This is a genomic window from Cyclobacterium jeungdonense (assembly GCF_010994275.1).
Classification (GTDB): Bacteria; Bacteroidota; Bacteroidia; order Cytophagales; family Cyclobacteriaceae; genus Cyclobacterium; species Cyclobacterium jeungdonense.
Genome location: NZ_WMCD01000018.1, coordinates 1 through 51446, shown reverse-complemented (window position 1 = coordinate 51446; position 51446 = coordinate 1). Strand labels below are relative to the sequence as shown.

The 51446-nt window shown below is 44.8% G+C and carries 52 protein-coding genes, 1 rRNA gene and 1 pseudogene; 24 read left to right on the top strand and 30 right to left on the bottom strand.

Going from position 1 to position 51446, the window contains the following annotated elements; all coding sequences use genetic code 11:
• The 6 genes from GKS34_RS22750 to rpmH all read right to left on the bottom strand — a co-directional run.
• Positions 1 to 82 (bottom strand): 16S ribosomal RNA (locus GKS34_RS22750); the annotation flags it as partial.
• A 429-nt stretch (positions 83 to 511) separates the two neighbouring features.
• Positions 512 to 1030 (bottom strand): DUF2480 family protein, encoded by a 519-nt coding sequence (locus GKS34_RS22745; RefSeq protein ID WP_163387373.1) that lies wholly within the window; start codon positions 1028 to 1030, stop codon positions 512 to 514.
• Entirely contained in the window at positions 1027 to 1716 is a 690-nt protein-coding gene (gene tsaB, locus GKS34_RS22740) for a tRNA (adenosine(37)-N6)-threonylcarbamoyltransferase complex dimerization subunit type 1 TsaB (RefSeq protein WP_163387371.1), read from the bottom strand. Before tsaB ends, GKS34_RS22745 begins: the two co-directional genes overlap by 4 nt.
• A gap of 242 nt (positions 1717 to 1958) precedes the next feature.
• Complete coding sequence (locus tag GKS34_RS22735; RefSeq protein ID WP_163387369.1) at positions 1959 to 3617, bottom strand: S41 family peptidase; 1659 nt, start codon at positions 3615 to 3617, stop codon at positions 1959 to 1961.
• Positions 3614 to 3991 (bottom strand): ribonuclease P protein component, encoded by a 378-nt coding sequence (gene rnpA, locus GKS34_RS22730; RefSeq protein WP_163387367.1) that lies wholly within the window; start codon positions 3989 to 3991, stop codon positions 3614 to 3616. The genes GKS34_RS22735 and rnpA overlap by 4 nt, the downstream gene beginning before the upstream one ends.
• 43 nt (positions 3992 to 4034) lie before the next feature.
• Complete coding sequence (gene rpmH, locus GKS34_RS22725; protein WP_162342645.1) at positions 4035 to 4193, bottom strand: 50S ribosomal protein L34; 159 nt, start codon at positions 4191 to 4193, stop codon at positions 4035 to 4037.
• 117 nt (positions 4194 to 4310) lie between these two features.
• Here rpmH and GKS34_RS22720 point away from each other — a divergent pair, with 117 nt between their 5' ends.
• Positions 4311 to 5954 carry a M61 family metallopeptidase gene (locus tag GKS34_RS22720; protein ID WP_163387366.1) on the top strand — a complete coding sequence of 548 codons (1644 nt, stop codon included), beginning with the start codon at positions 4311 to 4313 and terminating at the stop codon, positions 5952 to 5954.
• Positions 5955 to 6030: 76 nt separating this feature from the next.
• A complete protein-coding gene (locus GKS34_RS22715) occupies positions 6031 to 6474 on the top strand; it encodes a DoxX family protein (protein WP_163387364.1) in 444 nt (147 codons plus the stop codon).
• Between the two features lie 31 nt (positions 6475 to 6505).
• Here the strand turns inward: GKS34_RS22715 and GKS34_RS22710 are convergent, their stop codons facing one another.
• The 4 genes from GKS34_RS22710 to GKS34_RS22695 form a co-directional block, all read right to left on the bottom strand.
• Entirely contained in the window at positions 6506 to 7222 is a 717-nt protein-coding gene (locus GKS34_RS22710; RefSeq protein WP_163387362.1) for a LolA-like protein, read from the bottom strand.
• A gap of 24 nt (positions 7223 to 7246) precedes the next feature.
• Positions 7247 to 9295, bottom strand: a complete 2049-nt coding sequence (locus GKS34_RS22705) for an insulinase family protein (protein ID WP_163387360.1) — start codon at positions 9293 to 9295, stop codon at positions 7247 to 7249.
• A gap of 19 nt (positions 9296 to 9314) precedes the next feature.
• The gene (locus GKS34_RS22700; RefSeq protein WP_163387358.1) at positions 9315 to 10652 is read right to left on the bottom strand and encodes a M16 family metallopeptidase; all 1338 of its coding nucleotides are present in this window, start codon (positions 10650 to 10652) and stop codon (positions 9315 to 9317) included.
• Between the two features lie 123 nt (positions 10653 to 10775).
• Positions 10776 to 11222, bottom strand: a complete 447-nt coding sequence (locus GKS34_RS22695) for a DUF2383 domain-containing protein (protein WP_163387357.1) — start codon at positions 11220 to 11222, stop codon at positions 10776 to 10778.
• A 155-nt stretch (positions 11223 to 11377) separates the two neighbouring features.
• On the opposite strand from GKS34_RS22695, the gene GKS34_RS22690 reads away from it, so the two are divergent.
• The 4 genes from GKS34_RS22690 to GKS34_RS22675 all read left to right on the top strand — a co-directional run bounded on the left by GKS34_RS22690 (position 11378) and on the right by GKS34_RS22675 (position 16355).
• On the top strand, positions 11378 to 12616 hold the full coding sequence (locus tag GKS34_RS22690) for a CehA/McbA family metallohydrolase domain-containing protein (RefSeq protein WP_163387356.1): 1239 nt from the start codon (positions 11378 to 11380) through the stop codon (positions 12614 to 12616).
• 136 nt (positions 12617 to 12752) lie between these two features.
• Positions 12753 to 14936 carry a S9 family peptidase gene (locus tag GKS34_RS22685; protein WP_163387354.1) on the top strand — a complete coding sequence of 728 codons (2184 nt, stop codon included), beginning with the start codon at positions 12753 to 12755 and terminating at the stop codon, positions 14934 to 14936.
• A 74-nt stretch (positions 14937 to 15010) separates the two neighbouring features.
• Entirely contained in the window at positions 15011 to 15382 is a 372-nt protein-coding gene (locus GKS34_RS22680) for a hypothetical protein (protein ID WP_163387353.1), read from the top strand.
• 406 nt (positions 15383 to 15788) lie between these two features.
• A complete protein-coding gene (locus tag GKS34_RS22675; protein WP_163387351.1) occupies positions 15789 to 16355 on the top strand; it encodes a T9SS type A sorting domain-containing protein in 567 nt (188 codons plus the stop codon).
• 92 nt (positions 16356 to 16447) lie between these two features.
• Here the strand turns inward: GKS34_RS22675 and GKS34_RS22670 are convergent, their stop codons facing one another.
• Positions 16448 to 17287 (bottom strand): sugar phosphate isomerase/epimerase family protein, encoded by an 840-nt coding sequence (locus GKS34_RS22670; RefSeq protein ID WP_163387349.1) that lies wholly within the window; start codon positions 17285 to 17287, stop codon positions 16448 to 16450.
• Between the two features lie 95 nt (positions 17288 to 17382).
• Positions 17383 to 17700 carry a hypothetical protein gene (locus GKS34_RS22665; RefSeq protein ID WP_163387347.1) on the bottom strand — a complete coding sequence of 106 codons (318 nt, stop codon included), beginning with the start codon at positions 17698 to 17700 and terminating at the stop codon, positions 17383 to 17385.
• A gap of 264 nt (positions 17701 to 17964) precedes the next feature.
• Between GKS34_RS22665 and GKS34_RS22660 the strand changes: the two genes are divergently transcribed.
• From GKS34_RS22660 to GKS34_RS22650, 3 genes are all read left to right on the top strand, one after another.
• Positions 17965 to 20433 carry a bifunctional UDP-N-acetylmuramoyl-tripeptide:D-alanyl-D-alanine ligase/alanine racemase gene (locus GKS34_RS22660; RefSeq protein ID WP_240459429.1) on the top strand — a complete coding sequence of 823 codons (2469 nt, stop codon included), beginning with the start codon at positions 17965 to 17967 and terminating at the stop codon, positions 20431 to 20433.
• A 161-nt stretch (positions 20434 to 20594) separates the two neighbouring features.
• Positions 20595 to 21257 carry a hypothetical protein gene (locus GKS34_RS22655; protein WP_240459428.1) on the top strand — a complete coding sequence of 221 codons (663 nt, stop codon included), beginning with the start codon at positions 20595 to 20597 and terminating at the stop codon, positions 21255 to 21257.
• Positions 21258 to 21265: 8 nt separating this feature from the next.
• Positions 21266 to 22978: a capsule assembly Wzi family protein gene (locus GKS34_RS22650; protein ID WP_163387345.1), complete on the top strand. Its 1713-nt coding sequence runs from the start codon at positions 21266 to 21268 to the stop codon at positions 22976 to 22978.
• Here the strand turns inward: GKS34_RS22650 and GKS34_RS22645 are convergent.
• Positions 22968 to 23867, bottom strand: a complete 900-nt coding sequence (locus GKS34_RS22645; protein ID WP_163387342.1) for a M20/M25/M40 family metallo-hydrolase — start codon at positions 23865 to 23867, stop codon at positions 22968 to 22970. The genes GKS34_RS22650 and GKS34_RS22645 overlap by 11 nt on opposite strands.
• A 71-nt stretch (positions 23868 to 23938) precedes the next feature.
• Here GKS34_RS22645 and GKS34_RS22640 point away from each other — a divergent pair, with 71 nt between their 5' ends.
• A complete protein-coding gene (locus GKS34_RS22640; RefSeq protein WP_240459427.1) occupies positions 23939 to 24931 on the top strand; it encodes an NTPase in 993 nt (330 codons plus the stop codon).
• Between the two features lie 135 nt (positions 24932 to 25066).
• Here the strand turns inward: GKS34_RS22640 and GKS34_RS22635 are convergent, their stop codons facing one another.
• The 5 genes from GKS34_RS22635 to GKS34_RS22615 all read right to left on the bottom strand — a co-directional run bounded on the left by GKS34_RS22635 (position 25067) and on the right by GKS34_RS22615 (position 28732).
• Positions 25067 to 26335, bottom strand: a complete 1269-nt coding sequence (locus tag GKS34_RS22635) for an exo-alpha-sialidase (protein ID WP_163387338.1) — start codon at positions 26333 to 26335, stop codon at positions 25067 to 25069.
• Between the two features lie 444 nt (positions 26336 to 26779).
• Positions 26780 to 27037, bottom strand: coding sequence for a DUF6952 family protein (locus tag GKS34_RS22630; RefSeq protein WP_163387336.1), 258 nt, complete (start codon positions 27035 to 27037; stop codon positions 26780 to 26782).
• Positions 27018 to 27332 carry a thioredoxin family protein gene (locus GKS34_RS22625; protein ID WP_163387334.1) on the bottom strand — a complete coding sequence of 105 codons (315 nt, stop codon included), beginning with the start codon at positions 27330 to 27332 and terminating at the stop codon, positions 27018 to 27020. The genes GKS34_RS22630 and GKS34_RS22625 overlap by 20 nt, the downstream gene beginning before the upstream one ends.
• A gap of 92 nt (positions 27333 to 27424) precedes the next feature.
• Positions 27425 to 27994, bottom strand: coding sequence for an inosine/xanthosine triphosphatase (gene yjjX / locus GKS34_RS22620; protein ID WP_163387332.1), 570 nt, complete (start codon positions 27992 to 27994; stop codon positions 27425 to 27427).
• 30 nt (positions 27995 to 28024) lie between these two features.
• The gene (locus tag GKS34_RS22615) at positions 28025 to 28732 is read right to left on the bottom strand and encodes a YebC/PmpR family DNA-binding transcriptional regulator (protein WP_163387330.1); all 708 of its coding nucleotides are present in this window, start codon (positions 28730 to 28732) and stop codon (positions 28025 to 28027) included.
• Between the two features lie 167 nt (positions 28733 to 28899).
• On the opposite strand from GKS34_RS22615, the gene GKS34_RS22610 reads away from it, so the two are divergent.
• From GKS34_RS22610 to GKS34_RS22600, 3 genes are all read left to right on the top strand, one after another.
• Positions 28900 to 30222 carry an NAD(P)/FAD-dependent oxidoreductase gene (locus GKS34_RS22610; protein ID WP_163387328.1) on the top strand — a complete coding sequence of 441 codons (1323 nt, stop codon included), beginning with the start codon at positions 28900 to 28902 and terminating at the stop codon, positions 30220 to 30222.
• Between the two features lie 102 nt (positions 30223 to 30324).
• The gene (locus tag GKS34_RS22605) at positions 30325 to 30735 is read left to right on the top strand and encodes a DUF4890 domain-containing protein (RefSeq protein WP_163387326.1); all 411 of its coding nucleotides are present in this window, start codon (positions 30325 to 30327) and stop codon (positions 30733 to 30735) included.
• Positions 30736 to 30898: 163 nt separating this feature from the next.
• Positions 30899 to 31540: a TIGR04282 family arsenosugar biosynthesis glycosyltransferase gene (locus GKS34_RS22600; RefSeq protein ID WP_163387324.1), complete on the top strand. Its 642-nt coding sequence runs from the start codon at positions 30899 to 30901 to the stop codon at positions 31538 to 31540.
• Between the two features lie 94 nt (positions 31541 to 31634).
• Here GKS34_RS22600 and GKS34_RS22595 read toward each other — a convergent pair whose 3' ends face one another.
• The 5 genes from GKS34_RS22595 to ubiE form a co-directional block, all read right to left on the bottom strand.
• Positions 31635 to 32405: a ThuA domain-containing protein gene (locus tag GKS34_RS22595; protein WP_163387322.1), complete on the bottom strand. Its 771-nt coding sequence runs from the start codon at positions 32403 to 32405 to the stop codon at positions 31635 to 31637.
• 39 nt (positions 32406 to 32444) lie between these two features.
• Complete coding sequence (locus tag GKS34_RS22590) at positions 32445 to 33224, bottom strand: M15 family metallopeptidase (RefSeq protein ID WP_163387320.1); 780 nt, start codon at positions 33222 to 33224, stop codon at positions 32445 to 32447.
• Entirely contained in the window at positions 33221 to 33982 is a 762-nt protein-coding gene (locus GKS34_RS22585; RefSeq protein ID WP_163387318.1) for an SDR family NAD(P)-dependent oxidoreductase, read from the bottom strand. Before GKS34_RS22585 ends, GKS34_RS22590 begins: the two co-directional genes overlap by 4 nt.
• Before the next feature lie 61 nt (positions 33983 to 34043).
• Positions 34044 to 34820 carry a type IX secretion/gliding motility protein PorT/SprT gene (gene porT, locus GKS34_RS22580; protein ID WP_163387316.1) on the bottom strand — a complete coding sequence of 259 codons (777 nt, stop codon included), beginning with the start codon at positions 34818 to 34820 and terminating at the stop codon, positions 34044 to 34046.
• On the bottom strand, positions 34769 to 35491 hold the full coding sequence (gene ubiE / locus GKS34_RS22575) for a bifunctional demethylmenaquinone methyltransferase/2-methoxy-6-polyprenyl-1,4-benzoquinol methylase UbiE (RefSeq protein WP_163387314.1): 723 nt from the start codon (positions 35489 to 35491) through the stop codon (positions 34769 to 34771). Before ubiE ends, porT begins: the two co-directional genes overlap by 52 nt.
• A 115-nt stretch (positions 35492 to 35606) precedes the next feature.
• Between ubiE and yihA the strand changes: the two genes are divergently transcribed.
• Genes yihA through GKS34_RS22560 form a run of 3 tightly spaced genes read left to right on the top strand, consistent with a single transcriptional unit; the run spans position 35607 to position 37047 of the window.
• Positions 35607 to 36212: a ribosome biogenesis GTP-binding protein YihA/YsxC gene (yihA, locus tag GKS34_RS22570; protein ID WP_163387313.1), complete on the top strand. Its 606-nt coding sequence runs from the start codon at positions 35607 to 35609 to the stop codon at positions 36210 to 36212.
• 59 nt (positions 36213 to 36271) lie between these two features.
• On the top strand, positions 36272 to 36733 hold the full coding sequence (locus tag GKS34_RS22565) for a DUF5606 family protein (RefSeq protein WP_163387377.1): 462 nt from the start codon (positions 36272 to 36274) through the stop codon (positions 36731 to 36733).
• Entirely contained in the window at positions 36730 to 37047 is a 318-nt protein-coding gene (locus GKS34_RS22560; RefSeq protein WP_163387311.1) for a hypothetical protein, read from the top strand. The genes GKS34_RS22565 and GKS34_RS22560 overlap by 4 nt, the downstream gene beginning before the upstream one ends.
• On the opposite strand, the gene fbp is transcribed toward GKS34_RS22560, so the two are convergent.
• The gene (gene fbp, locus GKS34_RS22555) at positions 37044 to 38060 is read right to left on the bottom strand and encodes a class 1 fructose-bisphosphatase (protein WP_163387309.1); all 1017 of its coding nucleotides are present in this window, start codon (positions 38058 to 38060) and stop codon (positions 37044 to 37046) included. The two genes, GKS34_RS22560 and fbp, sit on opposite strands and share 4 nt — an antisense overlap.
• Positions 38061 to 38115: 55 nt before the next feature.
• Here fbp and GKS34_RS22550 point away from each other — a divergent pair, with 55 nt between their 5' ends.
• Positions 38116 to 39393 (top strand): aspartate kinase, encoded by a 1278-nt coding sequence (locus GKS34_RS22550; protein WP_163387308.1) that lies wholly within the window; start codon positions 38116 to 38118, stop codon positions 39391 to 39393.
• Between the two features lie 18 nt (positions 39394 to 39411).
• Here the strand turns inward: GKS34_RS22550 and GKS34_RS22545 are convergent, their stop codons facing one another.
• Together GKS34_RS22545 and GKS34_RS22540 are read right to left on the bottom strand one after the other, a co-directional pair.
• A complete protein-coding gene (locus GKS34_RS22545) occupies positions 39412 to 40287 on the bottom strand; it encodes a fructosamine kinase family protein (protein ID WP_163387306.1) in 876 nt (291 codons plus the stop codon).
• Entirely contained in the window at positions 40274 to 40840 is a 567-nt protein-coding gene (locus GKS34_RS22540; protein ID WP_317168003.1) for a low molecular weight protein-tyrosine-phosphatase, read from the bottom strand. The genes GKS34_RS22545 and GKS34_RS22540 overlap by 14 nt, the downstream gene beginning before the upstream one ends.
• 94 nt (positions 40841 to 40934) lie before the next feature.
• Between GKS34_RS22540 and GKS34_RS22535 the strand changes: the two genes are divergently transcribed.
• The 6 genes from GKS34_RS22535 (at position 40935) to GKS34_RS22510 (ending at position 46474) form a co-directional block, all read left to right on the top strand.
• Complete coding sequence (locus GKS34_RS22535; protein ID WP_163387304.1) at positions 40935 to 41348, top strand: Fur family transcriptional regulator; 414 nt, start codon at positions 40935 to 40937, stop codon at positions 41346 to 41348.
• Between the two features lie 50 nt (positions 41349 to 41398).
• Positions 41399 to 42028: a peroxiredoxin gene (locus GKS34_RS22530; protein WP_163387302.1), complete on the top strand. Its 630-nt coding sequence runs from the start codon at positions 41399 to 41401 to the stop codon at positions 42026 to 42028.
• A gap of 118 nt (positions 42029 to 42146) precedes the next feature.
• Complete coding sequence (locus GKS34_RS22525; protein ID WP_163387300.1) at positions 42147 to 42821, top strand: glycosyltransferase family 2 protein; 675 nt, start codon at positions 42147 to 42149, stop codon at positions 42819 to 42821.
• A gap of 75 nt (positions 42822 to 42896) precedes the next feature.
• The gene (locus GKS34_RS22520) at positions 42897 to 44834 is read left to right on the top strand and encodes a heavy metal translocating P-type ATPase (RefSeq protein ID WP_163387298.1); all 1938 of its coding nucleotides are present in this window, start codon (positions 42897 to 42899) and stop codon (positions 44832 to 44834) included.
• 12 nt (positions 44835 to 44846) lie between these two features.
• Complete coding sequence (locus GKS34_RS22515; protein WP_163387296.1) at positions 44847 to 45419, top strand: pyridoxamine 5'-phosphate oxidase family protein; 573 nt, start codon at positions 44847 to 44849, stop codon at positions 45417 to 45419.
• 98 nt (positions 45420 to 45517) lie between these two features.
• Entirely contained in the window at positions 45518 to 46474 is a 957-nt protein-coding gene (locus GKS34_RS22510; RefSeq protein ID WP_163387295.1) for a sugar phosphate isomerase/epimerase family protein, read from the top strand.
• Here the strand turns inward: GKS34_RS22510 and GKS34_RS22505 are convergent.
• Genes GKS34_RS22505 through GKS34_RS22495 form a run of 3 tightly spaced genes read right to left on the bottom strand, consistent with a single transcriptional unit; the run spans position 46471 to position 49162 of the window.
• Complete coding sequence (locus tag GKS34_RS22505; RefSeq protein ID WP_163387293.1) at positions 46471 to 47049, bottom strand: LutC/YkgG family protein; 579 nt, start codon at positions 47047 to 47049, stop codon at positions 46471 to 46473. The two genes, GKS34_RS22510 and GKS34_RS22505, sit on opposite strands and share 4 nt — an antisense overlap.
• On the bottom strand, positions 47039 to 48421 hold the full coding sequence (locus tag GKS34_RS22500; protein WP_163387291.1) for a lactate utilization protein B: 1383 nt from the start codon (positions 48419 to 48421) through the stop codon (positions 47039 to 47041). The genes GKS34_RS22505 and GKS34_RS22500 overlap by 11 nt, the downstream gene beginning before the upstream one ends.
• 12 nt (positions 48422 to 48433) lie before the next feature.
• On the bottom strand, positions 48434 to 49162 hold the full coding sequence (locus GKS34_RS22495; RefSeq protein ID WP_163387289.1) for a (Fe-S)-binding protein: 729 nt from the start codon (positions 49160 to 49162) through the stop codon (positions 48434 to 48436).
• A 516-nt stretch (positions 49163 to 49678) separates the two neighbouring features.
• Between GKS34_RS22495 and GKS34_RS23540 the strand changes: the two are divergent.
• Positions 49679 to 49864, top strand: a pseudogene (locus GKS34_RS23540) (IS1595 family transposase); the annotation flags it as partial.
• Positions 49865 to 49942: 78 nt separating this feature from the next.
• Here the strand turns inward: GKS34_RS23540 and GKS34_RS22485 are convergent.
• Entirely contained in the window at positions 49943 to 51094 is a 1152-nt protein-coding gene (locus GKS34_RS22485) for an NHL repeat-containing protein (protein WP_163387287.1), read from the bottom strand.
• Positions 51095 to 51446: the final 352 nt, after the last annotated feature.

The window sequence follows — 51446 nt, the reverse complement described above, 5'->3', positions numbered from 1 at the left end:
GAAGTCAACAATCCCGTTCGACTTGCATGTATTAGGCCTGCCGCTAGCGTTCATCCTGAGCCAGGATCAAACTCTCCATTGTAAAGTTTGTTTTGTGTAAACCCATTCAATTAAAAATGGGTATTCCACTGTATTATTCTAGTTCGAATTAAATCGAATTGTCAGGATCATTATTTCTATCTTACACTACTTCAAAGAACTTGTCAGGCAACTTACTTGCCCGCTTGTCGAAACATTCTCGATTCCTTGTTTAACAACTTCTGCGAAACAGGAATGCAAATGTCGGATTAAAATTCTGAATTTTCAACTATTTGGGATGAAAATTTTTAGAAAATTTGGCAATCATTTATGGAAAATTAAACTGGGAAACTTGCTTCACCTGAGCCTCTTTTTCTGACTATTTCCAAATGGGATTGCAAACATATACCTCTTTTCGGATATTGCCAAATCAGAACCACTTTTTATTCGCTATTATCTGCAAAATACTGACGGACAATCAGATTCATTTTCCTCAATCCCTGATGGCTTTTGGTCGCTTGTAAACCGGAACCGTGCTGCAAGGTTCTCCAAACATAAGACTCTTTACTACCGGTAGAACTAGCCTCACCAACTCACCATAGGCATAATTCGGCACGGGCAATTTGCTGCAACCCTTGACCACCACCGGCTTGTCCCTTAAAGCCTCTATGTCTAGCTTTTGCAATGCCTTGGCCATTAAATGAATTTCAAGTTCTTTCAAATCACCAATAACTACCTCCCTGGCCACTTCCTGCAGACGGACCACTACCAACATGTAAGCCCAGGTGGGTATAATGGCATCTACCGAACAATAAACACCCACCAATTTGTCCTGGTAAACCGAAGCCTCTAACTCTTTCACTTGTTGACGGAATTCCTTTTCTCTCACCACCATCCCCTGAAAAAGTAACGGCTCCAGGTCAAACAAAATCCGGTCTCCCTTTTCATAAAAGGATTCCAGATCTATGGTGACAATCGGACTATTGGCGACTCTGTTGGTAATTTCACTCATGATAACAACGGGTTTTTCTTTGACTTTAGAACCATAAACTCTTTTAAGTAGTTCGGTTCAAAATAGGCAATATCCTCAACCTCTCCTCTCTTAAACTTTTCATAAGCAATTTCACCTACCCCTGTAGCCGAATTGAGCCCATCCCTGAAAATTGCATGAGGAGAAAGAAGGTGTTTTTTGGCCTTCACATTCGCATTCCCTAGAAAATACACTTTTCCCTTTTTCAAAAATTCCTGAAAGGGATTTTGATCCAGGAATTCAGGGCGCGTAGCAACCAATGTCTTTCCCTCATGATCCAGTACGGTGGCATATACCTCCATTCTTCTTGCATCAATCATAGGGATGATATATGAACCAGGTCCAGCCTGTGAACTAACTGATCTTCCCAATGCATCCAAACTATCTACACCAATTAATGGCAGATCATGGGCAAAGGCCAACCCTTTAGCCGTGGCTACTCCAATACGTAGTCCTGTATATGATCCGGGTCCCTGGGCAACAGCTATTGCGTCGAGATTTTCCATTTTGTAGCCCGACTGGTCCATCAGACTCTTAATGCAGGGTACGAGTTTATTACCGTGGATATTCCCCTGATGTAGTTCCATCAATCCCCTAAGCCTTCCCTTATCATGAAGGGCAACCGAACATATATCAATGGAAGTATCAATAGAAAGAAGTAGACTCATCGCGTTTGAATTTTTTGCCCTGGCTATTCCCGGCTTAAAGCCCGTTTCTCATCATCCCTGAAAAAAATAAGGTCTAAATTATCAGCATCAATTTCTGGGTCTGAATAGCAGTGAAGAAACTACAGGGATACAAAAACCAAAAATTACTTAATTGGCTTCCTAAATCGTCCTTCGCTCAATTTTGTCCCTGGTAATTTTAAAGAAATAGTAGCCCTGATTATTTTACGTAAGAATTACCTGGATTAATTTGGAGATAATATGCTTGAATACTGCTCCGGATCCTTCACAATTTCCAAAGCTTTAACCAATTCAGGATCCTTGTCCAATGAAGCTTCAATTATCCCTCGTTGGAAATAGTACCTGGATACGATTTCATCTTTAAGGGCCTCTTTTATTTCTTCTTTAAAGGTAATCAGATCCTGCTCCTTACTATGACTCACGCTTTCCTTTAAGGAGGCCAGTTCATCCTGAATATCTTCATAATACTTTTCACGCTCCGCATAGGTCTCCAGGTCATCGATCGTTTTCTCTACCCGAGTCGTATAATCATACTCCTTGTCCTGAAGCCAGTTCACAAATTCATCATACATTTCCTCACTAACCTCAAATTCCCTTGCTCCAGGAATGGAATTCCGCCCAAGTGCGAATTCATTCGCAAATCTGAAAACCAAACTTCTTGTAACCAAACTGTAGGTAATCGGGGCAAAATTTCGTGAGTCAATTTCAATATCAGGCTCAATCCCAACACCATCATAGACTGTTCGCCCATTTTTGGTTTCAAAGGCCTTTCTCAACGAATCGGGAACAGACCTGCCATTACCATCCTCATCTTTCAAGCTGTAGTCTATTGCCTGAATGCACCGACCACTAGGGATGTAGTACTTAGCGGTGGTCAATTTCACTTGAGAATTATAAGACAAGGGTACTGTGCTTTGAACCAAACCCTTACCAAATGATTTTCTACCTACCAGTACTGCCCGGTCGTAGTCCTGCAATGCTCCAGCCACAATTTCAGCGGCAGAAGCACTCCTTTCATTGATAAGCACCACCAGCGGAATGTCTTTATCGATAGGAGACATTTCAGTAGTATAGGTGGCATTCACACTTTCCAACTTACCAATGGTCTTTACCACCTCTCTCCTTTTGGGTATAAAAATATTGACAACATCTACCGCCTCTTTCAATATTCCCCCGGGATTATCTCTGACATCCAGAATTATCTTATTAGCTCCGTCCTTTTTAAGGTTTTTCACAGCCTGGCCAACTTCCGTGGCTGCATTGGTCGTGAAATCGCTGAGTTTAATGTAACCTGTTTCCCCATCCACCATACCATGGTAGGGTACATTGCTGATGACAATTTTTTTCCGTGTCAGGTTAAATGTCAGGGTATCTCCCCCACGCTTTACCTCTACTTGCACCTCCGTGTTAGCCGGCCCTTTCAGCAAGGTGGAAATTTCTGCAGTGTTTTTATCTACTACCTGCACCGAATCTACCCGCAACAATTCATCAGCTACTTTTAATCCGGAAAGCTGTGCAGGGAACCCTTCGTAAGGCATTAGAATCATGTTGACCCCCACCCTGTTTCCAATAACTGCACCTACTCCACCGTATTCACCGGTGGTCATCATTCTGAAATCGTCCGATTCTTCCTCGGGTATGTATTCTGTATACGGGTCCAATTCGGCCAGCATGGCATTAATGCCAACCGTCACCAATTTATCCGGATCAATTTCATCCACATAATAGGAATCCAATTCCCTGATCAGGGAGGCAAAAATATCCAGATTTTTGGCAATGCTAAAAAGCTTGTCGTCCTTGGGATAGAAAGAAATTAAAGAAACGGTTACCCCAATTAGCAAAAGCGTTCTCAGCATCAATTTTTTTGATATCAATTTATTCATGTATTGGGAAATTTTGCTTTAGGAATTCTGTCTAGTATCTTCTTTACTTTCGGTTCAATCTGGTGATACCCCATTAATTCCTGAGATACGTAAACCAAAGCGATAAGTTTTTTTGTAGCCCCGCTCTCCTCCAATAGAAATTTATTTAAGCGATAGGCTTCTTTCACCCTTCGCTTGATATAATTTCGGTGAACCGCCTTTCGTAGTTTCCTTTTTGAAACGGACACCAATAATTGATTTTCATCTGCACCTTTCTGGTCCAGGCAAATGACCTTAAAGGGGTATAAAAAAAAAGAGGAACCTTTATCAAAAAGTTCCTTTATTGACTTTTTGGAATGTAACCTTTCTTTCTTTGAAAATTTACAATCCTTCATGTACAGCAAACTGGTCTATCTTTTAAAGATAGTAAAAAAAGCATTATTTCTTCAGCGTCTTCTCGGAAGAAACCGATAATTTATGCCTGCCTTTTGATCTTCTTGCTTTTAGCACCCTTCTGCCATTGGCAGTGGACATTCTTTCTCTGAAACCGTGCTTGTTTCTTCTTTTCCTGCGGGAAGGTTGAAATGTTCTTTTCATTATTGCTATCTTTTACTTTTTCTGTGGCGTAATTTTAAAGGACTGCAAAGATAGATAGGTTTTTTTTATTTACAAACCAGTGGCTTACTTTTGTTTAGGACCTAATCCATTCAATCCATGATTTATACCCTTTCAGCACCGATTCCTTCCTCACAAACCGTGGAAATCCAACTTGAAGTGCAGTGTAAAAAAGAAGAACTCGTTCATTTGCAATTTCCTTCCTGGCGACCCGGTCGCTATGAAATCGCCAACTATGCCCAATATTTAAAAACCCTGGGAATACAGGGTCCCAAGGGTTCCGTAGTTTGCCGCAAAAAGACCAAAGACTTATGGGAATTCACGGCTCCTGACTCCGGATTGTACCGAATTAATTATACCTATCATGCTGCCCAGCTCGATGCCGGTGGCAGTTGGGTATCCCCAGAAATGATTTATATCAATTTTATCAACCTGGCTTTTGCCCTAATTGGTCGTGAAGAGGAACCAATTACCATCCAATTGAAACTTCCCGAAACGTATCAGGTAGCCTGCGCCTTGCCCCAAGCGGAATGCCATTCGCTTGTAGCAAAAAACTTTCAGGAAATGGTAGACAGCCCGCTATTGGCATCCGAAACACTGCATCATCGTAGCTACCAGGTAGAAAATAGCCAATTTCATTTGTGGGTTTCTGGTAACGTTTCCTTCGACTGGGAAGGGGTCCTGGAAGTTTTCAGAAATTTTACGCAAAAACAAATCGATGACTTTGGTGATTTTCCTGCCAAAGCGTATCATTTTTTGATCCACTTACTCCCATTTCCGCATTACCATGGTGTGGAACACAAGTATTCAACGGTCATCACCCTTGGTCCGGACAGCCTGATGGCTAGCAAAGAAGCGATGGATCGGCTGATGGGAATCTGTTCGCATGAGTTGTACCACTTTTGGAACGTTTGCCGGATTCGGCCGAAAGCCATTCAACCATATGATTTTTCCAAAGAAGCCTATCTGAACGAGGGCCTGATAGCGGAAGGAGTCACCACCTTTATGGGGGACTTTTATTTGCTAAAGTCCGGGTACTATTCCCCCAGGGAATACCTGGACAAAATGGAAACGATTTTTGAAAGGGGATTTGAAAATCAGGGATGGGAAAACCAATCCATCATCGATTCCAGCTTTGATCTGTGGCTGGACGGATACAAAGCGGGTGTGCCAGATAAAAAAGTGAGTATCTACACCCACGGAGCATTGCTGAGCCTCACAGTTGATCTTATGTTATTGAAGCATGGCCGGCGAATGCACGAGGTCATGAAAATCATGTGGGCCAAGTTTGGAAAAACGGATAGGGGTTACACTGTCGAAGATTTTCGAAAGGCGATTATCTCCTTGTCCGGAAATCCTGGAAAAATGGATTCGTTTTTTGAATGTTTCGTTTTTGGCAAGGATGATCTCTACCCACTCCTAAAATCCCTGCTTCCTGATATCGGGCTTGAGATTCAAAAGGTAAAGAAAGACAACCGCCTGGAAAGTGAGTTTGGAATAAAAACCGACAATAAAGGAAAAATCATCCGGCTTCATCCCAAGTCAGCAGCCTATCAACAACTCATGATACAAGACGAAATACTTACTTATGGATTTACAGACAGTGGCGCTCATTTGAACCTCAAACGTTGGCAGCAGGAAAAAACAGTTTTTCTGCCGCTATCGGATCAATCCTATTTCATGAACTTCCGAATTCGAATTACGGGTTTACCGGATCTTTTTGAAAGATTCATTCGCCTATAACCTATCTCTTGCAGGAAAAAGGAAACCAACGGCTAAAAAACACGTATAAATAGCTGCAAACCAAGTTTATAAAGTTATGGACACGCTACATCAAATAGAACATTGGGCCGATAGGCACCATCCCAAATGGATCGATTTCATTCGCGTTAGCCTTGGAATCTTTATTCTTTACAAGGGCGTATTATTTATCTCGAATACGAATGCGTTGATGAACCTGATTGGGGATATGGATTTGAGGTTTTTTCAGATGGCTCTTGCTCACTACGTCGCCTTTGCGCATATAATGGGAGGGATTCTGATTGCCTTAGGCTTGTTAACCCGGTTGGCTGTAGTGGTACAGCTGCCAATTCTGATTGGAGCGGTCTTTTTTGTCAATATGGACTCAAGGTTCCTAACCGTTACTAATAATGTGGAGTTTGTGCTTTCCCTGCTGGTTTTAGTACTACTCCTTGTATTTCTGGTATTTGGATCTGGAAAATTTTCTATCGACGACTATATGAAAAAACATCCAAATGCTTAAAAAATTGGGGAACCACTGTTCCCCTTTTGGTCTATTCAAACAGAGAATCGTCTAATTTTTGGTTGATTTGAATATCGATCAAGCGAGTTTCCAATGGTACTGGCAATACGGCATTAGAAATAGAGACTTTCATAGGGAATTTAACGCCCTCCACTTCCTGGTAATCTCTGAATTCCACATCACCTGCAATTTCGGCAGTCATTTTTAATTTAAATCCACTTTCTACGCTGTAGTACTCCTTACTATCCAATCCCTCCGTACTGGTTACAAGTAGGGTATAGGCCGGCTCTCCATCAATCTCAGTGTTTTCACCCATTTTCAAGTTAAATCCCATTTCCTCGTAATACAGCTCGGGAAAGGCATAAATATTGGTTTTTAAAGTTTCCAATTGTTCAGGACTTAGGGCCTGAACCTGCCCCATGGCACTCATGTAACCTTCACTATTATTGACTACGGTTTTTTGGACTACGTTTCCCTCCATAATTACCTGTTGCATCATTCGCAGGTTTTCCATGTCCCGGACGGTGCTCATCTCCACGGCCATACCCTGCACTTCGGCCTCCATGACCAATACCAATGTTTTTATCTTCCTAATCTTTTCTGCACCGCCAATGGCCTTCACATAGGCATCTAATACCTCTTTTGGCGTCTTTTCAGTATAAGGTTCGTTATCCTCGGAAAACCTTGCTAAAGAAATTGTGGAAACAAGTAACCCCGCCGTGAAGAACAGAAAAATGAACTTTTTCATGCAAACTGTCTGTGTAAGTTATATTTAATTGAAATCCTGATCTGACAAAGGTACATTTAATTCCAGATTTTCAACCTTGGAATTCAAAGGAACCGGAATCATCGGGCTTTTCAGGACCATGGTTACCGGAATTTTTACTCCCTCAAACTCCTGATAATCAGAATACGTGGTTTCGCCGGAAATCTGATTTTCACTTTTTAACTTCAGGCCGCTATCCATACTGTAATAATTGATCACCTTACCTCCGGTAGGATTGGTAACCACTAATTTATAAGCTGCCTCTCCTTCAATCTCGGCAGCTCCATCTAGTTCCAATGTATAGCCCATGGACTCATAATACAATTCCGGAATCAACCACAGGGATGCCATTTTTACGTCTTCGTACTGCTCATCGGTAAGGGTTTGGGATTGCCCCATGGCACTGACGGTAGCTTCTCCATCCTTAAGGACGGTTTTGGAAGCCTCGTTGCCCATCATCATTACTTTTTGAATCATGCGTTGGTTTTCCATATCGTGAACGGCAAACATGGTTAGTTGCGTTCCCTGCACTTCAGCCGACATTTCCATTTTAGAAGAATGAATTCCTGCTGCCGCATCTTTACCGCCTATAGCTGCAAAATACTGATCCAATACATCCGAAGCCGTTGTATTCACATCCGACAAATTTATTTCCTGCACCTTGTCTCCTTCATTGGAGTACAATTCTACCTCTCCAAACCGAGCCAGGCCGTCTTTGATTTCGGATCCGTTTCCTACCACGGTGATGTATAGGTTTTCAGGCTTCATGTACTTTTCAGCTGCTGCATTGATGTCTTCCACAGTAAGTGCCTCCAGACGTTTCAGGTAATTGCTGTAATAGTCGTCCGAAAGACCGTAGCGGGCAGTATTGATTGCAAAAGTGGCAATGGTATTGGGATTCTCCAGCGACCTTCCAAACCTACCGCTTAAGTTAGCTTTTGCGGTTTCCAATTCCTCTTTTGTGATGCCATTTTCCGCAATATTCCGTATTTCATATAATATCTCATGAACAGAAGAGTCGGTTACCGCATTTCTTACCGAAGTATTAGCAGAAAACCTGGCAATTAATCTATCTGAACCAAAATTGGATCGGGCTCCATAGGTATAACCTTTGGTTTCTCTCAGATTTCCGTTCAGCCTGGAATTGAATCCCTCTCCCAAAATAAAATTCAATACCCGAGTTGCCATGAAATCCGGATTTTCCAGATCCATTTCTACCGGATAGGAAACGTTAATAACCGACTGAACAGCAGAGGAACGGTCGTGCAAAGCCACTTTATTTTCGGCCGGAAGTTCAGGTTTCGCATAGTCGAATTCGGGCACCTCCCCCTTCTCCCAGGATGCAAAATAGGATTCGGCCAATTTCCTTGCCTCGGTCTCTTCGATATCTCCTACCATGGCCAGGTAAGCAATATTTGGCTTGAAGAAGGTTTTGTAATATTCCCGAATGTCTTCCAGGGTTACATTTTCCACTGTTTTCTCAGTCATTGGTTCTCCATAAGGATGGTCCTTGCCATATACGAGCGCATTGGATATCAGATTTGCCAAATAGTCCGGGTTATCCTTTGAAGAAGCAATGGAAGTAAGTGTCTGCTTTTTAAGCTTGTCAAGTTCGTCCTCGGGAAATACCGGATTATTTAATACATCCGACATCAAATCCAGGATTTTATCCTGGTGTTTCTTTAAGGAAGAACCAGAAAGGGAAGTAGAACTTGCACTTAAGGAAGCACCTATAAAATCCACGGCTTCATCCAGTTCGTCTTTGGTACGGGATTCGGTTCCTGCCATCATCATATCTCCTACAAAACTGGTTAGTCCGGCTTTTTCTCCCTCTAAAAGCGGGTCACGGTCCAGGATTAAATAAAAAGAAACCCGGGGAAGTTTGTCGTTGGGGACGACAAACACCTTGAGCCCATTGTCTAAGGTAAAGGTGGCAGGCTTATCAAAGGCTATGGTTGGAGCCGGCCCGGGTTCGGGGAGAACCGACCTGTCCACTTGTGCGAAAACAGTGCCGGTAAAAAGCCAGGCAAAAAGCAATATTGATAGGTTTTTCATGGTTTTCAGCGTTTAAAGATTATTCCTGATTGGCTGCGGTTTGTTGGGATTTTGGAAGGTAGTAAAGCACGACCCTGCCGTCAAGGGTAAGGTATTCATTAGCAACGCGCTGTATGTCTGCCCGACTTACCTCCCGGTACTTTTCCAGCTCACGGTTGATATAACCTGTGTCTCCATAAAATAGCTTAGATTCTGCCAGGTTTTGCGCAATGCCCTCTACAGAGGCATTTTTGCTTACCAAATCACTTTCAATGATATTTTGCAACTTTTGAAAATCTTCTTCTGATATGCCTTCCTCTTGAACCTGACGGATCAATTTATCAATTTCATTTTCCAGGTCCTCTGGTTCGACCCCCATATTAGTAATCCCGTACATGATAAAAATGCCCCCATCTTCCAAATCCAGGGGAATGGCAGCGATTACAAGGGCCTTTTGTTGCTTATCTACCAGTTCTTTGGTCATCAGCGAGGAATTACCACCGGTCAGGTAAGTAGACAGAATTTCCATGGCATAGGCATCGGGATGATTTTTGGGAGGCAGGTTGTAAGCCTGAATGATTGCTGGAATTTGTATATTGTCGTAGATCACATCCCGGATTTCTTCCTCTTTCCTGGGCTCTTCTATTTCGGGCCGGTAAATATCCCCATCTCCCTCCGGAATTTCGCTAAAGTACTTTCTTACCCAGTCTTCAGTCTGCTCGTATTCGATATCACCTGCTATGGTAAGGATGGCATTATTGGGTACATAAAAATCATTGTAGAATTCCATAAACTCATCCAGACTGGCCGCATTCAAATGCTCGAGAGACCCTATGGGCGCCCACTGATAGGGATGTTTGGTATAAGCCCTCGCCAGGGTTTCGGGAAGGATGGTTCCATAGGGCTGATTATCATATCGTTGCCGCTTTTCTTCTTTCACCACCTCTCGTTGGGTTTCCAGTCCTACCTCATCGATTTTAGCATGTAACATGCGCTCGCTTTCCAGGTAAAGGGCTAGTTCCAGGTAGTTCGAAGGCATTAATTCGTAATAATAGGTAATGTCGTTGCTGGTAAACGCATTCAATGCTCCCCCATTACTTTCCACCAAATCTGTGTATTGGCCCCTGTCTATATTTTCGGAGCCTTCGAATAGCAAATGTTCGAAAAAATGCGCAAAACCTGTTCGCGTGGGATCTTCGTTTTTAGAGCCTACGTGGTACAGGACAGAGGTAACCACAATAGGTGTCCTATTGTCCTGGTGCATGATCACATGAAGCCCATTATCCAGGGTAAATTCCCTAAAGTCAATTTTGGTCTGACCCAAGGCCAGTGTTTGTATAAAAAAAACACAAACTAACCAAATAGATAGCTTTTTCATAGGTAAGTGAATATAGTTTCTGGTTGTTACGAATGGTTTTCAAATTCAAACCTCTCACTAATGTAAAGAGTTAGGGTTTAACTTTTTCGTTTGTAAGAAAAAACTTTATTAACATGCCTTTACTTACATTTTAATCTTTTCTACTAACGCTTTTGAAGCAGCAAGGTTTTTTTCATGCTGGCTTGTCAGAATTTGAAAAAAATCCTCGGAAACCAGTTCCGGATTTCGAAGCAATACCCCAAATTCCTTCGTGGCTTTTTTTTCTTCTTCCAGGCAATATTTTGCGATTTCCTTTTCGTTGTCGTGGTCCAGTGAGGTTTTGAAGTTTTTCCAGGATCTTTGAAATAAATTTAAAAACCCACCTTTTTCGATCGGTTGCCCTTCCAGCCGGTAAATCTCAGCTATGAGAGCATCCCGAAGAACCATTTTTTCTTTGGCCCGTTCTATAAAAAATTCTTTAAATGGACCCTCCCCTAGGTTTCTAGCTGCGTCTTTGTATCCCTTGATGCTCTCATAGGTATGTCTGAGGATTTGGTTAAGGTAGTTGATCAGTTTTTGTTGAATAGCCATGCGCAAAATTGTTGATTTTAAGGGCTAAATATACCAAAATGCTTTGGTCCTGCCTATCCTTGCCAGTAATAGCTTGGAAACAGGTTTGATTTTACCCTGGCATTCAATATCTTCACCACAGGTAAAACTATTCCTCAATTAGCTCTCAAAAAGACATGAAAACGAAATTCGGTGGCTGTAGGCTATCCTCCCTTACATGGGGCTTTTTATTGATTTTTGCCGGATGCTCTCCCCAACAGAGTACCCGGCTAATCAGCGAAAATAATTGGTATAAGGGAAACCTACACACGCATTCCTATTGGAGTGACGGGGATGAATTTCCTGAAGTAATTATGAAATGGTACAAAGATAATGGGTATCAGTTTGTCGCTCTATCTGACCATAATATTTTCCAGGAAGGAGAAAAATGGGTAAGCATCCGACAGGATAGCATGTATCGAAATGCGTTTCAGAATTACCTTAACGAGTATAGTGACTCATGGGTAATTTATGAAAAAGAGGGTGAGGAGTTGCGAGTAAAACTCAAAACCTTTGACGAATATGCCCCTTTGTATGAAGAAAAGGAACAATTCATAATGCTGCCAGCAGAAGAAATTTCTGCCGGATACGAAGGAAAACCTTTACACCTGAATGCCACCAATATTGACCAATTAATACAGCCCCGTGAAGGAGGTAGTGTAGTAGAGGTTTTGCAGAACAACATCAATGCCGTGCTTGAACAGCGGCAGGAATCCGGCAAACCCATGATGGTGCACATCAACCACCCCAATTTCAGATGGGCCATTACCCTCGAAGACATGATTCGCCTTAAAGGTGAGCGATTCTTTGAAGTCTATAACGGGCATCCTGCAGTTAATAATCTGGGGGATTCAGCCCGACTTGGTTACGAAGAAATGTGGGATTTTATCAACATCGCCTACTTGGAAAAGGGGCAGCCTCTGCTTTTTGGACTGGCCACGGATGACAGTCACAGTTACCACGAACAGTCCTCCAAACTAGCTAATGCCGGCAGGGGTTGGGTGGTTGTACGGGCCGAAGAACTGACACCGGGAGCCCTCATCGGGTCCCTGGAAAAAGGAGATTTTTACGCTTCCACAGGGGTGGAACTCGAAGATGTTCGGTATGCTGACAACTTACTAAGCATTCGGGCCAAACCAAAAGATGGGGTTACCTATACCTTACAGTTTATCGGTTGTAAAACCGGAGAAAAGGAAACGACCATTTTGAAAACCGTTTCAGGCAATGAAGGCGAATTTGAAGTGGGTGAAGACTTTCTGTTTGTGCGCTGCAAGATCATCTCATCCGAAGCACAGGAAAACCCGGTAGAAAACATGAACAACCAACAGGCCTGGACACAACCCGTAAGGCCAGGCGGAGAACCATTGGGCAATTAATAGTTCGACAGCTAGTTCGTATCAAGTTTACTTTCCCGAGGGGGAAAACAAACAATCTCGTTTTACAGTAATGAATAGTGACCGGTTTGGCATTGGCTCTTATCGGTGACCAGACCTGTATTAAATCAACCCAATCATGTTGCAACCGCTTAAACTATTGGCCCCTTTTTCCTTCCTTTGGTTGACCTTTTCCCCGGTTATCGCTCAGGAGGCAAAGAAAATCAGCCTGGAAGACGTTATCAAAAAAGAAATACATCGCCCTGAAACGGTCAACGGCATCAATTGGATGAAGGACGGCCGCTATTACACAGCGTTGAAAAAAAGAGAGGGTTTCTCGCAGGTAGTTCAAATCAACCTGGAAACCGGCAAAGAATCCCGGATTCTGATCGATGGGAAAGAACTGGGACTAAATTTTAGCAACTACGCCTTTAACCCGGATGAAAGCATGGCACTGCTGGAGTCTGAGGTCGAATCCATCTACCGAAGATCCACCAAGGCTGTATTCCACCTGTTTGACCTTCGCACAGAACAGTTTCGGCAACTTGAAAACGGAGAGAAGATTTCCTATGCCAGTTTGTCTCCTGACAATACCCGAGTGGCTTATGTAAAGGAAAATAACCTTTTTTATGAAGTACTAAGCTCCGGGAAAAAGGTGCAGGTTACTTTTGACGGGGAATCCAATTCCATCCGAAATGGGGCTGCGGATTGGGTGTATGAGGAGGAATTCTCCATGGCAAAGGCCTTTGAATGGTCACCCGATGGCAGCAAGCTAGCTTTTATCCGGTTTGATGAGCAGGAAGTACCCCTTTTTTCCATGCAGATGTGGGGAACCCTTTATCCGAAAAATTACGAATTCAAATATCCCAAAGCAGGAGAAAAAAATGCCGAGGTGAGCATACATGTTTACGATTTGGATAGCGGCGACACGCAACTAATTCACACCGGAGAAGAAACGGACATTTACCTCCCGCGGATATATTGGGCTGGAGACAATAGCATCCTGGCCATCATCCGGCTAAACCGGCTTCAAAACCAAAAAGATATCCTTTTTGCCAACCCAACCACGGGGAACGTAAAAATGATTCTAACCGAAACTTCCGAAACCTACGTAGATCTCAACTACAACGACCATTTTATTTTCCTGCCTGACAATAAGGGCTTTCTGACTACCTCTGAAAATGACGGCTTCAAACACATCTATCATTACGATCTGGAAGGAAACATGGTCCGGCAAATCACTGATGGAAATTGGGAAGTCACCGAATTGGTAGGGGTAGACCTGAATAATAAACGCGTATTTTTCCTCTCTACTGAAATTTCACCCTTAGAAAGGCATTTTTATTCCATTGGGATGAATGGACGAAACAAGCAATTGCTGACTCCGGAACGGGGAACCCATTCCATCCGCATGAGCCCGGACCACCGGTTTTTTATCGATGCGTACAGTTCCGTTACCAAGCCACTGCTAAGCAGACTATTGGACAGTAAAGGTCGCTTGATCACGAACCTGGAAGAAAACAAGGTTTTGGAAATCCGAATGCAGGATTATTCTTTCAGACCTAAAACGTTTTTCTCCTTTCCCACAACCGATGGGACCGAGTTGAACGGATACCTGGTTCAACCCGCTGATTTTGACCCTTCCAAAAAGTATCCCCTTTTGCTATATGTATACGGAGGTCCCGGTTCTCAAAATGTGATGAATTCCTGGGGAGGAACCCGGGATTGGTGGCACCAACACCTGGCCGCAGAGGGTTACGTAGTCGCTTGTGTGGACAACAGGGGTACCGGCGGCAGGGGCAGGGCTTTTAAACACAGTACCTATGCCCAGCTGGGGAAATTGGAAACTCAGGACCAACTTGCAGCAGCAAGTTACCTCGGGTCCTTTCCCTATATCGATCAAGAAAGGATCGGTATCTGGGGCTGGTCATATGGTGGCTACATGTCCTCCCTGGCACTGATGATTGGCCATGACCTGATTAAAACTGCCATATCAGTGGCCCCAGTTAGCAGCTGGAGGTACTACGATACTATTTATACTGAAAGATACCTGCAAACACCTCAGCTCAATCCGGAAGGGTACGATGATTTCAGCCCCATCAGCCATGTAGACAAGCTCAAGGGAAATTTCCTTTTGATCCATGGTACCGGCGATGACAATGTTCATTTTCAGAATTCGGTGGAACTGGTCGACGCCCTGATTTCAGCCGATAAACAGGTGGATACGTTTTATTATCCCAACCGAAACCATGGCATTAGTGGGGGCAACACCAGTTGGCACCTTTACCAGATGATGACTGATTATATCAAAAATAACTTGTAGGCAACCCGGGTTAATTCAGTGTTTTTTTTGGTTTTCAGAGAAATAATTCTAAATTCCCTACTAAAATCGGAATTATGAAAGAAACTATCCATACCTCTCTTCAGACCCTTAGTCTAATCGCAGTGATTGGCCTGCTTGCCTGGTACTTTGTTGGGAGTAGCGTCCCTACCAATACCCTATTTACGTGGATGATATTGGTTTTGATTGTTGCCGAGATTGTTAGTCTGGTATTGGTCGGCAGTACTTTTCCCGAAAGCTACACTTCATTCAAAGTAGGTATAATCGCCGCCTTATTTATTTTGCTTGGGATCAAAAACATGTTGCCGTCTTTTTTTATACCGCTTACGATTGCCCTGATGGCGGTTAACTTCCTGTATAATTTTTATACTAGTAGCAAAAGAAGAAAGGGAGGCTATAAAAGGAGGCGAAAATCCTTGCGAAATTGATCTGCGGAAAGTAACATCTTCTCCTTTTCTCCCAATTCAATTGCCATTCTATGCATTAAAGATTGTTCACTTCCATCCAATCAATGTTCGGTAATGGACAGTTACGTCTTGATAACGTTCTGTCTATCAAATCATTTAATTATTTTTGAAAAATTTATTTTTATTTTTTTTAACTCAAATTCCTTAGTCCGATTACCATTTTTTGACAAAAGCTGTATCAGTACCAAACAAATCAGGATACAATCGTACGCTTTTGATACAACTTATAGCCCTGGGAGCAATCTAAAAGGGTTTCGTTTCAGACATAAAATTTTCACTCTTAGATCGGTTGTCCATTTCCCATTTTTCATGGTATGGCATTGGTAATAATTCAGGAAAATTCAATATCCAACAAATGCACACAACCATGAAAACGTTAGCAACTCTAGTATTGACATTCAGCCTCGCACTTGGAAGTATGGCGGCTGACAAAAGCCTGATGGAAATTTCATCCATAGAAGCGAAAGAACAGCGATTCACGTTAAGATTAGCGGAAGCAGCAGGCCAGGTGATTGTATCGATTTACGATCCGGCTGGAAAACTGATTGATAGAAACCACTATAAGGTAAATTCACCGCTTAATATCCCCTACAATCTGTCTAAGATGCCCGAAGGAAAATACAAGGTGAAACTGGAAACAAAAGAAGAAACAGTGAGTTTTGACGTGGAAAACAGGAAAAAGGTAGAAAAAAAACTCTTGGCTTACGCTAAGGTCATTGATAATAAAACCTTTACACTTAAAGTACTGGGGGTAGAAAAGCCGGGAACGGAGGTAACTATTTTTGACAACAGTCATACTAAAATAGCGACGGATGTTATCCAGGAAACTGGTGGCTTTGTCAAAAAATACCACCTTAAATTTCTGAAATTAGAAGAGGTCTACCTGCGGGTAACAGATGCAGATGGTCGCATAAAATACCTGTATTTAGATTAGGAAGCCCAATCTTATGTATTTTTCATGGAGCTGTATGGCATGGAAAGCCAGCAGCTCTCTTTTATCTTTTCTACCTGACGCGATCTACGGGACTATTGATCTAGAATAGAACGAATAAAATAAATCGATTGGGGGATTTGTGCCACGGACCTGGAGGATTCATCTTCGATGATCAGAAAATCCGTTCCTGCCTTTTTTGCCTGACGGATGATGCCCTCTACGTCTATGTCTCCATTACCTAAAACCACATTAGACTCTACATCACCAGTTCCGTCACTGGTACCGGATGTTCCTTTTTTTCGATCCTTCAGGTGTAGCAAAGGAAACTTTTCAGGATGGGCCTCCAGGATTGCCAAGGGGTCCGCACCTGCCATTTTCACCCAAAAAACATCCATTTCAAAATCGAAATCCTCCGCATTTTCTATCATGTAATCAAACAGTGTTCCCTCTCCATAATCCGTGAACTCATAGCCGTGAGGATGGTAGCAAAAGGTAAGGCCGGCTTCCTTTACCATCTTCCCAGCCTTGTTAAAGACTGATACTGCTTTTTTGGCATCTGCTTCTCCAAAGTTTCCGGAAGTATGCGGGATCCAAAAAGTCACTATATAGTTGGCCCCAAAGAACTTCGCCCGATCAATAACAGCCTGAGGATTATCACGCATTTCCTCGAAAGTTCCGCCAACACTTACCAGCTGCAGGTTGTATTTTTCCAAAAGCTGCTTATACTTTTTTTCGCTCATTCCATAGGTCCCGCCACCTTCTATGTACCGGATTCCCCATTGACTGATGATTTCATGGTACCTTTCTACATCCATTTTCATTTGTTCACGAAGGCTGTAGAGCTGAAGGGCGATTTCCTGTGCCTGAAGGGGTAGTATAAAGGGTATGGAGCTAAGGAGCCATACGTACCAGACTGCCGCAAACTTTTTCATTATCAAGGGTTTATTTGGAAACTAAACTAAGTAACTGTGGGGAATAACTACCTGTTGTGCAAGGAAATGGATTTAAATAGAGGGAAGTAAATAACCTAATCCTCCTTAAACCGATCGAGTACGTACAGGAAGATATTAAAAGAAAGCGTAGAAACCTCTTCTGACGAGGCTTCACCATTTTGAGTCCCTTTATCGCTGATACCTTGGTAGTCCGATCGCTCAGACCCATTTTCATTCTTGGAGTAACCTGAAAACGACCTCTTTTCGGATTTGCCGCTTGATTTATCCAACCGTTTTTCAGGAGTTTGTGGATGGTAGGAAACCTCATTTACCTGTTCACCGGCAATTACCCCTCCTGCTTCGGACTGTCCGAAAGATGCTTCAATTGAAAAAACACAAAATAATAAACCCAAAGATAAAAATTTAAAACTAGTTTTCGAAATTATATTTTGTGTAGCCACCGGACACTCCTGTTTAATTTTTAAAAAAACACGCTCTCGCTTAATATTGTTTCAATAATACTAAAAATTTCACCTGACTGCAAACGTTTTCCCTGAATCCTTTTGTGTAGCCCGATGGTACATTGGCTCCACAAGCGGCGTAAAAGGCTGGGCAATGCCGGGAAATCTATGAATATTACCCTTACCTTTACCACAATTTAAGTAAGCAAATCGGCTATGATCGAGGTTATCCATTTTCATAAATTTGCAGCGCAACAACCAGGGTATTTTATAAAGGGAACCGCCGCTAATCAGATAGAACAGGTATCCATTGATTCCAGAAAAATTCAGAACGGCACCCAGACGCTTTTTGTGGCACTGGTGGGAACCCGAAGCAGTGGCTGGCATTTTGCAAAAGACGCCTACCACAAAAATGTCAGAAACTTTATCTTGCCCTCTGAGGCCAAAGCACCAGAACTTCTAGACAGCCTTTCCGGGGCCAATATCCTTTTTTGCGCCGCTCCATTGGAAGCCCTTCAAGCCCTGGCAAAGCTCAACAGGGAAAAATTTTCGGGCCCGGTAGCAGGTATTACGGGAAGTAACGGCAAAACCATCGTCAAGGAATGGTTGGCTCAGGTACTCTCCGAAAAATACCGGGTCTGGAAAAGCCCCAAAAGCTACAATAGCCAAATTGGGGTAGCGCTTTCTGCCTTGGGGATGGATAGCAGGCATCAGGTAGCTTTGCTGGAAGCCGGCATTTCCAAGCCAGGTGAAATGCAATCCCTGGAAGCTATCATCCAACCTGAACTGGGGATTTTTACCACCATTGGAAGCGCTCATGATGAGCATTTTGAGGACCTGGAAACTAAAATCGCTGAAAAATGCCTGCTTTTTGCCCGCTGTAAGTATATAGTCTACCGAAAGGAACACACAAGAATTCACAAGTATCTGGAGCAACATTTCCCTTCGGAAAGGTTGATCAGCTGGTCTGAACAGACGGGTGCGGATTATACCCTTGCCCTTCGGCCGAATAGAAATCAAACTAAAATCCTTCTGATTGGGAAAGACCTGACGACCTACACGTTTACCAGTTCCTTCCGGGATCCCGCTTCCCTTGAAAATATCCGGCATGTCATCGTTTCTGCCCTGATTTTAGGAATGACACCAGATTCCATACAAAAAGGCCTGGACCTGCTTCATGCCATCGATATGCGGCTAACCGTAAAACAGGGTATCCAACGCTGCCGCATCGTTGACGACAGCTACAACAATGACCTTGCAGGGTTGGAAATCGCCTTGGAGTTTATGAGCCATCAGCGAAAGCCCGAAGGCAGAAAAATACTGATCCTTTCAGAAATGCGTCAGGAGGGAAACCGGCAATCGGTCCTAGAACATACGGTCCGATTACTAAAACACTACCAGATCGACTTGTTTGTAGGGGTAGGACATACTTTTGAGGGTTTTAGGGGAATTTTTCCCTCCGGAAGCACATTTTACCCAGATACTGCTACCCTTCAGCAAAAAATTTCGGAGCTGAATTTAAAAGACGACCTGATTTTGGTCAAAGGAGCCCGAACTTTTCAATTCGAACGCATCGTGGGTTCACTGGAAGCCCAAGTGCACGAAACGGTACTGGAGATCAACCTCAACAGCATTCGGCACAATTTCTATCATTACAAACAAAAGGTAAGTCCCGGCACCAAAGTAATGGTCATGGTTAAAGCATTCGCATATGGAAGTGGTTCTGCGGAAATTGGCAATTACCTGCAGCAAATTGGGGCTGACTACCTCTCCGTAGCCTATCCAGATGAAGGTGTATACCTTAGGGATAAGGGGGTGACCTTACCCATAATGGTAATGAATTCCGGAGCCCGCCATATTGAGCTGCTACTTCAACATCGGCTAGAACCGGTGGTTTACGAGGTCAATGGGTTAAGAGCTTTGGCAATGGCTACCAGAGAAATCGTTTCCATCCACCTGGAACTGGACACGGGAATGAGGCGTCTGGGGCTGGAAGAAAAGGACTTAAATGAAGCAATAACGCTCCTGCAGGAACATCCAAATATTCGTCTGGCGGGGTTGTTTTCCCACCTGGCCACAGCGGATGAAGCGATCCACGATGCCTTTTCCCGGGAACAATTGGCGTTATTTGAGCGATTGAGCCAGGAAATCAGAGTCAAACTGCCCTGCCGTCCACTTTGCCATGTTTTGAATTCGGCTGGGATTATTCGGTATCCGGAGTTTGGAATGGACATGGTTCGGCTGGGCATAGGCCTATTTGGCGTGGAAATCAGCCAAATGGAGCAGGAGAAACTGCAACCTGCATTAACACTTAAAACCGTAGTTTCTCAGGTAAAAACCTTAAAAAAAGGCACCACCATCGGGTACGGGAGAAAAGGAGTCATGGCAGCCGATGGACAAATCGCCACCCTGGCCATAGGATATGCAGATGGATACGACCGTAGATTTAGCAACGGCAACGCTTACGTGCAAATCAAAGGAAGAAAGGCAGCTACCGTTGGCACCATTTGCATGGACATGTGTATGGTAGATGTCACCGGAATGGAGGTAAGGGAAGGCGATGAGGCAATTATTTTTGGACAAGACCCAAGCTTGCAATACCTGGCCGAAAAAATCGGAACCATCCCCTACGAACTGTTGACCAGCATAGGCAGGCGGGTAAAACGGCTCTACGTTTTGGACTGAATTCCCCTTGGATTAAGTTACATTCTCGTGATGAATTGCGTATATTTTCGTTTATTTGTCATTTAGTCCGCATCAAGCAATTGGTTTTCCTGAAATGGAAATTGCATTGCCTACTTCGGGTTATGTTCAGTCAATTCAAATTATTGAAACCTACCTCCCTGATGACACCCAATTCGGTTAGAAAAAACCTAAAAACAGCGGTTTTCTTGCTTTTTTTCACTTGCTTTTTTTCATGTGAGGACACCCTGATGGATGAGGTTCTGGTCTATGATAATGATTTTTCCGATTCCGACCTGGTTTATTTTGAAAAGGGGAGGCTCTACGATTTCAATGACGACACGGTTTTAGGGTATTTCCACAATGAAGAAATCCAGCTAACTCTGCCGGATCTGCCGTCACATAATACTATCAAAGTGACCATTGACTTGCTGCTGCATGACAGTTGGGATGGAAACCCAGACAATATAGGTGGGCCTGATTTCTGGTACATGAATTTGGACGGAAATCAAGTGTTGAGAACCACCTTTTCCAACAGCCCCTGTGAATCCACCTACTGCCTGTACCAATCTTACCCAGATAATTACCCCCGGTTTTACGAACCTAAAACGGAAGCCGTGAGCAGTGACCTTCCTGGCCGCTGTCAATACAGCAACGCCATTGGCTGGACCAGCAGGTACCAAATAACCAAAATCATTCGTCACGGAGAAAGTGAATTGGAGATCGTCTGTGGAGATGAATTAAAACAAGAAAACGCAGCAGACCCCGTGTGTGATGAAAGCTGGTCCATCGCAAGGATTCAGGTTAGCACCATGACTGTAAACTAATTAGACACATGAGAAAACGACTATTCCCTTTTTTCCTGACAGCTGGTTTGCTTCTTCTCAGTTTCCTGGCAAGCATTCCTCAGGTATTTGGTCAAAGTGTGAGTTTGAATTTACCCGTTTATGGAGACTACATGCGTAGGCAGCAATTGCTGGGAAACTTGTCAGAAACCAGCAGTTTTATGATCCGCCCTTTGTATCCAAAAGAGGTCTTCGATAAGTCCAATGGCCTGGACCTGGACGAAACGTTTACCGATGAAGATTTGTCGGACTTTAATTTCAGCACCAAAGACAACAAAGGGAGGTTTCAATTACTCCCCCTCATGATTCGTTCTCAGTTTAATGGAGCCTACGGCTTTGGAATCAATGACGGCCCTATGATTCCTAACAAGGGCATGCAATACCTGATTAATGCCGGGGTTTATTTTGAATACGGTCCTTTAAGTATACAGCTCCAACCGGAAGTCTTGCATGCCTCCAATCAATATTTCCAGGGTTTTCCTCTGGATCATTGGGAGAGTACCTGGCTGCAATATTACGAGTGGCTTAATACGGCAGACATTCCAGAACGTTTTGGAGGTTCCCCTTATACCTACCTATCCTTGGGACAAAGCAGCATCCGACTCAATCTCGGGGAGTTTTCTTTGGGTATATCCAATGAAAACCTCTGGTGGGGTCCCGGAAGAAAAGCTTCCCTGCTGATGAGTAACCATGCTCCGGGTTTTCTTCATCTGACCTTAAATACCCGAAAACCTGTCCAAACCGCCATAGGCAGTTTTGAAGGGCAACTCATTGCCGGCAAACTACAATCATCCGGATTCGAACCCCCTCACCAAAACTATGCTTTTGCCGGTACGCCCCTGTATGTCCCCAAAAGGTCAGACGAAGACTGGCGATACCTTTCCGGTCTGGTGCTTAGTTATCAGCCCAAATGGCTGCCGGGTTTGTTTCTGGGCTTTAGCTCTGTTTCCCAGATGTACCATACAGACATGAACCATCTGGCCGACTACCTACCTGTTTTTAATGGGGAAAAAGGGCCCGAAAGCATTACCAGACCCGATGTGGACAAAAGGAATCAGTTAAGTGCAGGTTATTTCAGGTGGATGGATAGCAGTGGTCATTTTGAATTTTATGGCGAATACGGCTCCAACGGAAACAGTAGGAGTCTTTATGACTTCCTTATCAATCCAGACAAAAACCGGGCTTTTTCCTTCGGGTTTTCAAATCTGATTCCGTTAAAAAGGGAGCAGGAATTTTTTCAAATTGGAATGGAAATGACGCAAACCGGACAAACGGTACGTGAAGTGATTTTGGCGCGCAATAGCTGGTATACGCATCCCCACGTTAGACACGGGTACACTCACAAAGGCCAGGTTTTGGGATTTGGCTACGGCCCAGGAAGCAACGTGATATCGCTAGATGCCGCCTGGGTAAAAGGTTTTAACCGGCTGGGATTTGAACTTGAATACATAAACCACAACAATGATTTCTACTACAAGCGCTTTGAGGAAATCAAAGATTGGCGGAGAAAGTACGTGGATATCGTTCCTTCTCTTCTAGCAGAATGGCGATTTGATAACCTTCTGGTTTCCGGTAAATTTCAATATGTAAACACCCTCAATTACAAATGGTACCTGGAAAACCATCCGGAAATCTATTTTGTACCAGGTTTGGATCAAACCACATTTGTTGCTCAAATAGGGCTTTCTTACCTTATTCGTTAATGCTTTGGTCAATACCAATAAGGGTATCCAGAATGAGTTCGCAGGCTTCTGTGTAAAATTCCTGTTGTATATTTTCGAAGGTATCGGTGGGTTGATGGTAATCTTTGTGATCCTCCACGCCAAAATAGATGAACGGCACTCCTTTTTCATGAAAGGGCCCGTGGTCTGATGCCCTGCTCCAATCCTTTTCCCCAGGACCACCATCGTTTCCCAATACCAGCCGAATGGAGGACATACCCGCTGCCTCCTCTAAAAACGGTCGGAATTCAGGGTAAAACCGGGTACCTACCGCATAAAGCGTTTGATCTTCACTCCTGCTGATCATGTCCATATTCACCACCACCTTGATATCATTTAAGGAAAAAGGGAAATCTCGGATCAAGGCTCTTGCCCCCAATAGGCCCTTTTCCTCCGCATCCGTAGCTACAAAAATCATGGAATGGCGGGGGGTATTTTCAGCAAAATAGGCAGCCATCTGTAACATAGCAGCCGTACCAGACGCATTGTCATCGGCACCATTATAGATTACCTCACCTTTTTTGCCCAGATGGTCGTAATGTGCCAGGACCAGGATTATTTCGGACGTTGTAGTCCCGGGTATAAATCCCAGTATATTTACGCCCATTCCTTCTTCTCCGAGATCGGGTTCCAAGATAAATTGTTGGGAAAAATCCGGGAACTGACTGCTCAGGCCCAGGGATTCAAAGCGATCCCTGATGTAGGTTCCTGCCTTTTCACTTCCAGCTGTCATCGGCGCTCGGCCTTCCATCGCATCGGAGGAAAGTGTCCGGATATCTTCTATCAGTATATTTTGGTCAATATCCTGAGCAGAAACTACCCAAGGACCGGCCCAAAAAAGTAATAAAATAAGCGGGGTAATCGTTTTCATAACAGAAGATTTTACTTTGGCTTGTGTATATTCGTGAAAATACTAAACTTTCACTTGTAGATTTGATTTTGTTGACGAAATATATCCTTATCGCAGGCCTGCTTTTTTCAACCTCCCTGCAAAGCATCGGCCAGAACGAGGTGGTGGATCAGTTTTTAAGCGGAAAGTCAGTCGTTTTTATTTCTGCCTCCACTACGGCAAGTCCTTCCTTTTCCTGGAAAGAACTGGCCGAGGAATTACACCCGTCGCTGATAGCTGCCGGCGGGGACCCCATTGCCTATTACGAACTGGAGGAAGCCATCCTTTCAGATGCCATTAAAAACAGCTATGCTTCCTATTTTTCTCGACGGTTGGTAGAGAATATCGTCCTGCTGATAAGAAAAAATGACGGCCAGTTTTACAGCCATGTATTTCCTTTTACTGGCAACGGTAACATCATCGCACCCGGAGAAAACTGGTCCGGGTCTGCCGAAGATTTGGAGGGAATAAAAAGTCAAATTGAGTCCATAGGTAACGGACGGCGCAGCGAAAATTTTTTGGTAATCGAAGTACCTGAGTATCCCCCCATCCCGGGTATGGAAAATAACTCCACCCAAAGTGGTTACCTTGCTGAAAACCCGCTTAACCTCGATGCCTTTAAATTGGGTGTATTGCTCACCGGTGCTGCCGGAAACGAAGGCTTCCTCACCACATTCCGGCATGATATCTACGGGATGCCGGAGCAACAGGTGGCCGCAGAACAACGGGCAGAGCGAGAAGGTATGGAATCGGTCTTTGATGCCAATTACCCCTATGAGGTGGTCTTTCTGACGGAAGCCAAATCCAATCAGGAATTGATTCAGGATGGGGTCCAGTTTTTATTAATGAAACAGGAAGGCCGGGAAGCGGATCTCATGCAAAGCATGGGCCTGGACCCTACCGCTAGTGGTCAGCCGGATCGGGTGGTGGTTAAATATTTTATCCGCTTTTTGGTGAGAAACGAGCTGTATATCGGAACTACCTGGGATGCCGATCCCGACTGGAGAGTAGCCCTGAAAGCATTTTTGGAGCAATTGTCCCCTTAATATTGAATGACTCTCGGTAAACTTTCCTTTTGTGCTGTTTCCCGGGAAAAACAGCTTCTCGCCTCCAAACTCGCTTTGATGAATTCGGTTTATGACTTGGCGTGATTTGGATAACGATTCAGAAATCGGGCGATTTTAGCCTTCGAACAATTCGTTCGGCTCGTTCCAGTGGATTTTAGCCAGGTAGACACTGCCATCACTACCGTATTTTTCTACTCCTTTTGGTTGCATCCACTCCGATACCGTCACCCAGGTTTCAGATTCGCTGACTTCCGTCACTCCAAAATTACCCAGCCGGGCTCCTCTTTCCGGAACTAATATTCGCTCTGTATCCCGCAATACCACCATCTTCTCCGGATCCACCTTTGCCATAAACAGGGGTGCCCGGTGCCGGAAGACGTGATCGTTATCAGCTCCTCTGCGGGTATAAACCAGGTACAACCCTTTGCTGTGCCGCACCCAATGCTGCTGGGTATTGTAGTTGCCCAAATCACTACCATCATCAAATTTCCAAGGACGGATGGGTGCGTAGTTCAGACCGTCTTCGCTATACGTTACGTATCCTTGAAGGTCATTTCTAATCGTAAGCAGGTATTTCCCCTCAAAAAAAGTTAATGAAGGTTCGTGAAGTCCCCTGCTATCATCTTCTACCGAAAGCGTATTGCCCATTTCTATAAAAGACAACTTCTCCCCATCAAAATCACAGTGACAAACAGCTACCCGGGCATTTTCTCCCGGGGGACTAAAATAGATAGGTAGCAATACGGTTCCGTCGGAAAGGTCTAGCCGTTGAACACAACCAGCACCGGCATTTCCAAATCGCTTCTCATCAGGCATTTCCAATTTCTTCCAGGTATTCCAGGCACCCTTTTCTGAATTAAATACGGCATAGGCCGTGTGGCGGGGCCGGGGGTGTGTCACTTTCCAGTCTGGTGTGTAGACGATGGTGTGGCCCGTTCCGAGTAAAGCTCCTGTCTTGCGATGTCCTTTTGGCCAGAAATCACTGGCAGCTACCGGCCGCTCCTCTCCGTTAATGGTTTCTATCCGGGGTGCCAGCGCTTCCGATTTTTCGGGCTGGGTCCAGGTAATACCCCGGTCCGAACTTTTCATCTGGTACATTCCCTTAAATACATCGCTGCCTTCCAGGTCCAGGGTACTCAGGGTCATAACCACTTCTGAGGAGAAGGGTATCAGCCCGGCACGGGGATGCACCCAACATTGATCCCCGTCAAACAAACGGGTGGGAACCTGTAAGTCCAGGCGGTAATCCAGATCATTCTTCCTTTCCGACTTACCAGAGGCCTGAAGGGATGGCAGGCCAAGCGTACAAAGCGATACCCCGGCAATTAGGCTGTCCTTTAAAAAGTCTCTTCGGCTGTCCGATTTCTGGTTGTTCTCCTTCATTACGATTAAAGTACCAAAAATTTGTGAAAAGGGCCAGTACCATCCCTATTTCCAGAAATGATAAGAGGAAATTATAAATAATTCGAAGAAATCGAGCATGACGAAAAGGTCACACACTGGGATACTCTGATAGGGTATCGGGGCAAGCATGCGAGATTCCTTGTCTGCCGATAGGAAGGCATCAAACCCTTATAAGAAAATAATAAACAGATGAATTTTCAAAGTCAAAAGTGCAAGGAATTATGTAAAAGAACTCGAAAAGGCATTCCTATTACCTATTAATATTTTTGTCCAATTCACCTTCCATCTTCCTGCATTAAGCTACGTTTTTATTGGTAGCCTGCCCCCAGTAAAAAAGGCATGCCCATCGGACATGCCTCACACTTCGTTTTTGCAGATTTAGTTTAGGGTGATAAACAACTTTTCTACTTTTTCAAAGTGCATTTACTTATCAATGGAGCCTACCACGCGTTTCATAAAGGAATTCATGGCCTCCTTTTTATCGGCTCCATCTTTAATCATCTGGTTGACCTCCAGGGTTCCTGACAGATTCGAAAGCAATTCACCTATGACATCCAATTCCTCGTCCTTAAGCGTGCTAATCTCCGTCATGGATTCTAACAGTTCAATGGTTTCCACCACCCAGTCTTCGTCGTTTTCTTCAATAAATTGTAATACGTGCTTAATTATTGGTAATCTCATCAATCAATGTTTTTAGTACTTCTTCTTTATTTGTCTGTACCTGATTCACAATCGCTCCTTTACTGAAAACCGCAAACGTAGGCAGGTTGGTCACCTGGGCCAGTTTTCTCGATTCAGGTAATTTCTCTGCATCCACGTATAGAAAAGTGATGCCTTCGTAGGATTTGCTCAGCCGTTTCATTTTTGGTTTCATTATCCGGCAGTTGCCACACCAGGTAGCCCCATACTGAACCACCACTTTTTCGTTCTCCTGAATGATTTCTGATAAATTATCCGTCGCTAATTCCTGTAACATATTATTGTCCGTTTTATTTCTATGAAGCAGCAAAGGTAATGACTATAACTTTCAATTTCCAATTGATTATCTCTATGGGTCATTGACCGGACTCAATAAAAATTCTTTTGTAAAAAGGGAATCAAGGCCAATATTACCGCCTGTTGGTAATATTCCAACCGGTTGACCACCCCATTGGTAAGGACTCCTACTGCTCCATTACCTTGTTTGGAATTGGTTTGTTGAAATACCCGGTCATCGGCATCTCCCAGCTCCATTCCTTCGCGAACCAGTTTTGAAATCGCTTCCGGAAGAAAGAAGGTTCCGGTTTTGGCTTTCCCGACTTTGTTACTGCCATCCAGGATTACCATCCAGGCAAATGCCACCATTTGGGCCCCTACTTCGTCCACACCGCCTTCGATACCCACCCAATAATCTGCCTCAGGGAATGCCTTTTTGGCCTCAAAAGCCCTGTTGTAGGCTCCGGTATAGGTTTCTACGTCCCCTTGTGGCTGGTCCTTTACGTTTGAGTCTACGTTAAGACCTTCTACAATAAAAGTATCTTCAAAAAGGGATTGAAAAGCGTTTTCCGTGCATTTAATTTTCACCGGATTTTTACTTCCTACAATAACTAGTTTTTGCCTTTTTTGTTCCTGGTAGTTTTTTCTTTTAGGGAATGCCATTGGGTAATTTAAAGTTGGAAATAGTTTGGTTTAGGCCATGTTATGATAGACCTGATTTACATCGTCATCCTCTTCCATACGCTCTATCATTTTGTTGATATCTTCTTCTTGTTCGGCAGTTATTTCGGTGGTGGACATGGGAAAACGTTGCATATCCGCACTAATTACTTCAATACCTTTATCCTCCAGTGCCTTTTGCATGTTGCCAAAATCCTCAAAGGCGGTATACACAAAGATCTCTCCTTCGTTTTCGTCTATATCTTCCAATCCAAAATCGATCAATTCCAACTCCAGCTCTTCCAGATCCCAGTCATCTTTGGGAAAACGAAATACCGCTTTCCGTTCAAACATAAAACTCACGGAGCCAGAAGTTCCCAAAGAGCCGCCTGCTTTGGTAAAATAATGCCGGATATTGGCTACTGTACGGTTGAGGTTGTCGGTGGAAGTTTCTACAATGACAGCAATTCCATGAGGACCATAGCCTTCGTAAACAATTTCTTCGTAGTCTTTTTCGTCCTTATTGCTGGCCCTGGTAATCGCCGCTTCAATTCGGTCCTTGGGCATGGAAGCACCTTTCGCATTTTGTATGACGGTCCGAAGTTTGGCATTGTTGGCCGGATCGGGACCTCCTACCTTTACCGCCATTACAATTTCTTTCCCAAGTCGCGTAAACACCTTGGACATTTTACTCCACCTTTTGAATTTTCTTTCTTTTCTAAATTCAAATGCTCTTCCCATACCATTTTATCTTTTCAGGTTTGTAAAAATAAATAAATTTTTCATTTGGACTAATATCCCATTCAAACAAAACAAAACATATATTCTCCAGGTGGCCTCTTTCCTCAAACTATTCGCATAGAAATTCGTACCAAAAGCATACCCAATCCAACTTAAATACTGCAACTATGGACCATGCACTGCCAAACCTTCCACAATCTCCTTATCCCAAAGTGATCATTGTCGGTGCAGGATTTGCCGGGCTGAAGCTGGCCAGAACCTTGCGAAATAAACCGTATCAGGTAATTCTGCTGGATAAAAACAACTACCACCAATTTCAACCCCTTTTCTATCAGGTAGCTACGGCCGGTCTGGAACCCAGTGCCATTTCTTTCCCTTTGCGAAAGGCTTTCCACGACACCCCGAATGTAACCTTTAGAATGGGAGGAGCCAAACGCATCGACCAGCAGCAAAACAGGCTGTATACAGACATCGGATACATAGACTACGATTACCTGGTTCTTGCGATGGGTGCTGACACCAATTATTTCGGAATGGAGAGCATCATGAAAAATAGCATCCCTATGAAATCAGTCTCTGAGGCGCTATTTATCCGGAATAAAATCATCTCAAACTACGAAAGGGCCATTACCATAGCAGATGAATCGAAAAGAAAAGCCCTGATGAACGTGGTAATCGTGGGTGGAGGCCCCACTGGTGTAGAGCTGGCAGGAGCAGTAGCAGAATTGCGCAACAAGGTGTTTCCAAAAGACTACCCGCAACTCAATTTCGACAATATGAAGGTGGTGTTGGTGGAAATGGGACCATCGCTTTTGGCAGGCATGAGTACGACCTCGGGCGACAAGGCCAAAACATACCTGGAAAAACTTAAGGTGGAAGTGCTGTTGAATACCGCCGTAGCGGATTACGACGGTCTGAATGTGACCATCAATGGAGAAACCCGGTTTCAGACCCATACCTTACTCTGGGCCGCTGGAATTTCCCCCAACTTTATTGAGGGAATCGCGGATGATCAAAAAGCAAAAGGGGGTCGCCTACTGGTCGATGCATTTAATCGACTTCAGTCCAGTCGAAATATCTATGTGCTGGGTGATGGCTGTCTGCAAAAGGGGGACGATTACCCCAAAGGTCATCCACAGGTGGCACAGGTGGCTATGCAGCAGGCCAAAAACCTGGGAAATAACTTCCTTGCAAAACTCAACGCCAAACCAGAGAAACCTTTTCGCTATAAGGACCTGGGAAGCATGGCCACCATTGGCAGAAAACTGGCGGTAGTAGAATTGCCGTTTATCAAGTTTCAGGGATTTCTGGCATGGCTTACCTGGCTTTTTGTTCACCTCATGGCCATCGTGGGGGTAAAAAACCGAATTTTTATATTCCTGGACTGGGGATGGAATTACCTTGCCTTCGACCCCTCCTTGCGATTACTGATCAAACCCACCATTTCAAAGCCTGAGGACCGGGAAAAATTAGTTGCAGAAAAAAAATAAGTACCTGAGCCTCCGTCTTTTTAACATTTCTTAACCATTCTCCATTAAACCTCTTGGAACTTGTCCGGTCTAAGAACTATAAACCAATTATTACAACTTACCATGAGAAAACTAATGATCATTGCCGTACTGATAGGAGCTACTTTCGTACAGGCAAAAGCACAAAGAAGAGGAAACCAGGAAATCAATCCGGAACAGTTGGCGGAACGAATGAGTGAAAGAATGGCAGAAAAACTGGACCTCAGCGAAGAACAAAAGAAAGAGGTATATGCGCTGCATTTGGAAGAGGCACAGAAAAGAAAAGCGCAATGGGAAGCTAGAAAAGAAGAAAGAGAAGCGATGAAAGCGGAAAGAGAGGCTCATCAGGAAAAAATAGCTGCCTTGCTTACTCCCGAACAAAAAGCAACCTGGGAGGCTATGAAGGAGGAAAACCGGTCGAAAGTGAGAGAAGGCCGACGAGGATCAGGAGAACCAATGAGGGGCCGAAGTGCTCCGGGATCGGGCAGGTTATAATTAAGAAATTTTGAAATTTATTTGGGTTTAATTAATGGATGAAAGCCGGGGTCATTGACCTCCGGTTTTTTTTTTATGCTCTTTAATTCTTTTACCTTACTTTGGCCCACAGCCATTAAATCGAGCATTACGTACCCGTCGCACACTGGAATTAATATTACGCATGCGAGATTCCATATGGCCACTTAAAGACACTTATAATCATATGAAAAAAGCCGTCATCGTATTTCAGAAATTTCCCAAAGCAGGATCCGTCAAAACCCGACTAGCCGAGACAATCGGTACAGAAAAGGCAGCCAATTTGTATGCTTTTCTTATCCAGCACACACACAAGCAACTTTCCGAATTGGAAGCGGAAATTTTTGTTTTTCACCTGGGTCCCATTTCTTCTCAAGACTACCCTCAAAAAGGATATCACTTTTATCCTCAGGAAACTGGTGATCTAGGGATAAAAATGGAAAAAGCATTCCAGCAGGTTTTCAAACTGGGATTCAAAAGGGTCTTGATCATTGGAACGGACTGCTACGAACTCAAAAGCGATCACCTAAAACAAGCCTTTGACGCACTTTTGATTAAGGATATGGTCATTGGACCTGCAGTGGATGGAGGGTATTATCTGCTTGGATTGCAAAAAACCTGTGCTACTTTGTTTCAAGGAATCACCTGGAGTACTGCTACTGTTCTGCGGCAAACACTGGAAAGGGCAAACCAAGAAAACCTGACCTACAGCCTTTTGGAAAAGCTTCGGGATGTGGACCGGTACGAGGATTTGGGAAAATTGGAACAACTGCTCCCTGAGCTGTAATGAAACGAACTAGCTTCAAATAAAAAAAAACTCCTAACCCACACCTGGCTTTAGGTATAGTTAGGAGTTTCAAAAAGATTAACTTCTTTACTAATTAAAACGGTCTTCCCAGGGCAGCATACCAAATGCCCCCGTATAAATGATCCAGGAAGTCTGCATCCTGAAAGGCCTCTTCCACGTGACCCAACCCGGTATAAAACAACCGACCCCCGTCGTATTCGTGGTACCAGGAAATCGGATGAACCGCTCCCATACCCATTTTTTGGCCGCCGCGTTCGCCTACTTCATAGGAGGTTTCGTCCAGTTGCACTAGGATGTTTACATCTTCATTGAAATTTTTAAATTCGTACCACTCATCGGTTCGAAGCCATTTATCATTCAGGTGATAAGTAGCGGGATGATCCCGATTTACTACCTCCATTCTGGCAGTTTGTTGCTGAGGATGGTGATTAAATTGTCCTCCGATAAGTTTGGTGTACCAGGGCCAATCGTATTCGGTATCGGTAGCGCTGTGAACGCCAACAACTCCCTTTCCACTTTGCACAAATCGTTCAAAAGCAGCTTTCTGTTCTGCATTGAAAATCGTACCAGTGGTACTCATTAGAATAATTACATCGTATCGTTCCAGGTTTTCATCATTGATAAGACCTGCATCCTCGCTGGCATAGACCTGAAAACGGTGCTTTTCACCTAATTTTTTTAGGGCTACTACCCCTTCCGGGATGGACTGGTGACGGAACCCGGAGGTTTTGCTGATGACAAGCGCACGGAATTGCTGAGCTTGACTTAGGGCAGGAAAAAGGATAAGGGCCAAACCAAAAGCCAGCAGGCCCAGGGTTTTGAGTTTATTGTTCATCGAAAGCATATATTAGATAGGTTAAAATAAAGGACGATTATACAATTATTATTTCACAATGTCGAATTTCTCCCCGGCAACTTTACGGCTATAGGCATTAAAATGCCACCATTCGGAACCAATGCCTGTAAAGCCAGCCTTTTTCATGACCTCTCTCAGTATTTTTCGATTGGCTACCTGTTCCTCACTGATCCTTCCCTCCTGCAACATCTGATCTTCCCGGTCAGGATAGGCAGGATAGCCAAAATAATCGTAGCCTGTACCCATATCCAATGGATCACCCGTTTCTTTCGAAGCAAGGGTCAGGTCTATCGCCACGCCGAAGTTGTGAAGGCTTCCTTTCATGGGATCGGCCACATAAAGGGGTTTGAGGCTGTCCGGTTTGTCCAGTTCATCCCAGAGTATCTGTTGCACCGATTGGGGTCGTACAGCATCGTAGATCAAAAAAGTTAATTCCGGATACCGAACAGACAGTTCCTGATAGGCTTCTTCCAGCATCTCCGCCACTTCAGGCTGCATGTAGCAGCGGGATAAGGACCCGTATACATTTTTACCAAAAAAATTATCGGTTGTAGCGTACTTCAGCTCCACCCGCACTTCAGGAATGACTTCTTGTATATCTACCAAACCCGCTGCAATCAATCGCCGCTCCAGCTCTCCTATTTCCTCATGCCGCTGGGGTTCCTCCACTTTCGCTTCTGCGGAAAGAGAGTCCTTAGTAGCTGCAAGTTCCATAGATTCATTTCCCGGATTGTCCCGGCTCCTTTCTTCAGACCCGGGATCACAGGCCATGGCCAGTAACAGCAGTATCCACAAACTATGGTTCATGATTCCTCTTTATGCAGCAGCGTTGTACTCGCCTGGGCTGTGGGCAAAATGATTACGTCAGCCAGCACCACATGAGGTGGGCGGGTGACAGCATAGCGGACCAGGTCGGCTACGTCCTCCGCTTTCAGGGGTTCGAAGCCCTTGTATACCCCGGCTGCTCTTTCATCATCGCCTTTGAACCGTACCAGCGAGAATTCAGTGTCCACCAAACCGGGATTGATCGCCATGACTTTGATACCATAAGGATTCAGGTCCAGGCGCATACCCTTGGTAATCGCGTCTACTGCGTGTTTTGAGCCACAGTATACGTTTCCTTTAGGGTACACCTCCTTGCCCGCAGTAGAGCCTATATTGATGATTTGACCCGCTTTTCGCTCCACCATGCCTGGAATGATCTTTTTGGAAACGTAAAGCAGTCCTTTTACATTGATATCCATCATGGCATCCCAATCCTCCACGCTGCCGTCTTGAATGGGATCCAGTCCATGAGCATTGCCGGCATTATTGATGAGTACGTTTATGGATTGCCATTCCGCAGGCAAGGAATCTATAGCAGCGTATACGGCATCTTTATCCCTGACGTCAAATACCAGAAAATGATACGGAGTTCCTTTAGGTAGTTCCTTTTGGAGGGCTTCCAGCCTCTCTTTTCTCCGGCCACAACCAATGATAGCAAAACCTTCTTCCGCCAGGTAACGTGCGCAGGCTTTTCCTATCCCGGAAGTAGCTCCGGTGATAAATGCGATTTTCTTTTCCATAAGGAAATATAAAATTTTTCCGCCTGGATCAAAAACCAAACCGCAGCGAATGCACCAGCTGCTACTGAAAATTAAGGTAAAGTGTAATGGATTTTCGGCGAATGTCCTGTATCGCTCCAACTATTCTTTCGTCCGAATGGCCGGGCTGGTAAAGGTTCATCAGCCCATGTGAAAAACGAATTTCCGGAGAAAATTTAAAGTATTGGAAATACAGATCAAACCCCAGCCCCAACTCTACAGCCAGGTCTTTTCCCTTAAGCACTACCGGATCCTCATTGGCTTCTTCCTGATTTTTGGTACGGATTTGCCCGTTTACGCCTCCAATGAAATACATCCGGGTATTATTAAACCGCTCTGATTTGTACTTCACCAAAAGTGGAAATTCTACCAGTGTTTCTTCGGTGAGTAAAGGGACGGTGCTGATACCGGTCCCATTGGGGCTATCGGCATCATCAGTGAAGAGCTGCACCTCCGTCCGGTATTCATAGAAACCCACTTTGGGGGTAAAAAGCAGGTTAACCTGATCGTGCAGGCGACCCGTTACCAAAAAGCCTAAGGCAAATCCCGGAGAAAAAACCGGCATAATAGCCCTTACATTATGCAGGTTCGTGTAATCGGGGTCAACAAAATTATCAGAATACTTAATACGCAGGCTGCTGTTATGGGCGGCTAGAAAAAACCCATAGGAAAGCGACTGGTCGTCGCTACCCGAATTATTAAAAATTAAATTTCTTTCCTGAGCCGCTGTTGTAAAGGCCAGTCCAAGTGATAAAATAACAATCAGGGCTATTTTATACCGGTATAAATTGAGCTGATGCCGAAGGTGAGGGTTTTGCATTGCGTTTGTTTGAAGCCTACTTTTTCAAGGATGCCGAGAAAATCCCTTCCATCCGGAAATGCCTTTACCGACTCTGGTAAATAGGTGTAAGCCGAATGGTCTTTTGATATCATTCTACCAATCTGAGGTAAAATATATTTAAAATAAAAGGAATAACCCTGTTTCATCGGGAATTTTTTTGGTTTGGAAAATTCAAGAATGACGGTTTTACCTCCGGGTTTCAACACCCGGTACATATCTGCCAATCCTTTTTCCAAATTTTCAAAGTTCCTGACACCAAAAGAAACGATGACTGCATCAAACTTATTTTCCTGAAAGAGCAACTTTTCCGAATCTCCCAATTGCAATTCAATCAGGTGTTCCAGTTTTTTTTGCTTCATTTTCTTCCGGCCTTCCTGAAGCATGCCTTCTGAAATATCTACGCCAATCACTTTTTCTGGTTTAAGCGCAAGGGCTTCAATGGCAAAATCCCCGGTACCGGTGGCAATATCCAAAATAAGTTTCGGCTGGTCCTTTTGAAGCATCTTAATGGCTTTCTTGCGCCAGATAATGTCAATACCTAAACTCAGAAGGTGGTTCAGCAGGTCGTATTTCTTGCTGATATTATCAAACATGCTGGCAACCTGTTGCTTTTTGCCTTCTTTTTTATCTTTGTAGGGAACTACGGACATGGCTTCTAATTTCGATACAATATTACTAAGTAAACCTGAGCATTGGAAAATTGTTAATGAAATATTGGTTTGGAGGCCATGATGGAAATTGGTTACCTTTGTGAAAAAAAGGGCCATGTTGAAAAATGCACGCTTTTTAATCAGTAATACGGATCATAAAAAATGTCCGCCCCCCACCAAACCGGAGTTTGCCTTTATCGGTCGGTCAAATGTCGGTAAAAGCTCCCTGATCAACATGCTCACCAATCACAAGCACCTGGCTAAAATTTCCGGAAGACCGGGTAAGACGCAGCTAATCAATCATTTTGTGATCAATGACCGCTGGTATATGGTAGACCTTCCCGGCTACGGTTTTGCCAAAGTAAACAAAAAACTGAAAGCTGACTGGGACAAAATGATTCGCGACTACCTCACGGGAAGGGAAAACCTGACAGCTGTATTTGTACTGATCGACAGCCGGCTTCCTCCTCAGAAAATCGACCTGGATTTTATCCAGTGGTGCGGACAGCTCGAAATGCCCGTGGCGCTTCTATTTACCAAAGCCGACAAACAGTCCCATTCCAAAACTTCTGAGAATGTACACCGTTTTCTGGATGAAATGGAAAGGCTATTTGTAGAAGCTCCCGAATTTTTCGTCACTTCTGCTATTAATCACCAGGGAAGGGACGAACTGATCCAATTCATTGAAGAAAACGTTACCGAATGGTACGGCGCCAACTGAGTTCCTTGGCCAATCCTGACGAAACCGTATATTTGCAGCCTGAAAACAAACTAGCTATCATGGAATTTAAAGACATCGCCACCGTTTCCGGAAAACCCGGCCTTTATAAAATACTCAAACCCAGTCGCAGCGGCGTTATCCTGGAGTCCCTGGATGACAAAAAAGGGAAATTAGTCGTAGGTGCAGCTCAGCGCGTTTCCCTACTCAGTGAAATTTCCATCTACACGCTAACCGAAGAGGGGGCCTCGCCCCTTAAAGAGGTGATGATCAAAATCGAAAAGGAATTTAAAGGCGATACCGGATTGGAAGGTGCTGAGAAAGAAGAATACCAAGCCTTCATGAAACATATTTTGCCAGAATTTGACGAAGACCGCGTTTATGCATCCGACGTCAAAAAGCTCATAAGCTGGTACCATATCATCCGTAAAGAATGTCCGGAAGTCCTTGAGGAAAAGCCGGAAACAGCATCCAAAAACTCCAAAGAGGAGAAAGATGAAGATACTGATAAAGGGGAAGAATGATCGATCCCGAAGCATCCGGGCCTGAGAGCATACAATCGGGAGCTGCTGATTTACAAAAATTGCTGCAGCTCCCGGCTATTCCTGAAGCAAGGGACAGGGAAAGTCTGGCTGCCGCCATAGCACCTACCGTCAGCCGTTTGCTAAACGGACAATTAGACAAATTATTACAGCTATGTTACCGGCTTGATCTGGATGAACAAAAGCTCCGAAGCATTCTATCCGAATGTCCTCCGGAAGAAATGACTCGCCGCCTTTCGCTGGCTATTGTTGACCGGCAACTAATAAAAGTCCATTACCGAAACAAATACCGTTAACTTTTCAAACTTTTCTCCAGACCCTTTACCATATTTTTTGATCCGATGTAAACAGGCGTTCGCTGATGTAAACTGCCAGGTACAATATCCAGGATCCGTTGTTCCCCATCAGAGGCTGCTCCACCTACCTGCTCCGCGATAAATGCCAGGGCATTGGCCTCGTACATCAACCTGATTTTACCATTGGGAGCCTGAGAAGTGGCCGGGTATAGGTAGATTCCACCCTTGAGCAGGTTTCTATGAAAGTCCGCAACCAAACTGCCTATGTACCTGGCGGAAGCTCCCCCTCTTTTGCAGGCCTCCAGGTACGATAAGATATTGGGGTTGATGTGTGGAGTCAAGCCCTCATTAATGGTATAAATGGCCCCGTCCTCAGGCATGCTCATATTGGGATGCGAAAGGAAAAATTCACCCAGGGACCTTTCGTAGGTAAAACCATTGGCCCCGTTACCAGTGGAATAGACAAGCATGGTGGAAGATCCATATAGGACGTACCCGGCTGCCACCTGTTCGGAACCCTTCTGCAACACATCCTCCTCCTTAATGGGCGAACCAGGCGCTGTTTTTCTGCGGTAAATCGAAAAGATGGTGCCAATTGAGACATTCACATCTATGTTGGAGGACCCATCCAGGGGGTCGATGGCCACTACGTACTTACCCTTGCTATTTTGAAGGTCGATGACCAGGTCTTCTTCTTCAGATACCACAGCACAGACCTCCCCACCTTTCGTCAATGCGCGCGTGAAGCGAACATTAGCTATCACATCCAGCTTCTGCTGTTCCTCTCCCTGTACATTGGTTTGGCCGAAGGCACCGGTGACATCTGATAGCCCTGCACGGCTGATCTCTCTGGATACAATTTTGGAAGCCAGTGCGATATCCCGCAATATCTGGGACAATTCACCGGTAGCAAATGGAAAATCTGCCTGTTTGCTTTTTATAAACCGGTCCAGGGTTACTCCAACTTTATAGGCCAGGTTACCGGTATCTTGTTTGTAAGGCTGTGTCTTCATACCTTTGAAGATAATTCATTATCTTCAATTCATTGGCCTTTCTTTTCGATTTTTCATGATACAACCCCTGGTCTACAAGTTTGGCGGTGCCTCTATAAAAGACGCTGCTGCCATTAAAAATATCGCCCAACTGGTAAAAAAACGATGGACTGCAAGCATGGTCCTGGTGGTCTCCGCAGCCGGCAAAACCACCGACCGACTGGAACAGCTAATCGCACTTTCCTTTCAGGGAAAGCGCTTCGACACCGAGTTAATCGAGTTATTGGACTACCATGAAGACCTCTGCCGGGGTCTTTTTTCAACGGATCATGCCATATTTTCCAGAGTAGATAATCAGTTTGCGCAGCTGCGACGACTTCTGGAAAACGATACACTGAAAGAAGAGGAAGGTTTTTTCTATGATCAGGTTATTGGCTATGGGGAGCTTATCTCCACCCGCATCCTTCAGGAGTACCTGTGTGAAACCGGTTCTCCCTGCCTTTGGCAGGATGCGCGGGAATTGGTGCGGACAGACTCTACTACCAAAATGGCCCGGGTAGACTGGGCGCTGACGATGCAGCATTGCCGGAGGACACTTATTCCCAAACTGGAAAAATTTCCAGTGGTCACCCAGGGCTTCATCGGTACGGATTTACTTGGCAACACCACCACCCTTGGAAGGGAAGGTTCGGACTTCACGGCTGCCATCCTTGGGGTCAGCCTGGGTGCTGCTTCCGTTACCATCTGGAAAGATGTAGCCGGTATACTCAACGGCGATCCGGATCTATTTCCAGATGCAGTCAAATTTGAATACCTTGATTTTGAAGAAGCGGCAGAAATGACCTATTACGGGGCAAAGGTAATTCACCCCAAAACCATTAAACCCCTGGCAAAACATAACATTCCGCTCTATGTCAAGTCCTTTGTCAATCCAGATGCGGCAGGGACGATTATCGGTTCCTTTGGTCAGGCACCCCGAATCCCGATCACCATTTTCAAAGATCACCTGACGCTCATCGATCTGCGAATCCGGGACCTTTCGATGGTGGGCGGGTTCCACTTTGAATTTATTTACGAGGTGGCCAAAAAAGCCAACTGGCGCATTCAACTAATACAGGCCTCTGCCGCCCACCTGCGCCTGGTGATACAAGACATGCCCTCCACTGAGGAGCAACTTGCCCGACCCTTCCGGGATGTTTTCCACGTCCAGATCAAAACTCATCTCAAAATGATTACGGTGAAAAATCCCACCGATGCCGAAATCAAGCATTACCGGCAGGTAACGGAAACATGCCACCTGGAACAAAAAAGCCCCGAACTTATTCAGTGGGTATACGAACAGGAAGAAGATTAATTTCATACCGAAGACCTATTAATCCAAAAACCGCTTCAGCGTTTGCTGGATCCCGGACAAATAGGCTTTTCCAAACAAATTGAGGTGTACCAATAGCGGATATAGGTTATATACAGCTACCCGTTCTTCAAAACCTGGTTCCAGTGGAAAAACATTATGATACGCTTCGTAGAAACGGGAATCAAACCCTCCAAATAAGCGTGAAAAGGCCAGGTCCACTTCACGGTGCCCAAAATAAACAGCAGGATCGATCAGAGCCGGTGACCCAACTGCATCCGGAAGAACGTTTCCCGACCAAAGGTCACCGTGTAACAGCGCAGGTTTTTCCACTGGAAAAAAATCTTCTAAAAAAGGATAAATGCTTCGAAAACGATCTAAAAATTTCTCGCCAACCAGTTGATTGTAATAGGCCAGCTGCAATTGGGGCTCCAGCCTTTTTTCCACAAAAAAATCAAACCAACGGTCTTTCCAGTCATTACTTTGGGGCAAAATAGCGATGTAATTGTTTCGATCCAGTCCAAAGGCCTTTGCCGTGCACATATGTAACTCGGCCAGTCCTTCTCCCAGCCTTTCTGAATAATCTCCCTTTTTAGGTGTACTGGGAATCCAGTCCATCAATAAAAAATGTCGGTCCTCGTAACTTCCTTGCGCGAGGGTTTGGGGAACATAAAGGCTACAGTTTGTCCTGATCCAGTCCAGGCCTTCACGTTCGCGTTTAAAAATATCCGTAGTGGTTTCATGGTTCGTTTTTAAAAAGTAAGCCCCCTGGTCTGTTTGAAGGAAAATGGCCTGATTTCGGGTGCCAGCCGCCACCAGCTGGTATTGCTGCACGGTACAGGACTCCCCAAAAGCCAGCAGCATGGCATGGGCAAAAAGTCCCTCAAGAGATTCCATTCAATCGGTGATTTTTTTCCAGTTCGCCTATGAATCCGTCCAGGGCCTCGTCCAGGATTTCAAAGACTTTTTGAAACCCGTCCTCGCCTCCATAATAAGGGTCGGGAACTTCCAAAAACTCGGGAGCAAGCTGGAATTCCCGCATCAGGTGCAGATTTTTGGCAGGTATACCTACCTTTTGTGACAGCTGCATGATGTTTTCCAGATTGGATTGGTCCATGGCTATCAGGTAATCAAAATTCCGGAAATCTGTACGGTGCAATTGCCGCCCCCGATGGTCCATTTCGATCCCGTTCCTCCTGGCGCAGTTCATTGCCCGTTCATCGGGGAGCTCTCCAATATGGTAATCCGAAGTTCCGCAGCTATCGGCAAACACCTGCTCTCTATAACCTTTATGGCAAATTTTATGGGAGAATAATGCTTCAGCCAGAGGAGAGCGGCAAATGTTGCCTAAGCAAACAAACAAGACTTTAATCATAAAATCATCGTTTTCCGGGATTTCCCTGCCTAACCCAGCGATTCGGTCCGACAGGTTGAATGAATTAACTTTCAATTTAAAAAAATGAACGAACTATCCATATGATTTTTATGAAATAATGCCTACTTTTGCGGACTGATTCCCAAATAGGAATGAGTATCAACTAAAAATGGATTTCCAAACGCTAAAAAATAAGATCACTTCCGGAGGCTTGAAATTCACCCATCAGCGAATGGTTATTTATGAGGTGCTTTGCAGTTCCGAGGACCATCCTACAGCGGAAATGGTTTTTTCCCGGGTAAAAGAAGCCAATCCCGGCCTATCCAAGGGAACCGTGTACAAAACCCTTGATAGCTTCGTTCATGCCAACATGGTTCAAAAATTTACCGATGACCTGGGCCTGATGCGATTTGATCCTGTATTGGAGTCCCACAGTCACCTATACTGTAGCAAAAGCAAAAAAATAAGGGACTATAAAAATACCGGTTTGGAAAAAATGTTAAAAAAGTACTTTGAGGAGAACCAAATTGATGGCTTTGAAGTTGAAGAAGTATCATTGGTAATCAAAGGAAAAACGAAATAATTTTCTAAATACCATCGTTAAATTATCTATAAACAATTAAAATTTATTTTATGTCACTAGTTGGAAAAAAAGCACCTTTAATTAACGCACCTGCTGTAATAGATGGAGAAGAAATCGTAGAAAACTTCTCTCTTGATCAGTACCTCGGTAATAAAGATGTGATTTTCTTTTTTTACCCCAAGGATTTTACCTTCGTCTGCCCAACTGAAATTTTGGCATTCCAGGAAAAACTGGAAGAATTCGAAAAAAGAGGTGTGGCGGTTGTTGGCGCTTCCTGTGATACGGAAGAGTCTCACCTGGCTTGGTTAAATACTCCTAAAGAAGAGGGAGGAATTCAAGGTGTAACCTATCCGCTCGTTGCCGACCCGGTAAAAACAATTGCTCATAATTTTGGCGTACTAGCCGGTGATTGGAACTACAACGAAGAAGGAGAACTAACCTATGAAGGACTCCCTGTAGCGTACCGCGCCACTTTCCTTATTGACAAAGAAGGAACCATTCGACACGAAACCGTAAACGACCTGCCTTTAGGAAGAAATATCGACGAAATGCTTCGATTGATTGATGCCTTAAGACACGTAGAAAAATACGGCGAAGTATGCCCTGCTAATTGGGAAGAAGGCAAAGAAGCCATGAGTGCTACCCGTGAGGGAGTTGCCTCTTACCTCGCTAAAAATTAATGCCGAAAATCGGATAGTTAGCAAGCCCTGCCTCAACAGCAGGGCTTTTTTTATGTTTTTTGTTAGTTTTTTCTCCTGCAGCCAACCTTTTTAGCCTTTGATAGTTTATTTTAGTGGCATGGACCAACCACCGTCAATTTCCATATTGATCGCTACTTATAATACTCCTTTTCCTCTGGTAAAACGAGCCCTCAATTCCGTGTGGAGGCAAACCAATCAGGATTTCGAGGTTATTCTTGTGGATGATGGCAGCACACGGGACCCCCAAAATCAACTTTTTAACCTTTGCAAAGGTCAGGAAGAACGGCTGCTCTTTCTTCGCCAGAAAAACCAGGGGCAATCCCGTGCTATCAACCGCGCTGTCTCCCTCAGCAGTGGCAGGTACCTTTCCATATTGGATGCAGACGATGAATACATGCCCGAACACCTGCAAGCCTGCCTTGAACAAATGGACAGTTATGACCTGATTGCGTCTACTACTCGTACCATTGTTACCAAGGAAGAGGATTACTTTGTCACCGACCGACACCAACCAAACCGGCTAATACACGTAGACGACTGCATTCTATTTGCGACTTTGTTTGGAAAAAGAGAAGTATTCAAACGCAAAGCGTTTATAGATGGATATGCTGCCGATGCCGATTTTTTTGAATGGGCCAAAAAACGATTCAAGGTGGGCAAAGTCGATTTGAGAACCTATGTCTATTACCGAAACCACCCCGATAGTACCTGCGAGCGCATGAAAATCAAATTTTCAGGGAAAAAAGAAAACGCCTCTTTCAGGCAAAATTAAATTTCCTTTTCGTGTCAATTGCAATTTCCGTGCACGAGTTTTAATTGTACCTTTGGCCGAAACGAAACAAAGACCATGGGCTTTCCTTCTCCCTCCCAGGATTCCTGCTGTGATCAACCATCCGATTCTCCGGAAACCAGTGCATCCACATGGTCCCGAAGGTGGGGGCTGTGGAAGAGCAGTATCTTAAGTTTGCTCACGCTACTCCTGGCGGTAGGAGGCGAATACCTATTCCCCCATCAAGTTTTCACGGTAACTGCCTGGCTGCCCCTGTACCTGCTGGCTTATGTTTTGGTGGGATGGCCGGTTTTAAAAAGGGGGGGACAGCTGATCCTTCAGGGAGAAGTGTTTACGGAGTTTTTTTTAATGGGTATCGCCACCATAGGTGCCTTTGCCATCGGGGAATACCCGGAAGCAGTAGCCGTCATGCTGTTCTACACCATCGGCGAAGTATTGCAACACCAGGCTGTAAGCAAAGCAAAAGGAAATGTCCAGGCCTTGCTGGATTTGCGCCCAAACCGGGCCCGGGTTATCCGCGAAGGTAAGCGGCAATGGGTACAGCCGGAAAAAGTGAACATCGGAGAAACCCTCGAAATCCGGGCAGGTGAAAGTGTGCCGCTGGATGGGGTGTTACAAGAAAGTTACGGAAACTTTAATACTGCGGCCATTACCGGTGAAAGCATGCCTACTCGGATTTCCAAGGGAAACGAAGTGCTGGCAGGAATGGTGAATCTCCAAAACCTGATCACCCTTCGGGTTTCTCGCTCCTTTCAGGAAAGTTCCCTTTCAAAGATCATCCGTACAGTCCAACAGGCAACGGCAAAAAAAGCGAAAACCGAGCAGTTTATCCGCAAATTCGCCAAAGTATACACGCCCATTGTTACCTACCTGGCCTTAGCCTTAGTGGTACTTCCCTACTTTTTTGTCAGCGATTACCAATTTAGCGACTGGCTGTACCGTGCCCTGGTATTTCTGGTCATTTCTTGTCCCTGTGCGCTGGTGATTTCCATTCCCCTGGGCTATTTTGGAGGCATCGGAGCGGCTTCCAGAAAAGGCATCCTCTTCAAGGGCTCCAACTACCTGGACCTGATTACACAAGTCAACACCGTGATTTTCGATAAAACCGGAACCCTGACGAAAGGCGTGTTTTCGGTGCAGCAGGAAGAAGCGGCGGCTACTGCTGATCCGGATTGGAAATTGCTCGCCATCAGTCTTGAGGCTAAGTCCAACCACCCCATTGCCCTGGCATTGGTGAAGCACCTGGGAAAACCCACTGATTCTGTATTGGGACTGGAGGAACATGCCGGCCAGGGATTATCGGGACAGGTTCACGGAAAACAGGTGCTGGTAGGTAACCGATCCCTAATGAAAGCCAAAACCATCCCTGACCTGCCAAAAACGTCCCTTCCTGGCAAAACGCTCGTATATGCCGCCGTGGATGGGGAATATTGTGGGTATTTCGCACTCGCAGATGAAATCAAATCAGATGCCCTGGAAGCCTTTACCGAATTACGGAAACTTGGCATTTCCGAAACGGGCATCTTGTCGGGGGACAGGCAGGAGATTGTACAGACCCTGGGCAAGGAGCTGGGAGCCGACTTTGCTTATGGAGGGCTACTACCGGATCAAAAAAGCAGCCGTCTGGAAGAGCTGAAACGCAAGTCCGGGAGCAAGATCGCATTTGTGGGGGATGGTATTAATGATGCGCCGGCCCTCGCTGTAGCAGACCTGGGTATTGCCATGGGGGCCATGGGTAGTGACCTGGCCATAGAAACTGCGGATGTGGTGATCCAAACCGACCACCCCTCCCGGGTAGCACTAGCGGTGCGCATCGGCAAGACTACCCGACACATTGTTTGGCAAAACATTGGCCTGGCCTTTGGGGTTAAATTACTGGTTTTAATGTTGGGTGCCCTGGGTTTAGCTGGTATGTGGGAAGCGGTTTTTGCCGATGTCGGCGTGGCACTACTGGCCATCCTTAACGCCATTCGAATCACCAAAATTTATAAGTAAATCCTTCGAAGCATGCTTTTTAAAGAAACCGATTCATTAGCAGCAATTTGGGACACCGTCAGGCGTGAGTTGCATCGGGGAGCCGGGGATAGCAAACATCCCTTTCACTTTGTGACCATGGCCACCCTTTCGGCTAAACAGCCAGACACCCGCTATGTCGTATTGCGCCAATTGGACGAAAACCTCTGCTTTCACATCTTTACTGACAGCCGTAGCCATAAAGTTAACCAACTGATTCTCAACCCAGCGGTTACCTTGCTTTTTTACCATTCCCGGAAGCGCTGCCAGGTAAAAGTGCAGGGAACGGCAACAATCCATCAACGGGATTCACTAAGCAAAAGGCATTGGGAAAAGGTGCAAGGTGAAGCCCAAAAAGCCTATCAGGGTATGGTCACTCCCGGAAAGGAGGTAGCTAATCCAACAGATGCTCATGTTTGGGAGGAGGAAAAAGGAGATGCTTATTTTACGGTCGTAGCGATTCAGCCTTTTTCTATCGAATGCCTGCAACTGGACGGCCTGCGTCACCTGAGAAATCGATTTTACAAAGAGGGAGATGAGTGGAAGGGCATTTGGCTGGCTCCGTAACGTACTTACCATTCCTGTACAGAGTAATTGTTGTTAAAAAATAAAAGTTCTATCTTGAGTTTCTTTATTTTACAAGCAGTAACCTTTACTCTAAACACATGCATAACAGAAGAGACTTTATCAAAAAGACCGGAATCGCTTCGGCTTTTTTCGGTTTGGGCCTGGGAAATCACGCTTTTTCCATGGCACCGAGGGCCGACTTGTACAAGATATCCCTGGCCGAATGGTCGGTCAATAAATTGCTGTTCTCCGATAAAATGGATCACCTGGATTTTCCAGTGTTGGCAAAAAAACACGGCATCCACGCAGTGGAATACGTCAACCAGTTTTTTATGGATAAAGCCAAGGATCAGAATTACCTCAGGGAAATGAAAACCCGCGCGGAGGGAGAGGGGGTAACCTCGGTATTGATCATGTGTGACCGGGAAGGGCAGTTAGGTGCCGCAGATGCTGCCGAGCGGGCAACCACCGTGGAAAACCACAAAAAATGGGTAGACGCCGCCAAGTTCCTCGGTTGTCACGCTATCCGAGTAAATGGCTATTCTTCGGTAGACTACAGTTCCGACCGGCAGGCCTTTAAGGAATCCATGAACCTGGTGGCGGATGGATTGCATCAGCTTTGCGAATATGCCGATACCATGGATATCGGTGTTACTATAGAGAATCATGGAGGTTTTTCCAGCAATGCCAAATGGCTTTCCGGGGTGATGAAAGCCGCAGATCATCCCCGTGCAGGTACACTACCGGATTTTGGAAATTTTCAGATCAGTCCTAATGAGGGAGGACAACCCATTTCCTATGATTCTTACAAAGGGGTAAAGGAATTGATGCCTTATGCTCAGGGTGTCAGTGTGAAAACCACCGTCTGGGACAACAAAGGCAATCAGTCCCCGCTGGACTATGAAAAGATGATGCGGATTGTGCTGAAAGCAGGCTACCGCTCCTGGTGTGGCATCGAATACGGAGAAGCCGGCAGGGAATGGGAAAGCATCGTGGAAGTCAGGGAACAATTAGAGGCTACCGAGGCAGCACTTCAGGGCTCCTTTTCCGCTTAATCCATCAAAAACACGGTCATGCTTCGAGGGCCATGTGCCCCAATAACCAGCGATTGCTCGATATCAGCGGTTTTGGAAGGACCGGCAATAAACACCCCATAGCCGGGACCTTCCACGTTGATACGTGTATACACCTCGTGCATGTTACCCAGTAACCGGTCCTTTTTCAGCAGCACAATCAGATGCTGCGCGATAAAAGGCAGGGCTCTATGGTGTAGCTTTTCTTCTGGTAACCAGATCGCTGCATTTTCGGCTACTCCCCATTCCCCTTCCAGGATGGCCAACTCTACGTGCTCCAGTTCGCGTGGATCATCTGCCATGTTGACATCGAAATTTCCTGAAACTTTTTCGCTAAGCGATACGATCATTTGGCTATTTCGAAAGTGCGTCTCCAGGTAATCGGTAACATCATTGAAACTTTTCGCTTCCCGGGCCTCTCCTCCATTCAGTGCAAGACTTTGGCGGAATTGTTCGGTCAAATTATTATCGTAAGGGAATTCAGGCTGTTCCGGCAAGGGCAGCAGATCTGGCTTATTGGCTTGTATGGCAGCCAGGATGCTTTCTTTACTTGTCATGGTTACGGTTTTTTCGGTACCAGTCTTTGAAAGTTTCTTTGGGAACTTCCGGTAGTTCGCGGTGCTTGCCCCAGGCATTGAAGCTATTGTACACAAATCCTCGGGGGCTGATGGAAAGCGACTTTCGAGCCATTTTTCCCATCAGTTCAAACAGCCTGGGTTTGGACATTACCTGCCCGCCAAAGCGCATGGCCCATCTTTTGGATACCTGGGGTGGTCCTTCCTTGGTGATGACCTGCCGCCATTTGTAAAGTTGTTCGTGTATATTAATTTTCACCGGACACACGTCCGAACAAGAGCCACAGAGGGTAGAAGCAAAAGGCAGCGTGCTGTGTTTGTTGAGATCCATTCCGGGAGAAAGTATGGAACCAATTGGCCCTGGTACAGTGGAGTTATAACTAAAGCCACTACTTCTCCGGTAAATGGGACAGGTATTCATGCAGGCACCACAACGTATACACTTGAGGGAATTTCGAAAATCCTCCCTGCCTAACTGCTTGGTTCGTCCATTGTCCACCAAAATAAGGTACATTTTTTTGCCCTTCCGGGGGCGATGGAAATGCGAGGTATAGTTGGTGATACTTTGTCCGGTAGCACTCCTGGCCAATAGCCGCAGATACACCCCCAGGTCCGCAGCACGGGGAATCAATTTCTCTATGCCCATACAGGCTATATGTATATCGGCAAGGTGGGTGCCCATATCCGCATTCCCTTCGTTGGTACATACCACAAAACCTCCCGTCTCAGCGATTCCAAAATTCACACCCGTAATGGCCGCATGGGCCTGGATGAATTTTTGCCTCAGGTGTTGTCGGGCTGCCTCGGTAAGGTACTTGGGATCATCAGCCCCTGCATCGGTACCCAGGTGCTCGTGAAAGATATCCCCGATTTCCTTTTTCTTCAGGTGTATAGCCGGCATGACGATATGGCTTGGCACTTGCTTATTGAACTGAATGATCCGCTCCCCCAAATCGGTGTCAACGACATCATAGCCCTTGTCTTCAAGGAAATGATTCAAGCCGCACTCTTCTGTCAGGATGGATTTGCTTTTTACCAGTTGCTTCACCTGGTTTTCCTCTAGGATACGGAGTACGTGTTCGTTGTGCTCCTGAGCATCTTTAGCCCACAGCACTTCAATGCCGTTGGCCTGTGCCTTTTTTTCGAATTGAAGCAACAAGTTATCCAGATTGGAAAGCACGTGATCTTTTATCTGGGAAGCAAGGGTACGGAGCTGTTCCCACTCCGGTATTTTCTGCGCTGAAACATCCCGCTTACTGCGGACATGCCACAGGGTTTCGTCGTGCCAATGGCTTCGCTCGGAATCTTTCAGGAATTCAGCGGCTGCTGCTGCATGGGTTGGGGCTGCTTTCATGGTATACTGATTTTACTTATCGGGCTCCTGGCCATTCAGAATTTCTGCGATGTGCATCACTTTTATTGGACTTTTGTCCCTTCGTAACAGACCTTCCAGATGCATAAGGCATGACATATCCGCACCGGTAATCACTGCTACTCCCTGTTCCTGATGGTCCTGGATGCGGTCTTTTCCCATCTGTACGGAAATCGCTTCTTCAAAAACTGCAAAAGTACCGCCAAACCCGCAACACTCATCCTTCCTGGCCAGGTGGACCAGGTCAATGTCTTCGACCATTTCCAACAGGTGCAGGGGCTTGTTAAAATCTGGCACCATTAACTCCGAAGGCCTCGCTAGTCCAAGACCTCTCAGCCCGTGACAACTGGCGTGAAGGCCCACTTTATAAGGAAACCGGGACTTCAACTCCTTAACTTGAAGCACGTCGGTCATAAATTCACACAATTCGTATAGTTTTGGTTCGCCTTCCTTGTTAGAAAGAATATGCTCCTTGGCATGCAGGGTGCAGCTACCAGAAGGACAAACCACATAGTCAAATTCAGCAAAATTTTCCCGAAACAGGTCGGAAGCACCTTGACCGAATACCTCGTATCCTGAGTTGGCCATGGGCTGTCCGCAACAAGTTTGTTTCAAGGGGTAGGCTACCTCCACGCCCGCTTTTTCTAGCAGTTCCAATGTAGCAATGGCTGCTTTTGGGTAAAATTGCTCGACGTAACAGGGTATAAACAATCCGACTTTCATTCAGGGGAGGTGTTATGGGATATGTAACAAAATAGACTGGCCATTGTTGGCGTCATGCAATAAAGATAAGCATCAGAAGGTAATTCGCCAGTATTATCTACATAACTTTTCCCTTCCGATGCCTGACGGTTTACCGGGTAAGTAAGCCGTTTACAATTAAATCCGTGTTAAAAGTACAATAGCACCGAACAGGAACCATCCTGCACTGTGCTGATGATAGGGGTGGAAGCAGGAATCTTTTTGACTGCGGATTCTGCCATTCCTGAATGAATGTAATCTTTCGTTGTTGTATGCCGTTTTGGGAGTATTAACGTCCAGCTTTCGTGCTTATTCCTCAAGATTCAGTGTCAAATGCCCATCTAGTCCTTCTCTTATGATTCTCATTAAGGTAGATAGCCGGATATCACTTGCATTGTTCTCAATTCTGCAAATTTAATTTTTTTGAGGCACCAACTTAAATACATATTTATAGCCTAATAAATAGCTAAAATGGATATATTCAAAGGATAGAACCCGCTGGAATTTACTGATCGGTTCAAAACCAACGAAAATTGTAAGCAATATCTCTCCCAAATCAAATGGGAACCAGGGTATGCATGCAAAAATTGTGGTTACACCAAGTTTCAGGAACGTAAAGATTATTCACGTACCTGTAATATTTGTAGAAAGACGGAATCAGCTATGGCAAAGAGTTGGATTCACATCATATGGGAGCCGTCTATAGGCGCATTACGCCGTATATGGCTGCTTAAAAACCCGGTTTTTCCTTTTGCCTGGGATCTATTTTTCCATTTTCAGAACTGCGAATTTGCCTTTGTTCCAACCATGGACGAGTATGTATAATTGTTTGGACCCGTTTTCATTTACAACGTGTGGCCAAACTTGATGAATATTTGTCAGGACAGGTATATCCAGATCTCCGGGGACTATAGTCGATACCAAATTATCACCTGTATGTACATATACGGGCGCGGATTTTTGTTCGCCAATAGCACTTAGCGCATTTAGGAAATAGTGCTCAGCTTTATAAGAGAGGTTACAAACGAGACTCCCTTCCGGTATATCATTGAAAGTCTCTACAAACTTTCCTTTTTTAGTGAATTTCACAACCTGCCCTGCGGCTCTGTTGGCTACAAAAATATGTTTTTCATGGGCGTATATACCATGTGCGGTTTGAAACTGTCCGGGGTTGTTTCCCTTTCCACCCCATGCAAGTTTTCCCCAGCTCCATTTGCCTCCTTTTTCCTTAATTGTCATGACAAAATCTCCTTTGGAATACCCGTGGGCTACGTATAAGGTGCCATTCAAGTAGGTTACGTCTGTTACCCCAAAATTGCTGTCTTTTGATGCGAAGAACTCATTGGCGGGTTCAAATTTGAATTCGGTACCTGTAGGCTTCACAATTTCACTAACAATTTTTCCATCCAGGGTTAAAACCAGTACTCTTTTGCCCTCTTGTGCCAGGGCGAGGTATTTTTCACCCTTATGTACAAAGAAAACGATACCGTGAATATTATCTTTTAAACGCGAATCAGTTCCTATTGTTGACCATTTGGTAAGGTCGGGACTTATACTGCACAGGCCGTATCCGGGGATTCCAGTATATACGATTCCCGTTTCGGGATCTTCATTAAAACCGCCGTGCATTCCCGCTTCAAATTCCCGGGCACCTTCTGGAAAGGCAGCCGTTAATTCTTTATCCCAGGAAAATATAAATTCACCCTGGCCAGTTACCAGTTTTGCCTGCTCGGGAATGTTGTCGGATACTGATGACTCAACGTGATGATGCGCGATAGCAACATTTTCATGAGCATGGTGTGTGTGATCGTGGCTATGGGTATGGTTATGTTGAGTATCTTGCGCTACAGAGGTGATTGTAAATCCGAAATAGGTTATTAATGATAGTACAGCAAGTATCTTGTTCTTTAACATGGGTAGTGAGTTTATTTTATAATTTTAGTAAAGTTAAACATTTTCGTAAACTGGCTAAAACCAGCAATTAATTTTACACGGTGTTGCTCCGCTTTAGTCTATTTCATTGATAATTATCAAATTGAGCACAACGTTCTCGTATATCCTTCAGTGGTGAGGCAAATAAGCCTTTTCTAATTCAGATCAAGCCAGATGTAATAAAAATTCTTGGACGCTTGGGTTTTTTTCAAATCTCACCATTGAGGATATACGTTGTTGAACTCAACCTTCGGTAGCTAAAGGTTAACCGTTGGTATATTGCTCATAAACAAATCCTTATAATTATGAGCAAAATACGTAAAAATTACGGATG

What these genes read in the sequence shown, in the direction of transcription:
- GKS34_RS22595 (WP_163387322.1), bottom strand. Translation starts at nt 32,405, where the DNA reads ATGCTTTCGATGAACAATAAACTCAAAACCCTGGGCCTGCTGGCTTTT.
- rnpA (WP_163387367.1), bottom strand. Translation starts at nt 3,991, where the DNA reads ATGAAGGATTGTAAATTTTCAAAGAAAGAAAGGTTACATTCCAAAAAG.
- GKS34_RS22590 (WP_163387320.1), bottom strand. Translation starts at nt 33,224, where the DNA reads ATGAACCATAGTTTGTGGATACTGCTGTTACTGGCCATGGCCTGTGAT.
- GKS34_RS22520 (WP_163387298.1), top strand. Translation starts at nt 42,897, where the DNA reads ATGGGCTTTCCTTCTCCCTCCCAGGATTCCTGCTGTGATCAACCATCC.
- GKS34_RS22635 (WP_163387338.1), bottom strand. Translation starts at nt 26,335, where the DNA reads ATGAAGGAGAACAACCAGAAATCGGACAGCCGAAGAGACTTTTTAAAG.
- GKS34_RS22715 (WP_163387364.1), top strand. Translation starts at nt 6,031, where the DNA reads ATGGACACGCTACATCAAATAGAACATTGGGCCGATAGGCACCATCCC.
- GKS34_RS22585 (WP_163387318.1), bottom strand. Translation starts at nt 33,982, where the DNA reads ATGGAAAAGAAAATCGCATTTATCACCGGAGCTACTTCCGGGATAGGA.
- GKS34_RS22720 (WP_163387366.1), top strand. Translation starts at nt 4,311, where the DNA reads ATGATTTATACCCTTTCAGCACCGATTCCTTCCTCACAAACCGTGGAA.
- GKS34_RS22550 (WP_163387308.1), top strand. Translation starts at nt 38,116, where the DNA reads ATGATACAACCCCTGGTCTACAAGTTTGGCGGTGCCTCTATAAAAGAC.
- GKS34_RS22535 (WP_163387304.1), top strand. Translation starts at nt 40,935, where the DNA reads ATGGATTTCCAAACGCTAAAAAATAAGATCACTTCCGGAGGCTTGAAA.
- GKS34_RS22660 (WP_240459429.1), top strand. Translation starts at nt 17,965, where the DNA reads ATGATCGAGGTTATCCATTTTCATAAATTTGCAGCGCAACAACCAGGG.
- GKS34_RS22700 (WP_163387358.1), bottom strand. Translation starts at nt 10,652, where the DNA reads ATGAAAAAGCTATCTATTTGGTTAGTTTGTGTTTTTTTTATACAAACA.
- GKS34_RS22685 (WP_163387354.1), top strand. Translation starts at nt 12,753, where the DNA reads ATGTTGCAACCGCTTAAACTATTGGCCCCTTTTTCCTTCCTTTGGTTG.
- GKS34_RS22680 (WP_163387353.1), top strand. Translation starts at nt 15,011, where the DNA reads ATGAAAGAAACTATCCATACCTCTCTTCAGACCCTTAGTCTAATCGCA.
- GKS34_RS22690 (WP_163387356.1), top strand. Translation starts at nt 11,378, where the DNA reads ATGAAAACGAAATTCGGTGGCTGTAGGCTATCCTCCCTTACATGGGGC.
- GKS34_RS22600 (WP_163387324.1), top strand. Translation starts at nt 30,899, where the DNA reads ATGCGAGATTCCATATGGCCACTTAAAGACACTTATAATCATATGAAA.
- GKS34_RS22525 (WP_163387300.1), top strand. Translation starts at nt 42,147, where the DNA reads ATGGACCAACCACCGTCAATTTCCATATTGATCGCTACTTATAATACT.
- ubiE (WP_163387314.1), bottom strand. Translation starts at nt 35,491, where the DNA reads ATGTCCGTAGTTCCCTACAAAGATAAAAAAGAAGGCAAAAAGCAACAG.
- porT (WP_163387316.1), bottom strand. Translation starts at nt 34,820, where the DNA reads ATGCAAAACCCTCACCTTCGGCATCAGCTCAATTTATACCGGTATAAA.
- GKS34_RS22510 (WP_163387295.1), top strand. Translation starts at nt 45,518, where the DNA reads ATGCATAACAGAAGAGACTTTATCAAAAAGACCGGAATCGCTTCGGCT.
- GKS34_RS22650 (WP_163387345.1), top strand. Translation starts at nt 21,266, where the DNA reads ATGAGAAAACGACTATTCCCTTTTTTCCTGACAGCTGGTTTGCTTCTT.
- GKS34_RS22745 (WP_163387373.1), bottom strand. Translation starts at nt 1,030, where the DNA reads ATGAGTGAAATTACCAACAGAGTCGCCAATAGTCCGATTGTCACCATA.
- GKS34_RS22500 (WP_163387291.1), bottom strand. Translation starts at nt 48,421, where the DNA reads ATGAAAGCAGCCCCAACCCATGCAGCAGCAGCCGCTGAATTCCTGAAA.
- GKS34_RS22605 (WP_163387326.1), top strand. Translation starts at nt 30,325, where the DNA reads ATGAGAAAACTAATGATCATTGCCGTACTGATAGGAGCTACTTTCGTA.
- GKS34_RS22675 (WP_163387351.1), top strand. Translation starts at nt 15,789, where the DNA reads ATGAAAACGTTAGCAACTCTAGTATTGACATTCAGCCTCGCACTTGGA.
- GKS34_RS22530 (WP_163387302.1), top strand. Translation starts at nt 41,399, where the DNA reads ATGTCACTAGTTGGAAAAAAAGCACCTTTAATTAACGCACCTGCTGTA.
- GKS34_RS22610 (WP_163387328.1), top strand. Translation starts at nt 28,900, where the DNA reads ATGGACCATGCACTGCCAAACCTTCCACAATCTCCTTATCCCAAAGTG.
- GKS34_RS22615 (WP_163387330.1), bottom strand. Translation starts at nt 28,732, where the DNA reads ATGGGAAGAGCATTTGAATTTAGAAAAGAAAGAAAATTCAAAAGGTGG.
- GKS34_RS22705 (WP_163387360.1), bottom strand. Translation starts at nt 9,295, where the DNA reads ATGAAAAACCTATCAATATTGCTTTTTGCCTGGCTTTTTACCGGCACT.
- GKS34_RS22495 (WP_163387289.1), bottom strand. Translation starts at nt 49,162, where the DNA reads ATGAAAGTCGGATTGTTTATACCCTGTTACGTCGAGCAATTTTACCCA.
- GKS34_RS22545 (WP_163387306.1), bottom strand. Translation starts at nt 40,287, where the DNA reads ATGGAATCTCTTGAGGGACTTTTTGCCCATGCCATGCTGCTGGCTTTT.
- GKS34_RS22515 (WP_163387296.1), top strand. Translation starts at nt 44,847, where the DNA reads ATGCTTTTTAAAGAAACCGATTCATTAGCAGCAATTTGGGACACCGTC.
- yihA (WP_163387313.1), top strand. Translation starts at nt 35,607, where the DNA reads ATGTTGAAAAATGCACGCTTTTTAATCAGTAATACGGATCATAAAAAA.
- GKS34_RS22485 (WP_163387287.1), bottom strand. Translation starts at nt 51,094, where the DNA reads ATGTTAAAGAACAAGATACTTGCTGTACTATCATTAATAACCTATTTC.
- GKS34_RS22645 (WP_163387342.1), bottom strand. Translation starts at nt 23,867, where the DNA reads ATGAAAACGATTACCCCGCTTATTTTATTACTTTTTTGGGCCGGTCCT.
- GKS34_RS22505 (WP_163387293.1), bottom strand. Translation starts at nt 47,049, where the DNA reads ATGACAAGTAAAGAAAGCATCCTGGCTGCCATACAAGCCAATAAGCCA.
- rpmH (WP_162342645.1), bottom strand. Translation starts at nt 4,193, where the DNA reads ATGAAAAGAACATTTCAACCTTCCCGCAGGAAAAGAAGAAACAAGCAC.
- GKS34_RS22560 (WP_163387311.1), top strand. Translation starts at nt 36,730, where the DNA reads ATGATCGATCCCGAAGCATCCGGGCCTGAGAGCATACAATCGGGAGCT.
- GKS34_RS22625 (WP_163387334.1), bottom strand. Translation starts at nt 27,332, where the DNA reads ATGTTACAGGAATTAGCGACGGATAATTTATCAGAAATCATTCAGGAG.
- fbp (WP_163387309.1), bottom strand. Translation starts at nt 38,060, where the DNA reads ATGAAGACACAGCCTTACAAACAAGATACCGGTAACCTGGCCTATAAA.
- yjjX (WP_163387332.1), bottom strand. Translation starts at nt 27,994, where the DNA reads ATGGCATTCCCTAAAAGAAAAAACTACCAGGAACAAAAAAGGCAAAAA.
- GKS34_RS22695 (WP_163387357.1), bottom strand. Translation starts at nt 11,222, where the DNA reads ATGGCTATTCAACAAAAACTGATCAACTACCTTAACCAAATCCTCAGA.
- GKS34_RS22630 (WP_163387336.1), bottom strand. Translation starts at nt 27,037, where the DNA reads ATGAGATTACCAATAATTAAGCACGTATTACAATTTATTGAAGAAAAC.
- GKS34_RS22710 (WP_163387362.1), bottom strand. Translation starts at nt 7,222, where the DNA reads ATGAAAAAGTTCATTTTTCTGTTCTTCACGGCGGGGTTACTTGTTTCC.
- GKS34_RS22655 (WP_240459428.1), top strand. Translation starts at nt 20,595, where the DNA reads ATGACACCCAATTCGGTTAGAAAAAACCTAAAAACAGCGGTTTTCTTG.
- GKS34_RS22670 (WP_163387349.1), bottom strand. Translation starts at nt 17,287, where the DNA reads ATGAAAAAGTTTGCGGCAGTCTGGTACGTATGGCTCCTTAGCTCCATA.
- tsaB (WP_163387371.1), bottom strand. Translation starts at nt 1,716, where the DNA reads ATGAGTCTACTTCTTTCTATTGATACTTCCATTGATATATGTTCGGTT.
- GKS34_RS22735 (WP_163387369.1), bottom strand. Translation starts at nt 3,617, where the DNA reads ATGAATAAATTGATATCAAAAAAATTGATGCTGAGAACGCTTTTGCTA.
- GKS34_RS22565 (WP_163387377.1), top strand. Translation starts at nt 36,272, where the DNA reads ATGGAATTTAAAGACATCGCCACCGTTTCCGGAAAACCCGGCCTTTAT.